This is a genomic window from Actinoplanes sp. CA-252034 (genome assembly GCF_050956125.1).
GTDB lineage: Bacteria > Actinomycetota > Actinomycetes > Mycobacteriales > Micromonosporaceae > Actinoplanes.
On sequence record NZ_CP191846.1, the window covers coordinates 115,102 to 170,342 of the forward strand.

Genomic DNA, 55,241 nt, shown 5'->3' on the forward strand with positions numbered 1-55,241 from the left:
GAATGGAGACGCAGGTCACTCCATGGATGGCAGTGGCTTTTGGCGCTCGCGCTGAGCCGCCATCCGCTTCCGGATGATCTCCTTGAACCAGGCGTAGTCGGGCAGCCGTGCCAGCAGCGGACCGGTCACCACGGTGATCAGGACATACGCCGTGGCCAGCGGGGCGAGCCGGGAGTCGACGCCGTACACCACCGCGAGCCCGGCGATGACGACGGAGAACTCCCCACGCGGCATCAGCGCCAGACCGGCCCGGACCCGGCCGGGCAGAGCGATCCCCGCCCGCCGTGCCGCCAGATAGCCGGTGAGCACCTTGGTCAGCATGGTCAGCACGGCCAGCCCGAGCGCGGGCAGCAGCACCGGCGGGATGTCGGCCGGGTTGGTGGAGAGTCCGAAGAAGACGAAGAACACCGCGGCGAAGAGGTCCCGCAGCGGCGTGAGCATCTGCGTGGCGTGGTGCGCCACCGGACCGGAGATGGCTATGCCGACCAGGAAGGCCCCGACCGCCTCGGAGACCTTCAGCTCCCCGGCCACCCCGGCGATGAACAGCGTCAGCCCGAGCACACTCAGCAGCAGTGCCTCGGGGTCCTTCACCGACATGAATCGGCTGATCTCCCCGCCGTACCGAATGGCGACGACGAGGACCGCGACCACCGTGACCACCGCGACGCTCAGCGTGCTCAGGCCACTGGCCAGGCCGAGGCCGGCCAGTACGGCGGTGACCAGCGGCAGGTAGAACGCCATCGCCAGGTCCTCGATGACCAGCACCGAGAGGATCACCGGGGTCTCCCGGTTACCGACCCGGCCCAGGTCGCCGAGCACCTTCGCGATCACGCCGGACGACGACACCCACGTGATGCCGGCCAGCACCAGCGCGGCTTTCCAGTCCCAGCCGAGCAGGAACGCGAACGCCGCCCCGGGCAGCGCGTTGAGGACCATGTCGATCAGGCCGGCCGGGGCCGCCGAGCGCAGGTTGCCCACCAACTCGTCGGCGGAGTACTCCAGGCCCAGCATCACCAGCAGCAGGACCACGCCGATCTGCGCGCCGACCGCGGTGAACTCGGTGCTGGCCGAGAGCTGCACCAGACCGCCCTGACCGAACGCCAGACCGGCCAGCAGGTAGAGCGGGATGGGGGAGAGACCGAAGCGGCGACCCAGGCGACCGAGCATCCCGAGGCCGAACAGAAGCGCGCCGATCTCGATGAGCAGGATCGTCGTGTGGTGCTCCACCGCGCTCAGCCGTCGTCGTCGCCGGCCAGGATGGCGGTGACACCGTCCAGGCCGTGCCGGGTGCCGACCGCCACCACCACGTCGTTCGCCTCGAACCGGAACTCCGGCCCCGGGGAGGGGATCACCTCCCGGTCGCGGAGCACGGCCACGATCGAGGAGGTGGTACGACTACGCGCCTGGGTGTCGCCCAGACGCCGGCCCACGAACGGGGAGCCGGCCGGGAGCGCGATCTGCTCGGTGAGCAGGCCGGCCGCCTGTTGGCGGAGACCGGCGAGCTGTCCGAGCATCAGCGACGCTCCGAGCACGTCGGCCAGGGCCTCGGCCTCGTCGTCGGTGAGCGGGATCGACGCCAGGCTGGAATCGGGATCGTCCACGTCATACAGGACGAGGTCGCGCCGCCCGTTGCGATGCGACACCACCCCGACCGTCCGGCCCGATGAGGTCACCAGGTCATGGCGGACGCCGATTCCCGGCAGCGGAGTCTGTTCCACCCGTACACGCACGTACTCACAGTAGTGGGGTGAAAGATCCTTCGCGCGGCACCGGCGAGGATCCGGCGTGGCCCGCGTTACGACGCTACGGGTTCGTCTCCGCGTCAGGTATCGTCTCGCGGATACGGGGAGAGGGAGATGTCCATGCGCCGATTGTTTGCTGTCCTGTTGGCCGCGCCGCTGCTGGCTGTTCCGGTCGCCGCACCCGCCGCGGCCGCCTGCGCGCGGGTGCCGAGCGACTTCAACGGTGACGGGTTCGGTGATCTCGCCGTCGGCTCGCCCAACCGGCACGAGCCGGTTCAGGACGTTCCGTGGGAGGGGGCGGTCAACGTCGCCTACGGTTCGGCGTCCGGGGTCGGCAAGGGCTCCCTCGGCTCGGCCACCTTCACCGGCCACTCCGACATCGTCGGGCCCGGCTTCGACGGCAGCCTCCGTCTCGGTGAGGCGCTGGCGTCCGGTTACTTCGACGGTGACTGCTATGCCGACCTGGCGGTCAGTGCCGCCTCGGGGAGCAAGTTCCTGCTGCTCTACGGCAGCGAGTGGGGTCTGACCAGCACGCGGGCGATCGGGTTCGACCGGACCGCGATCCAGCCGGGTGGTGCGTACGAGTCGGGCTTCAGCTACGACCTCGCCGCCGGTGACTTCAACGGCGACGGCTTCGACGACATCGCGGCCGGCGCCCCGTGGACCGACGGCAAGCGGGGTGCGGTCGGCGTGCTCTACGGCTCCACCGCCGGCATCAGCGGTGCCGGCAGCCAGTGGATCGGCCAGGACAGCGCCGGCGTGCCCGGAGCAGCCGAGCCGGACGACATCTTCGGCTGGTCGGTGGCCGCCGGTGACTTCAACGGCGACGGCCGGGACGAGTTGGTGGCCGGTTCGCCCGGCGAGGCGCTCGGCAGCAAGCGTGACTCCGGCGGCATCGTGGTCTTCCCGGGCACCGCGGCCGGTGTGTCGACCGCCGGCTCGGTCTGGTGGGACCAGGACTCGCCCGGTGTTCCCGGCGCCGCGGAGAAGGAGGACCAGTTCGGTTACGTCCTCACCGCCGGTGACACCGGAGCCGACGGCCGGGACGAGCTGATCGTCTCCGCGCACCAGGAGTGGATCGGCACGAAGACGGGCGCCGGCGCGGTGCACGTCTTCCGCGGTGCCGCCTCCGGTCTGGTGCCGGGCGCCATGTTCACCCAGGACGACGCCGCCATTCCCGGCTCCTCCGAGAGCGGCGACTACTTCGGGTCGGCGCTGGCGCTGGTCGACCTCAACCGCGACGGCAAGCGTGACCTGGCGGTCGGCGTCCGCGGTGAGACGGCCGGCACGGCGCAGGGCACCGGCGCGATCAACGTGCTCTTCAGCACCACCGCCGGCCCGGTCGCGGCCGGCTCGATCTACCTCGACCAGAACTCGGCCGGTGTGCCCGGCTCGAACGAGTCGCAGGACGGATTCGGCTGGGGCCTCACCCGGCTGGTCAACGCCTACGGCGGCGACACCCTGGTCGTCGGCATTCCGGACGAGAGGGTCAGCTACGCCTCGGAGGGCGCCATCGTCGTCCTGCCCGGCGCGGCCGCCGGCAAGACCCGCCCGGAGGGACACTCCTTCACCGGGGCGAACTTCCCGGGCCGCGCGTCGGCCGAGTCGAACTTCGGCTGGGGTCTCGTCTCCTGAGTCTCCTGAGCCTCCGGTGATCAGCCCGGGTCGGCGGCGTTCTCAGCCGTCACCCGGGCTGTCTCGTTCTCGGGACGCGGCGCCCGCACGGCCAGCAGCAGAATCAGACCCAACACCGAAAGCCCGAGATTCAGGGTGTACGCCAGACGGAAGCCGTACTCCTGGGCCAGCCCGAAGAGCGGTGCCGACAGGATCTGCCCGAGCGGGAACGTGTTGGAGAACATCGTGGACGCGCGGCCCGGGAAACGGGGCATCATGTCCTGGAAGTAGGAGATGCCCAGGCCGGAGGCGGCCGCGATCATGATCGCGTTCAGGATCTGGGCGGCGGCGAGCATCCAGACCGATGTGGCCGCCACCGCCAGCGCCTGGTAGGCGACCCCGCAGACACCGCCGAACAGGATGATCCGGCGCAGCGGCATGCGGGTGGAGAGCTTGCCGAAGCCGAGCATCAGCGGGATCTCCAGCGCGGCGCAGATGCCGAGGATCAGGCCGGCGTCACCGACCGAGCCGTTCAGTTCGGTGCTGAGGTACAGCGGCATCGCCTGCACGCCGAGCACCATGGAGGTCTGGAGCAGCACGAAACCGACCAGGATGGGGTAGACCTGCCACGGCGCCCGAGCCGAGACGGTCTCACCCTCCCGGGGCGCGGCCGGCGCCTCCACCTCGGGCAGCCATCGTGCCGCCAGCAGGGCCGCCAGCAGGTAGAGGACGGCCGCGGCGCCGTAGACGTACCGGAAATCGCCGGCCTCCAGCAGGAACGCTGCCAGCGACGGGCCGCCCACCCAGGCGATCGAGAACACCGTGCGCAGGGTGCTGATGCCCATGGCGGCCCGGCTGGGATCCTCCTGTTGGAGCACCTGTCGGGCGTACGCGAAGGATTGGGGGAACAGCGCCCCGGCGATCGCGGTGGCCGTCGCGGTGAGCGCGAGCAGCACCCAGAAGTCGCGGACCACCGCGGTGAGACCGCTGCCGGCGCAGCCGGCGAGCGCCGCGACGATCAGGATCGTGCGCCGCATCGGCCGCCGGTCGGAGATGCGGCCGATCGCCCACGACATGGCCACACCCGAGAGCGAGGCGGTCACCAGGAAGAAGGTGACCTCGATCGGACTCGCCCGGACGGCGGTGCTGAGGAAGAGTCCGAGGAACGGGCCGACGACCGCGGTGGCGATGCCGACGGTGAGGAACACCAGGCCGAGAGGGAGGAGCCGGCGGGACAGTGACACGACTGCCGACGTTACGGGTTGTTTCCGATTGGAGCCCCTGTCCGGTGGTGACTGTCACCGTGGCTCGGGCGCGCTAGAGTTGAGTGGCACACGCTCAAGTCTGCCGGTGCATTCAGGGGAGCTGATGAACACCGAACGTTTGACCACCAAGAGCCGCGAAGTGATCACCGGCGCCGTCGCCGACGCCGGCCGCCGCGGCCATGCCACGGTCGAGCCGTGGCACATGCTGCAGTCGCTGCTCGACACCGGCGGCTCCACGGCCACCGCGCTGCTGCGGGCGGTCGGGGCGAATCCGGCGGACATCCGCCGGGCCGCGGTCCGGGCGATCGAGCAGCTGCCCTCCGCCCGCGGGGCCAGCACCGTCGAGCCCAGCCTGTCCCGCGAGTTCGTCAACGCGATCGGCTCGGCCGACCTGATCGCGAAGCCGCTCGGCGACGAGTATGTGTCGACCGAGCACCTGCTGGCCGGCCTGGCGCGGGTGGGCGGCGCCGTCTCGGCCGTCCTCAAGGACGCCGGCGCCACCGAGGACGCCCTGGTCGGAGCGTTCCCGCAGGTTCGCGGTGGGGAGCGCCGGGTCACCACGGCCGATCCCGAGCAGACCTACAAGTCGTTGGAGAAGTACGGCGTCGACCTCACCGCGCTGGCCCGCGAGGGCAAGATCGACCCGGTGATCGGGCGGGATGCCGAGATCCGCCGGGTGGTGCAGGTGCTCTCCCGGAGGACGAAGAACAATCCGGTGCTGATCGGCGAGCCCGGTGTCGGCAAGACCGCCATCGTGGAGGGTCTCGCCCAGCGCATCGTCGCCGGTGACGTGCCCGAGTCGCTGCGCGACAAGAAACTGGTCTCCCTCGACCTCGGTGCCATGGTCGCCGGCGCACAGTACCGGGGACAGTTCGAGGAGCGTTTGAAGAGCGTGCTCGAGGAGATCCGCGGTTCCAACGGCCAGGTCGTGACCTTCCTCGACGAGTTGCACACGGTCGTCGGCGCCGGCAAGGGCGAGGGCTCGATGGACGCCGGCAACATGCTCAAGCCGATGCTGGCCCGCGGTGAGCTGCGCATGGTCGGCGCCACCACGCTCGACGAGTATCGCGAGCACATCGAGAAGGACCCGGCCCTGGAGCGCCGGTTCCAGCCGGTCGTGGTCGGCGAGCCGACCGTCGAGGACACCATCGGCATCCTGCGCGGGCTCAAGGGCCGTTACGAGGCGCACCACCGGGTCCAGATCACCGACGCGGCCCTCGTCGCGGCGGCCAGTCTCTCCGACCGCTACATCAGTGACCGGTTCCTGCCGGACAAGGCGATCGACCTGATCGACGAGGCCGCCTCCCGGCTGCGGATGGAGATCGACTCCCGTCCGGTCGCGCTCGACCAGCTGCACCGGCAGGTGGACCGGATGCGGGTGGAGCGCCTGGCGCTGGAGAAGGAGACCGATCCGGCGTCGATGGCCCGGCTGGAGCGGCTGATCGCCGACCTCGCCGACCGGGAGGAGGAGCTCACCGCCCTCACCGCCCGGTGGGAGCGCGAGCGCGGCGGGCTCAACCGGGTCGGCGAGCTGAAGAAGGAGCTCGACGAGGCGCGGGCCGCGCAGGAGCGGGCCCAGCGTGACGGCGAGTTGCTGGAGGCGTCCCGGCTGCTCTACGAGGTGATCCCGACCCTGGAGCGGGAGATCCAGCGGGCCGCCGAGTCCGAGGAGGAGGAGAACACCGAGCCTCCGATGGTCAAGGAGGACGTCGGCGCGGACGACATCGCCGAGGTGGTCTCCGCGTGGACCGGCATCCCGGCCGGCCGGATGATGGAGGGCGAGACGGCCAAGCTCCTGCGGATGGAGGAGTCGCTGGCCGGCAAGGTGATCGGGCAGCGCGAGGCGGTCGAGGCGGTCGCCGGTGCGGTGCGCCGGGCCCGGGCCGGTATCGCCGACCCGGATCGGCCGACCGGCAGCTTCCTCTTCCTCGGCCCGACCGGCGTCGGCAAGACCGAGCTGGTCAAGGCGCTCGCCGGGTTCCTCTTCGACGACGAGCGCGCGATGGTTCGCATCGACATGAGTGAGTATGCGGAGAAGCACTCGGTGGCCCGGCTGGTCGGCGCGCCGCCCGGCTACATCGGCTACGAGGAGGGCGGTCAGCTCACCGAGGCGGTGCGGCGCCGGCCGTACAGCGTGGTCCTGCTGGACGAGGTGGAGAAGGCCCATCCGGACGTCTTCGACCTGCTGCTGCAGGTGCTCGACGACGGCCGGCTGACCGACGGCCAGGGGCGTACGGTCGACTTCCGCAACGCCATCCTCGTGCTGACGTCGAACCTGGGCTCGGCCAACTCCGACTTCACGATGAGCGACGAGGAGCGCCACGACGAGGTGCTGGCCGCGGTCCGGGCCCACTTCAAGCCGGAGTTCCTGAACCGGCTGGACGACATCGTGGTCTTCCACGCCCTCACCAAGGAGAACCTGATCCGGATCGTCGACATCCAGTTGGCCCGCCTGCGGGCCAGGCTGGCCGAGCGGCGCCTCACCCTCGAGGTGACGCAGAGCGCGGTCGACTGGCTGGGTGAGCACGGGTATGACCCGATCTACGGCGCCCGTCCGCTGCGCCGGCTGATCCAGTCCTCGATCGGTGATCTGCTGGCCAAGGCGCTGCTGGCCGGCCGCATCCGGGACGGCTCGACCGTGCTGATCGACCTGGGCGACGCGAAGGACGGCCTCACCATCCGGTAGTCGTCACGGTAGGTCCAGCACAGAGAAGGGCCCCGGGTCTCCCCGGGGCCCTTTCTCATCTGTCGGCCGACCGTCGCCGGTAGGCCTGTGTCATCAGTACGTCCGTGATGGCGTGCTCGCCCTCCGCGGACCAGATCCGTATGCCGTTGCGATGGAGTTGATACCGGACGTCTTTGAATCGCGTCCGGGTGTCGTCATGGTGGACGATGTCCAGGGTGTCGGCGTGGGGCATGGGACTCACCGGTCCTTGTCAGGTCTGGGGCGGCCGCGGTGTGGTCACGCGGCCTGCGCAATCGGAGTGGCGCCGTCAGCCGGTCTGCCTCGGCCCCGGGAAGGTGTGCGCGGGGCGGGCGACTCGTGCGGGCACGGCGTGCCGCTGGAGCCTTCTGCTTCCAGGTGGACGCCACATCATCGAAGTCTAGGGGGCCGGTCCAAGCGTGTCGCCCCCCGAACGAACGACGGTTTGCGGTCATTTGGGGTCATCGTTGCCTGATGTTGCCACACCGTCGCGAAGGGTGAGGCCCGGTCGCGCGATGTGGTCTGCGACAAGTACCGTGAATTGATCAATAGGAGGGCAGCGTGACCGTACCGGCATATCCGGTTCCGAACCCGGCGGCGCCGAGTCGCCCGGTATCGGTGACCGTTTCATCGAGTCTTCTCTATCTAGTCGTCGCCATGCAGGTCCTGAACGCGGTCGTGCTGCTGTCGACGATGGGTGTCGCCGTCGACGCCTATCGGGACGCCCTCACGATCGAGGACCCTCAGCTCGCCGACGCGGCCCCGTTCATGCGGTTCGTTCTGATCTTCATGGTGGTGATCTACCTGCTGATCGGCGGCGCGGTCGCCGTCCTGGCCATCCTGAACAGCCAGGGCAAGAACGCATCGCGGATCGTCACCTGGGTCTTCGCCGGCCTGGGCCTCTGCTGCAACGTCATCAGCCTGGGCGGCAACGCGGCCGGTGGCATCGCGGCCGGTGGCACCGGCGAGAGCGGGATCAACACCACCCAGCTCGAGGAACGGATCGCAGACGCGATGCCGGGGTGGTATGAGCCGGTCCTGATGATCTCCGCCCTGCTGACCGTGCTCGGTCTGCTCGGCGCGATCGTGCTGCTGGCGCTGCCGTCCTCGAACGCGTGGTTCCGCAAGCCGGCGTGGAACGCCTACCCGGGCTACCCGGGTCAGCCCGGATACCCCGGCTATCCGGGTCAGTCCGGCTATCCGGCCCAGCCGGGTTACCCGGGACAGCCGGGTTACCCCGGTCAGCAGGGTTACCCGCAGTCGCCCTACGGCCAGCCGGGATATCCGCAGTCGCCGTACACCCAGCCGGGTTACCCGCCGCCGCCCAACCACTTCGGATCGCCGCAGCAGTACGGCCAGCCGGGTGAGCCGGCGCCGGGCCTGCCGTCGTACCCGGGAGCGGGCGAGCCCACCACGCCGCCGCCGTATCCGGGCGCCACCGGATCGCCGGCCGCTCCCGCCTCCACACCGCCGCAGCCGGACCCCTGGGCCCCGCCGCCGTCCTCCGACCCGTGGGGGACCCCGCCGGTGCCGCCGGCGCAGTCCGATCCGCCTACGCCGCCGTCGTCGGGCGGGCACGCGGGCGGGGATTCGTCCCCGCCACGGCCGCCCACCGACCCGGCCTGATCGCTTTCGGACCGGCCCGCCCTCACCGGGTGGGCCGGTCCGGCCACTTCCGGGGCCCGTACGCGATAGGTTCTTGCCAGCCGAACCTCGCGGGAGCATCGATGTCCTACGCCGTCCCGACACCGCTAGTCACCGCACCGCCGGCCGCGCGCCGGCCGGTCCCCTGGCCACAGCGGTGGCCCTGCTCTGGGCCATGGCGGCAGCGGGCCTCACCTATGCGATCGGCATGGTCGCCGTCACACCGGGCGTGGTCGACCGGTTCCGTGACACCGCGGGCGCCTCCGACGCCGCGGACGGTTTCGTCGCCGTGCTGTGGCTGATCGCGGCCCTGGCGTTGGTGCTGAGCCTGCTGGTGACCGCCCTGTTCGTGGTGCTGGGCATCGCGCTGCGCCGGGGCAGTCGTCTGGGCCGTGGGGTCACTCTCGGGGTGTCCGTGCTCGGCGTGCTGACCGGGTGCGGGACGCTCGCCGTCCTGGCCGCCCAGCGGGCCGGCGATCCGGTTCCGGGGACGTTGAGTGACGCGCTGAACGCCGCGTACCCCGATGGGTGGATCGTGCTGAACGTGATCGTGGCCGCCGCACAGGTGGTGGCGTACCTCGTGGTGGGCGTCCTGGTGCTGGTCTCGCCGAGAGACTTCTTCGGCAATTCTGTGTCACCCGAGTGGGCAAACCCACAAACGAAGCCTTTTGTTACCGGCGGGTCCGAACCCGATCAGTTCTCGGATCCGGCCGTGTCGCCCAAGTCCACGTCGAACCTCGAAGACGAGTTCTGGTCACGACCGCACGAGTGAGCGGTTCCGTATCGACGACTGTGGGTCACTCGAACGGGTACTGTCGGTTTCTGTCACAGTCACTCGATCGGCTGTCCGGATAGATCGAGATCGGCCGGACGGTGGGTGTTTTCGCCCGTACGGACAAACGTGATTTGGTGGGTTCACAGGCTCTTCACAGCGCGACCACCAGGTGATCCTGGGGGTTACGCGGGTACCGTACCGGCGGTAACTGCTTTGAGCAGCATCTATGCTCCCGGGGAAGGAGCGAGATCAGATGGTCGATCGGTAAACCTTGTTTACAGATGCCCCCAAAGCCCCGCGTCAATAGTTCCGTTCCGCCCTGCCGGGGCGAAAGATTCCGGTTTTCGTACAGCCAGTACGCTCGATGTCATGAGAGCACGGCACGACCTGGGTAAATTCATCACTGAATTGTCCGTCGCGCAGCGTGGCGTCGTGCTTTCATCGGGTCGTGGGGGTGTGGACGAACTGGTGATCGCGCAGTGTGGCGTGATGGTCTCGACGCGTTCAGTGGCGAGTCATCGTCGAGGATCTGTCTGGCGAACAAATCGACGAATTGACAATGTGGCCGGCCTCACTCCGAGAGCGGGGATCGAGACCTCGACACGGATGGGTAGCGACCAGATGGCTGCTGAGGCGTTGCAGGAGGCAGAGACCGAAGTCGTAGTCGCACGAACGGTCGACCCGGGCGAAGGTGTCCGGTCGTCCGACTCGGCGATCGATGTCGGCCTTACGGCCTGAAAGTTAGCCGGTTCGTTCCTGCTCACATGCAGGAGAATCGATGCAGTTGGTGGAAGGATGGAGATCGTGGGAACTGCGTTGGCGGAAATGACCATGCCTCAGATCTCGCCGCTTGCCGGCGAGCCTATTGAACGCGCTGACGCTGAGCGCCTGGCGGGAGTGCTCAAGGCACTCGCCGACCCGGCTCGGCTGCGGCTGTTGAGCCTCATTCAGTCCGCTACGGACGGTGAGGCGTGCGTCTGCGACCTGACAGCCCCTCTGGGCCTCTCGCAGCCGACCGTTAGTCACCACCTGCGGATCCTGACCGAGGCGGGTCTGCTGGAGCGGGAGAAGCGGGGTGTTTGGGCGTACTACCGGCTGGTGCCGTCGGCCATCGCCACCATCGCCGACCTGCTGACCCCGCCGCGGAAGCGGGCCACCAAGAAGGCCCGCTGAAAGTCGTAATCACGACTTCGGAAACGCGGTAATGCCTGGCGTCATTGACTATGGGGGCGTGACGCCAGGCGGAGGACCCCGGCCCACGGACGGGCCGGCGGACCTGAGGAGGAACGGGTGAACTACGTCCCCGGTGACCTGCGTGACCAGCTCGCGCATGTGGGTTACGACGTGGTGCAGGCGGGCCTCGTGTGTGGATCGGGCGGCAATCTGTCCGCCCGCATTCCGGACGAGGACGCCATCTGGGTGACCGCGAGCGGCACGTGGCTGGAACGGCTCAGCCGCAAGGACTTCACCGCGGTGCGGATCTCCGACGGGGCCCCCGCCACCGTCGGCGCCGCCCCGCCGTCACGGACCGAGCCGACCAGCGAGTTGGCTCTGCATCTGGCGCTCTACCGGGCCCGGCCGGACGTCAACGCGGTGGTGCACCTGCACCCGCAGACGGCGCTCCTGCTGGACGCCCTCGGGGAGCACATCCGGATAGTGACCACTGATCATGCGTACTACCTGCGGCGGGTGTCGACCGTGCCGTTCCGGCTGCCGGGCGGTGGCGAGCTCGCCGCCCTGACCGCCGCGATGGCCGCGGACGGCACCGACTGCCTGGTCCTCAGCCAGCACGGGTGTGTGGTGATGGGTGACTCCGTGGAGCTGGCCCACAAGCGGGCCCGCAACCTGGAGGAGGCCGCGTCGCTCACCTATCGGGCGCTGACGGCCGGACGGTTGGAGAACCTGCGGGAGTGCCCGGAGGAGTTCCTGGAGAAGCTTTCCGGGTCGACCACCGTTCGGGTGTAGATCGCGATACGAAAAAGGCCGGCCCGACGGGCCGGCCTTTCGCGTCGAGTCAGTAGTTCCGCGGGTAGTCCTGCGGAGGCTGCGGCGGGTACTGCTGCTGCGGCGGGTAGCTCTGCGGGGTCGGCTGGTGCCCCTGCTGCGGGTAGGCCGGCTGCTGCGGGTCCGGGTACTGCGGCTGCTGATACTGCGGCGGCTGCTGGCCGTACCCCTGCTGGCCGTAGCCCTGCTGGTGGCCGTACCCCTGCTGCTGGTCGTGGCCCTGCTGCTGGCTGTGGCCCTGCTGCTGGCTGTGGCCCTGCTGGTTGTGCTCGTGGTCGAAGTGCTCGTGGTACTCCTCGCGGGCGGCGTCGGCCAGGCCAACGACGCTGGCCGCGGCCACGACGCCGATCGCGGTGGCCGGGTCCGCGGTCTTCAGGCCCTTCTTCTTGGCCTTCCGCTCCCGGAGGATCTCGATGAGGATCGGCAGCACCGAGATCAGGACGATCAGCACGACCACCGGCAGGATGTAGCGGTCGATCTTGTCGCCGATGGCGGCGTAGATCTGCTCGGCCAGCAGGTAGCCGATCAGGATGATGCCGTCGGTCCAGAGAATCGCGCCGACGACGTTCCACACGAAGAACTGCTTCGCCGGCATGCCGAGGGTGCCGGCGACCGGGTTGAGGAAGGTCCGCACGATCGGGATGAAGCGGGCCAGCACCACCGCCTTGGCCGGGCCGAACTTCTCGAAGTAGTACTCCGCCTTCTCGACGTACTCCTTCTTGAACAGCTTGGAGTCGGGCTTGTCGAACATCCGACGCCCGTACTTCGCACCGAGCCAGTGCCCGAGCTGAGCGCCGATGATGGCGCAGATCGGGGCGCCGATCAGCAGCCCGACGATGGACAGCTTGGCGCCCGGCCCGAAGATCGAGTTGGCGACCTCGGAGGCTGCCACACCCGCCAGGAACAGCAGGGAGTCACCGGGAAAGAAGAAGCCGACCAGCAGGCCGGTCTCCGCGAAGAGGATGGCCAGCACGCCCGGGAGCCCGAAGGCGCCGAGCAGGTCCTTCGGGTCCAGCGGGTTCAGGGCGAGCTGCTCGGCGAGCACATGGATGTCCACGAGGAGCCAGGGTACCGGCCTATTCAAGGCCGGTACCTGTATGAATGCTGTGCACTCCGAGAAGTGACCCACCGGTCACAGTCGGGGGTCGACCGGCTCCGACTCGGCGGCCAGAATCGCGAAGACCAACTCGTGCACCCGCCAGGCCGGGGCGCCCTCGGTCAGCCGGTCCAGCGCCGCCAGCCCGAGCCCGTGCTCACGCAGCGCCAGCGCCCGCTTCCGGCCCAGGTTGCGCTGCCGGAGGCGGCTCAGCTGCTCCGGACGGGTGTACTCCGGCCCGTAGATGATCCGCAGGTACTCCCGGCCACGGCACTTCACGCCGGGCTGCACGAGACGGCCCTTGCCGTCGACCGCCGCGAGCCCGGCCCACGGCTTCACCACCATGCCCTCACCGCCGGCACCGGTCAGGGTCAGCCACCACTCGGTCGCGGCCGCCTCCGAGACCGGGTCGGCCAGGTCCACGACCATGCGGCGGGTCGGCGTGAAGATCTCCGGGTCGGCCGCGACGAGCCGGTCGGCCAGAGCGAGATGCCAATCATGATCCTTTCTTGTGTACGAGACACCGGCGCCCGCCAGGAACACGAACGGGGCGAGCGTGACCCCGGTGAGCCCGCTCGTCGGCTTCACGTAGGACCGGTAAGCCGCCGAGTAGCCGTCGATCTCGGCCGCCCGTAGCTCCAGCCGGTCCCGCAGCCCGCTCACGTCGAGACCGCGGCCGGCCACCCGCTCCAGCACCGACAGCGCCGCGGGCAGGGCGGCGCGGCCGGCCGCGCCCACCCCGGCGTACTGGTCCCGGATCAGGCCGCCCGCCTTGGCCGACCACGGCAGCAGCTCGGCGTCGATGAGCAGCCAGTCGGTCTCCAGCTCGGCGAGGATCGGCGCGACCGCGGCACGGACCCGGGCCAGCAGTGGCTCGTCCAGCTCGGGACCGAAGAACGGCCGGCCGGTACGGGTCCAGATCGCGTCGCCCGTGCCCGACGTGGAGACGCGCACCACGGCCCGCGAGCCCATGTGCTTCTCCTCGCACACCACCCGGTCCACCCCGGCCGACCGCAGATCGGCGAAGGCGGACGACGGGTGCTCCAGGTAGCCCTCGACGGTCGAGCTGGTGCACGGGGCCATCGTCGGCGGGAGCCAGACCAGGGACTCCGGATCGATCGAGAACCGGCCCATCACCTCCAGCGCGGCGGCGGCGTTCTCGGCGGGGACGGTCGTCTGGCCGTACCCGTAATCGATGTGCCGTCGCCCGATGACGTCCGCGATGTCCAGCCCGTGATCGGGCTTCGCCGCGACCGCGGCGAAGGGCCGGACCGGCGCGTAGTACTCCTTGGCCGCCGGCACCGCCACGATCTCCCGGGACGGCCAGCGCAGCGCGGTCAGCGCGCCACCGAAGACGCAGCCGGTGTCCAGGCAGATGGTGTTGTTGATCCATTCCGGCTGAGGGGTGGGCACATGCCCGTAGACCACGGCCGCGGAGCCGCGGTAGTCGCGCGCCCACGGGTAGCGGACCGGCAGGCCGTACTCGTCGGTCTCGCCGGTGGTCTCGCCGTAGAGCGCGAAGCTGCGCACCCGGCCGGAGGCCCGCCCGTGGTAGGCCTCCTTCAGCCCCGCATGCGCCACCACGAGCTTGCCGTCGTCGAGCACGTAGTGGCTGACCAGGCCGTCGATGAAGGTCCGCACCTCGGTCACGAACGCCGGGTCCTCGGCGTCGAGCTGTGCCAGCGTCTCCGGCAGGCCGTGGGTGAGCTGCACGTTGCGCCCGTTCAGCTTGCGGGCCAGCTTCTGCTCGTGGTTGCCCGGCACGCAGATCGCGTGGCCGGCCGCCACCATGCCCATGACCAGGCGCAGTACGCCCGGCGAGTCCGGCCCACGGTCGACCAGGTCACCGACGAAGACGGCCTTGCGGGCCTCCGGGTGCACCGCGTCGACCGGACGGCCGAGCTCGTCGCGGATTAGCTCCCAGCCCAGCGTGCCGAGCAGCGCCTCCAGCTCGGCACGGCAACCGTGCACGTCACCGACGATGTCGAACGGACCGTGCTCGTCCTTGCGGTCGTTGAACAGCTTCTCGTAACGGATCTCGGCCGCCGCGATCTCGTCGACCCCGCGCAGCACGTGGATCTTGCGGAAGCCCTCCTTGGCCAGCTGGTTGAGGGAGCGGCGCAGGTCACGGTGCATGCGGGTGAGGACCTGACGGCCGAAGGTGCGGTCCTCGCGCGCCTCGGTCCGCTCCCACGCCACCGACTCCGGCACGTCCAGCACGATCGCCACCGGCAGCACGTCGTGCTCGCGGGCCACCTTGATCAGGCCGGCACGGGCGTGCGACTGCAGGTTGGTGGCGTCGACCACGGTGAGCCGGCCGGCCGCGAGCCGCTTGCCGGCCACGTAGTGCAGCGCCTCGAAGGCGTCACCGGAGGCGGACTGGTCGTTCTCGTCGTCGGCCACCAGGCCTCGGAAGAAGTCGGAGGAGAGCACCTGGGTGGGCTTGAACCGGGTGCGGGCGAAGGTCGACTTGCCGGAGCCGGAGATGCCGACCAGCGCCACGAGCGACAGCTCGGGAACGTCGATGATCATGCGGACACCTCCTTGGTGAACAGGGCGAGCTGGGTCGGGGCGCCGGTGATCTCGTCATGCTCACCCACGCCACGGATGGTCACCGCGTAGCCGTACTCGTCTGCCGTCCTGGCTGCCCACGCGGCGAACTCGGGCGGGTCCACTCGAAGCGGTGGTCCGAGTGCCGCATCCCGGTCAGTCCCTCGTAGTGCACGTTGTACTCCGCGTTCGGTGTGGTCACGATGACCGCTCCCGGCTTCGCATGACCGAAGACCGCCGCCTCCAAAGCGGGTAGGCGCGGCAGGTCGACGTGCTCGATGACCTCCATCAACACCGCCGCGTCGAAGCCGCGCAGCCGGTCGTCGCGGTAGGTGAGCGCGGTCTGGATCAGCTTGACCCGGTCGCCCAGCCGCTCAATCTTGATCTTGCGAGCGGCCTGCTCCAGCGAGCGGGTGGCCACGTCGGCGCCGACGATCCCGGTGAAGGCCCGGTTCTTGACCAGCGCGGCGAGCAGGGCGCCCCCGCCGCAACCCAGGTCGAGCACCCGCGACGCCCCCACCTCGGTCAGGGCGGCCAGGACCGCGTCCCGGCGCTGCTCGGCCAGCGGCGCCCGGCGGGCCACCGGCAGCTCGGCCTCCTCCTCGGTGACCGGCTGATCCGCCTCCAGCAGCTGCAGAGCCGTGGTGGCCAGCGACCTGCGGTGCGCCAGGTAGCGGCGAGCGATCAGCACCTTCTCCGGATGCTCCGCCAGCCAGCCCTCACCGGAGCGCAGCAGCTTCTCGATCTCGTCCGGGGCGACCCAGTAGTGCTTGCCGTCGTCCAGGACGGGGAGCAGCACGTACAGGTGATTGAGAGCGTCCGCCAGCCGCACCTCACCGGTCAGCCGCAGGTCGACATAGCGGCTGTCGCCGCCGATCTCCGGCTCGAACGGGATCGATGTGGCCGCGACCGACCAGCCGAGCGGCGCGAACAGGCGGTGCACCAGGTCGGGCGTGCCCCGCAGCACCGGCACCCGGATCTCCAGCGGGATCGGCACGGCGGCCAGCTCCGGTCGGTCCTTCGAGGCGCCGCGCAGCGCGGTGCGGAAGACCTTTGCCAGGGCGCTCGACAGCAGGCTGGAGGCGGCGTACGGCCGGTCGTTCACATACTGGCTCAACTCGAAGGCGTCCCGCTGCGCCCGCAGCAGCTGGGGATCGACGTCCAGCAGCAGGGCGGCGGTGCAGCGGTCGTCGTCCGCCTCGGGGTAGAGGACGTACGCCGTACCGGTCGGCATGCTGAAGGAATGCACCTTGTCGGGGTGCTTGACCAGCAGATAGCCCAGATCGGTGGCGGGCCGGTGGGTGGTCGTCAGAGTGAGCAGCACCCGTCGATCGTGACAGTGAGTGCGTAATCAGGCGATCGAATTCAGCGGTAGTCGTCGTCGAACTCGACGATCCGGTTCTCCTCCGTGGCGTCCGGATCATCGGTGTCGTCCTGCCAGCCGGGCACGGTGGTCGCCTGCTCGACGGCGTCGACCTCGGGCGTCTCCAGGTCGATCTCCTGCATCGGGTACGTCATCTCGGCTCCCTCCCCCACTCGGCGACTCTTCCTCCATGGTGCGACTTAATCCGGACCCATGCTGCGCAAACGGGCAGGCGTAGGTACTGATTTCGAGGCGGTTTCCACTACGCACCGCAACTGCGGAATACTTCCTGCTGGAGGACAGCGCGGTCCTGCCCTCTCGCAGCCCGTGAAAATGAGCAAGGAGCGCACCCGATGCCTATCGCTTCTCCCGAGGTCTACGCCGAGATGATCGATCGCGCCAAGGCCGGCGCGTTCGCCTACCCGGCGATCAATGTGACGTCCTCGCAGACCCTCAACGCGGCCCTTCAGGGCTTCGCCGAGGCCGGCAGCGACGGCATCATCCAGATCTCGACCGGCGGTGCCGAGTATGTGTCCGGCCCGACCATCAAGGACAAGGTCGTCGGCGCGGTCGCGCTGGCCGAGTTCGCCCACCACGTCGCCAAGCAGTATCCGATCAACGTGGCGCTGCACACCGACCACTGCCCGAAGAACCACCTCGACGGCTTCGTCCGCCCGCTGATCGACATCTCGGCGGAGCGTGTGGCCAAGGGTCAGGCCCCGCTGTTCCAGTCGCACATGTGGGACGGTTCGGCCGTGCCGCTGGACGAGAACCTGCAGATCGCGGAGGAGCTGCTGGCGAAGACCGCGGCCGCCAAGATCATCCTGGAGATCGAGGTCGGCGTCGTCGGTGGCGAGGAGGACGGCGTCTCCGCCGCGATCGACGACAAGCTCTACTCCACCGTCGAGGACGGCCTGGCCACCGTCGCCGCCCTGGGCCTGGGTGAGAAGGGCCGCTACCTGACCGCCCTCACCTTCGGCAACGTGCACGGCGTCTACAAGCCGGGCAACGTCAAGCTCCGTCCGGAGATCCTCAAGGAGATCCAGGACGCGATCGGCGCCAAGTACGGCAAGGAGAAGCCGCTCGACCTGGTCTTCCACGGCGGCTCCGGCTCGCTGCTGTCGGAGATCCACGGCGCTCTGGACTTCGGCGTGGTGAAGATGAACATCGACACCGACACGCAGTACGCGTTCTCCCGCCCGGTGGCCGACCACTTCTTCCGCAACTACGACGGCGTGCTGAAGGTGGACGGCGAGGTCGGCAACAAGAAGGCCTACGACCCGCGCGCCTGGGGCAAGCTGGCCGAGAACGGTCTCGCCAAGCGGGTCGTCGAGGCGTCCGAGCACCTGCGCTCCGCGGGTACCTCGCTCGGGAAGTGAATTAAGTAGAAAGGCTACGGCCGGTCCCCCGCGGTGGGGACCGGTCGTTGTCGTGTTGTGGGGTTACACAAAGGAATGGGTACCATCGACCGATCAAGATCGGCGGGACGGTGGTCGTGCTCGGAATCGAGGGCTGGAAACCCGAGTGGCATCACGATGCCGAGGCCCTCGCCGCCACCCATCGACACATGTTCGTGCGGCTCATCGGCAAGAGACTGCGATCAAGCTGGCTGATGTGGGATGTCGCCGAGCGTGGATGGTTCGCTGACGGCCCGGTGATCCTCGACTTCGGACTGAGTCGCGTCGAGATCACCCACCGTAAGTTCGACGAGTGTGCGATCACCTGGGACCAGATCGACACGTCGCTCCCGGTCGACCTCTACGAGCACTTCGACTGGCGCCCCGACCCGCACGCCGCACTGCGCAAGGCCCGGGGCCGGTCGCTCCGCGCCGTCAACGTCATCGAGCGAACCACGTCGGCCGACTGGCGGCCCCGGGTGCTGCACGCCGTCGAGTTCCTGTTCGACGGGGCGCGTCTCGCGATCTACAACGCCATGGACGAGAACGGCATCACCGACGTCCCCGAGGGCGACCTGCCGGCGGTGCACTGGCGCCGCGTACACGTGGCCTAGCGCTCAGTAACTGCCACCGCCGCCGCTGTCCCCGCCACCGGAGAACGAGCCGCCGCTGTCGCCGCCACCCCAGGACGAGCCACCGCTGTCGCCGCCGCCCCACCAACTGCCCCCGCCGTCACTGGACGACGACGAGGACGAGTCCGACGAGTCCCACGTGCCGCTGCTCCCGTCGGAGTGGTTGTAGTAGTAGGGCGTCGAGCCACCACGCGAGCGGCTCTTGCCGTACCGCCCCTCGCGGTACGCGGAACGCGTGTTGTGCCTGATCACCTTCGCCGCGAGGGACACCGCGACCAGCAGGAAGACGACTACGAAGACCACGGTCAGATCCATGGCTGCAGTGTGCGACACCTCCGCCACTATGCCGAGAGCGCGGCCATGGCTTCGTCCAGTGAGTCGGTGACGACGATCAGATCGGACTGGTCGCCATGGGGCGAACGGGCCAGCAGCGGCCCGAGCAGATCCGCCACCGGCAGGCGCGACCAGTGCTCCACGCCGAGGAACACATACGCCCCGGACGGCCCGTCGGTCGCGTAGAACGTCTTCGTCGCGGCCTGGAAGATCTCCTGCACCGTCCCGGCCCACCCGGGAGCGAACACGATCCCACCACGGGCCAACCGCAGGATCGAATCCTCGCGAACCGCATTCGAGAAGTACTTCCCGATCTGCCCGGCGAACAGGTTCGCCGGCTCGTGGCCGTACAACCAGGTGGGCAGAGCCAGACCGCCGTGCCGCAGCCGCCCGGCCACGTCGAGCGGCGGCAGCGGATGCGCGGCCCGCACCGCCAGCGCGGCCGCCGTGTACGGCTCGTGGTCCATGAAATGCGGCGCCACCGACAGGCGATCGATCGCGGCGGAGAGCCGGGCCTCGTCGAAGGAGGCGAAGTAGGCGCCCAGGTTGGCCGCCTCCATCACACCCGGCCCGCCGCCGGTCACGATCAACCGGTCCGCGGCGGCCAGGCGACGGGTCAGGGCCGCCACCATCCGGTACGGCTCCGAGCCCCGCGGCGCCGCGTGCCCGCCCATGATCCCGATCGCGCCGCCCGGCCCGTGCACGGCAGCCCACTCGTTGAGCGCCTTGCCGAGCGCGTTGTCGACACCGGCGTCGTGCAGTCGCTGGGCGAGCGCCTCCCGAATGTCCGGAACCGCCCCGCCGTGTGCCACGAAGTGCTGGTAAACGGCAGTGTCGAACATTCCGGCGAAACCGTGCTCGGCAAACCCGGCGGACAGGTCCTCAGGGGTGTAGAGCAGCGCCGGATGTGTCGGGTAGGGCCGGTCGTCGAACGGCGGGACCACGTGCGCCCCGCGCAGGATCAGGTCGGACTCCACCTCGGGACCGGCCAGATGGCAGCCCACGAACATGGTCTCCCGCACATCCACCCCGGTCAGGTCGGGTGGGTCGCGGTCCAGTCGCAGGCCCAGGACGCAGAGGCCGGCCAGGGTGTTCTTGGCCAGGTGCACGTCCAGCTCGGCGCGGGTCTCGATCTCGTCGGCGGTCGCGTCGAAAGGCGCGTCTCCACCGAGCACTGGTTGCAACGGGTCGGGCATGCGTCCATCTTGCTCGAACCGAGCGAGTCGTTGACGTACTACCTAGAGTTGGCGCATGCGCGCTGCGACCGGTTCACTGTTGGGTCTGGCCTACGGGGACTCCCTCGGGAAACCGACCGAGTTCCAGGAGTACGCGACGATCGTGGCCCGTTACGGCCCGGGCGGCCCGCGGCAACTGGTCGGTGAGCCGGCCCTGGTGACCGACGACACCCAGATGGCTCTCGCGGTCGGCGAGGCGCTGCGCGAGGCCGCGTCGATCACCCCGGCCTCCCTGGAGCCGGTGCTGCGACGACGGTTCCTGGAGTGGGCGGCCAGCCCGGAGAACGACCGGGCCCCCGGCATGACCTGTCTGCGGGCGATCGGCAACCTCGCCGACGGCCGGCCCTGGACCCGGGCCACCCAGATCGACTCGAAAGGGTGCGGGGCCAACATGCGGGTCACCCCGGTCGGGTTGATGCCCGGGCTCACCGACGAGCAGCGCTCCGGGGCGGCACAGTTCCAGGCGGCGCTGACACACGGGCATCCGACCGGGCTGGCAGCCAGCGAGCTCACGGCGTACGCCGTCTTCTGGCTCCGTGGCGGCCTCGCGCCGTCCGACCTGCTCACCGCCCTGCGGGAGCGCTGTGCCGAGCAGCGCAAGGTCTACCACGCCGACTGGCTCGGCGAGCTGTGGCACCGGCCCGCGGTGACCTCGCCGGAGGAGTTCATCGCCCGCGGCTGGGACGAGTGCGCAGCCGCCCTCGACCGGGTGGCCGAGGCGCTGGCCGGCGGCGATCACACCGGCGACCCGTGTCTACGGACCGGCGCCGGATGGATCGCCGAGGAGGCGCTGGCCACCGCGCTCTACGTCTACCTGGTCTCGCCCGACGAGCCGGTCGCCGTCCTGGGCCGGGGCGCGGCCTCCTCCGGCGACTCCGACTCGATCGCCTGCCTGGCGGGAGCATTCGCCGGGGCCGCGCTGGGCCTCGCCGCCTGGCCGGCCGACTGGCAGACCAAGATCGAGTACGCCGACCGCCTGTTCCGCCTCGGCCGGGCCTGGGACTGACCCCCGCTCCTCCGTCCGTCCCTCGCCGCGGTCTCGCCCTCCCTCTCATCGCGGTCCGGGCCTGTCTCTCACCGCGGTCTCGGCCTGCCTCTCATCGCTGTCTCGGCGGGCTTGAGGCGGTGGTGAGAGGCGGGCGGGAAACCCGGGGGACCCGGAACGTGGTGGCGGCGGAATGAACGCGGCCCGGACGGGTTGAATGGGAGCATGCAGAACCTCCTTCCCGAGCCGCCGGCCACCCGACTGCCCGCCGACGCCGAGGCCGACAAAGCCCTGGCCGAGGCCGCCGCGACGGGCTCCGAGCAGGCCTTCAAGGCGGTCGCCGCCAGATTCCCCGCCTACAGCGCGGCCTGGGCGCCGTTGGCAGCCGCGGCTCTGGCCGCCGACGAGCCGGTCACCGCGTACGCCTACGCCCGCACCGGATACCACCGCGGCCTCGACTCGCTGCGCCGCAACGGCTGGAAGGGCCACGGCCCGGTCCCGTGGGCGCACGAGCCGAACCAGGGCTTCCTCCGCTGCCTGCACGCCCTGTCCCAGGCCGCCGCCCAGATCGGTGAGGCCGACGAGGCGGCCCGCTGTGCCCAGTTCCTCCGCGACAGCGACCCGGCCGCCGCCGACGCCCTGACGTAATCCACCGCGTTGTCGATCTGGTGAGCTCGCGGCAGCCGCGAGCTCACCAGATCACCTCACGCCGACTTCGCCCGGTTGGTGCCGCCGCCGGGACCCCTCATCCGGGCCGAGCCTGTTGCTGCGGCCACGGTGAGGGCGCACACCTAATCCGCTCGGGGCGTGAGGCTGCCGCCGAGGCGGAGGCGCATGCTGATCAAGCGCCGAGCTTGAGGCTGCCGCCGAGGCGGAGGCGCATGCTGATCAAGCGCCGAGCTTGAGGCTGCCGCCGAGGCGGAGACGCAATGCTCATCCCGCCCCGAGCTTGAGGCTGCCGCCCGGTTGAAGACGCACACCTCACCCGGGCCGAGCCTGTGACCTGGCGCTGGAAGCGCACAAGATCGGCGGCGGCTACAGGCCGTCAGCCACCGATGCGGCGATCTTGAGCCAGGCGTCCTTGGTGTTCGCGGAGAGCTCGCCGTAGCGGATCGGCTCGCCCGAGTCGATCAACCGCTCGTATGGGGCCACCAGCACCGCCCTGGTTCGGGCCGCGAAGTGCTGCTGGATCCACTGCAGGTCGATGTCCTTGCGGGTCGGTGGCATGGTGACAATCGTCACTGCTTGGCGTACCAGTCGACGCCGGCCGCTCTGCTCCAGATGATCGAGCGCCCGCGCCGCCGTCTCCGCCGAGTCGTTTCGGGCCGACATCGTGATCACCAACTGGTCGGTGGCGTCCATCGCGGCCTGCCAGTTCTCGGCGCGGACGTTGTTACCGGTGTCCACGAAGATCAACTTGTAGAACCGGCTCACCACGTCGCGGATCTCGGCGAACGAGGCCGCGGTCAGCATCTCACCGGCGGTCGCCGACTCGTCCGAGGCGAGCACGTCGAACATGCCCTCGCCCTGAGCCCGCACATATTGCGACAGGTCACCGACCCGGCCCTGCGCGCCTTGGAAGAGATGCAGATCACGCATCATGTCCCGGACCGTGCGGGCGTGGAAGTCCTGCTGGGCCCGCATGCCCAGGGTTCCCTGGGTCTCGTTGTTGTCCCAGGCCAGCACGTATCCGCCGCGCTTCTGCCCGAAAGTCATCGCCAACAGCAGCACGGCCACCGTCTTGCCGGCGCCGCCCTTCGGGTTGACCACGGTCACCTGCCGCAGCCCACCGAAGTTGCGGCGCACCATCTCGACGTCCTGCTTGTATTCCAGCTCACGCTGCCCGGGAGCCAGCTTCACCAGCCCGAACATGCCCTTCTGCAGCATCGCCCGAGCGCCCATCGTGGCACTCTGCTGACTCGGCCGGGCCAGCCGCCGCCGCGCGAACTCCTCAGCGGTCGGCGTGCCGTCCACCATCCAGTTGAGCTCCTGGAACGGGTCCGCCTCGGCCCCCGGCACCTGCTCCTGCGACGGATTCGGCAACCCGGTTTGCGCCTGGTAGGGCGGCTGCAAAGCCACCGCGTCCGGCACGGCATGCGCGCTCGAAGGCGCGGCATGCGCGGTCGCGGGCGGCGCGGCGTGGGTGGTCGGAGGCGTCGCGGCGTGCGCGGTCGGCTGTGCGGTAGCGGCGTGCGCGGTCGGCTGTGCGGTATGCGCGTTGGACGGCGCGGCGTGGGCGCTCGGCCAAGCCTCTGCAGCGGCCCACCCACCGTCGGCAGGCGCGGCGTGAGCTGTGGTCGAAGTCACTGGCGCGGCATGCGGAGGCGGCGGGGTGGGCTTCGCCTCTGGCGGTACGGCGATAGCGTGCCCGGTCGGCCAGACGCCGGCAGACGGTTGACTGGAGACGGGACGAGTAACCGGCTGCCGGTCGCCGAGTCGCCGATCACCCGGCTGCGAAAAAGCGGACTCCCGGCCAGTCAGTTGCGGAGAAGCCGACGGTTGGTCACCCTGCCACGGAGAAGCCGACGGCTGGTCTCGCTGCGGCTGAGGTGCGGTCTCCTGACCGGCCGGCTGAGGGAAAGCCCGCTGCCGATCACCCGACTGTGGAAACGCGGATTCCTGGCCGGCTGATCGTGGAAAAGCCGGTTGCTGCTCGACAGGCCGGGTGGAAACGGTCTGCCGTCCACCAGGCAGTGGAGATGTGGACTCCTGACCGGCCGGCGGGGAAGACGTGGGCTGCAAGCCGCTGGGTTGCGGGAAAGCGGGCCCCGCGTCGCCCGGCTGTGCAGGCGCCGACTGTTGGCCGGCCGCATGGGGGACCACCGTCGGTGGTGTGACCGGCGCCGGACGGTGCAGCGGCTGCGCCCAGGGCGAGTCGGCCGCGGTGTGCCCCTCGGGATGCGCGATCGGCGTGGGCGGCGGCCCGTGCTGCGGCTGCTGTGCCTGAGGCGGGACCGGCGTGGTCGCCGGAGGGCGCTGGGCGGGCACGTGCACGCCCGGTGGCAGCGGCGGACCGTCGGCCGGCCGGAACACCCCGGGCTCGACCTGGACCATCCCGACCGGTGGCAGACGATCGGCCACGGGCACGGCACGGCCGTGCACCGGGGTCTCGGGCTCGTCGGCCCAGAACGGCTCCACGTCCCGGGCCGGCGGCGACGCCTCGGCTCCCGGGACGTAGACACGGTCGGCGTTCTCGTCCGCCACGGATGAGACCTCCGGTATCAGGAAATCTTGGCTCTGCTGCCCGTCCAAGAGTTGCACGGACCTCAGCCCGCGTACACCGCCCAGGCGCCCGGTTCGGTCCACCAGGATCGCTTGCGACTCGTCGACCCGGCCACCCCGTCGTCGAGGAACTGCAGTTCACCCTCGCGCGGGAGGACGGACACGGCGCGTCCGCGGACCCGGCGCACCTCCACTCGTACCCTCGTGCCTTTGAACAGCTTCTTGACGACCACCGGGACCGCGACGGCCACCTCGACCCGGCCGTCGGTCGGATCGCCGTCGGCGAGAAGCCGGAGGCCGTCGAACTCGGCGTAGCCGGCGCCGTTGCCGATCGCGCAGGCCAGCACCGGCTCCTCGCCGTCGGTGAGCACCGCGTCGTCGACCTCGACCCGGCCGCGCCACGGCACGGCTCGGCCGTTGTCGTCGGAGCCGCCGAGCAGCGCGCCGTCCAGGGTGACCGAGCCGCCGTCGTTGCGCAGCAGGTCTAGCCGCCGGACTGTGCCGTTCATCACGGCCGCTGCGACGGCCGCCGGGGTCCGGGGGAGGCCGAGCTGGGCCGCCAGGTCCTCGGTGTTGCCCGGGTCGAGCGGCAGGATCGCGATCGGCGGCAGGTCCGGCACGGTACGCCCGGCGACCAGGTCGGCGGGCCGTTTGCTGGGCGGCGGGGCGTAGCGCCGGACCAGCCGGCGCACCACGGCACGCAGCTGGCCGTCGGTCGCGGTCGCCACCACCAGGCGCACCTTGGTGTCCGGGTCGGGCCAGGTCAGGCCGTCCGGCCGGGTCGGGCCGTCGAACCGGGCGAGGACCGCGTCGATCTCCTGATCGGAGCCGGCCAGCACGGTCTCCACCAGCGCCCCGGCCTGACGGAGGGCGTCCGCGCAGGCCAGGACCGGGGTACGAGGGGTGGCGCACACGGCGTTGCAGCCGCCGCAACCCGAATCGCCGGAGCCGCAGGAGTCGCCCGAGCCCTCGGCCAGGCTCAGGAGCACGACGTCATACATCAGACTCCGCCGAGCACCGAGTGCCGCTCGATGACCGCCTCGCGGCCGGGGCCGACGCCGACGATCGAGATCCGGGCGCCGATCCGAGCCTCGACGTACTCGACGAAGTCCTGTGCCTCCTGGGGCAGGTCCTCGAACTTGCGGCAGCCGGAGATGTCCTGTTTCCAGCCGGGCAGCGTCTCGAAGATCGGCTGCGCGTGGTGGAAGTCGGTCTGGTTGACCGGCATCTCGTCGTGGCGGACGCCGTTGACCTCGTAGGCCACGCAGACCGGGATCTCGTCGAGGCCGTCGTAGTTGTCGAGCTTGGTCATCGCGAAGTCGGTGACCCCGTTGATGCGCTGGGCGTAGCGGCCGATCACCAGGTCGAGCCAGCCGATCCGGCGCGGGCGGCCGGTGGTCGTCCCGTACTCGTGGCCGACCTCGCGCAGGTAGTCACCGAACTTGTCGTTCAGCTCGGTCGGGAACGGGCCCTCACCGACGCGGGTGGTGAACGCCTTGAGTACCGCGACCACCCGGTCGATCCGGGTCGGTGGGATGCCGGCGCCGGTGCAGGCGCCCCCGGACGTGGCGTTGGAGCTGGTCACGAACGGGTAGGTGCCGTGGTCGACGTCGAGCAGGGTGGCCTGGCCGGCCTCGCAGAGCACGACCTTGCCGTCGTCGATCGCGTTCGACAGTTCCAGGGCGGTGTCCGCCACGTACGGCCGAAGCCGGTCGACATACGACAGGAGCTCCTGGACGACGTCGTCGACCTTCGCCCCGGTCCGGTTGTAGATCTTCGACAGCACCTGGTTCTTGAAGCCGAGTGCCGCCGTGACCTTCTGTCGCAGGATCGACTCGTCGAAGAGGTCCTGCACACGGATGCCGACCCGGTTCATCTTGTCGGCGTAGGTCGGGCCGATGCCGCGGCCCGTGGTGCCGATCCTGCGGGAGCCGAGGAAACGCTCGGTGACCTTGTCGAGGGTGCGGTTGTAGGAGGCGATCACGTGCGCGTTGGCGCTGATCCGCAGGCGGGACGTGTCGATGCCGCGGGCCTCTAGCCCGTCGATCTCCTGGAACAGCACGTTGAGGTCGACGACGACGCCGTTGCCGATCACCGGTACGACCCCCGGGGAGAGGATCCCGCTGGGGAGGAGGTGGAGCGCGTACTTCTCGCCGTCGATGACGACGGTGTGGCCCGCGTTGTTGCCCCCGTTGAACTTGACCACGTAGTCGAGCCGGTCGCCCAGCAGGTCCGTGGCCTTACCCTTGCCCTCGTCGCCCCACTGGGCGCCGACCAACACGATCACCGGCACTTTTAGATATGCCTTTCCCCAAGGTCGTACCTGGAGGAGTCCGGGTACTGCGAAAGTTTACGCGACGCCACCGCAGGTAGGATGGGCCGTCGTGCGCGTACTTCTGATCGGCTCCGGTGGGCGCGAGCACGCGCTTGCCGTCGGGCTCTCCGCCGACCCGTCCGTCGACTTCCTGGCCGCCGCGCCGGGCAATCCTGGCATCGCCCAGCTCGCCGAGCTGCATGACGTGAAGGCCACCGATCCGGCCGCGGTCGCCGCGCTCGCCGTCGAGTTGAGCGCCGACCTCGTGGTGATCGGCCCGGAGGCCCCGCTGGTCGCCGGTGTCGCCGACGCGGTCCGTGCCAAGGGCATCGCCTGCTTCGGCCCGTCCGCGGCCGCGGCCCGCCTGGAGGGCTCGAAGGCGTTCGCCAACGAGGTGATGGCCGCCGCCGGTGTGCCGACGGCCCGATCGTTCGACTGCACCACGGTCGCCGAGGCCCGGGCCGCCCTGGAGGAGCTCGGCACGCCGTACGTGGTGAAGAACGACGGTCTCGCCGCCGGCAAGGGTGTGGTCGTGACCGATGACCTCGACGAGGCCCTGATCCACGCCGAGGCGTGCGGCAAGGTCGTCATCGAGGAGTTCCTGCCCGGCCCCGAGGTCTCGCTCTTCGTGGTCACCGACGGCACCGCGGTCGCGCCGCTGATGCCCGCACAGGACTTCAAGCGCCTGCTCGACGGCGACGAGGGCCCCAACACCGGCGGCATGGGCGCCTACGCCCCGCTGGACTGGGCGCCGGCCGACCTGACCGAGCGGGTGCTGCGGGAGACCGTGGAGCCGACGCTGGCCGAGATGCGCAAGCGGGGCACCCCGTTCGCCGGCCTGCTCTACGTCGGGCTCGCGCTCACCCCGGACGGCCCGAAGGTGATCGAGTTCAACGCCCGCTTCGGCGATCCGGAGACCCAGGTGGTGCTCGCTCTGCTGGAGACGCCGCTGGCTGGTCTGCTCAACGCGGCCGCCACCGGCACGCTGGCCGAGCACGCCCCGCTGACCTGGAAGCCCGGCTCGGCGATCACGGTCGTCGTGGCGAGCCACAACTACCCGGGCGTGCCCCGGACCGGTGACGTGATCGAGGGTGCCGAGCGGCCCGGCGTCATCCACGCCGGGACCGCCCGCGACACCGACGGCGCCCTGGTGTCGGCCGGTGGCCGGGTGCTCAGCGTCACCGCGACCGGCAGTGACCTGGCCGGTGCCCGCGAGGCCGCCTACGCCCTGGTCGAGCAGGTTCGCCTGGACGGTGCCCAGTACCGCAAGGACATCGCGCTGCGTGCCGTCGAGGGTCGCATCACGCTGTGACGAGCGCCGGCCGCGTGGCGTCCCGCAGCAGCGTGACGGAGAGCCACAGGACGCCCGCGGATCCGGCGACCAGCCCGCCCAGGTAGGCCCACTCCGGGACGGACGTGCGTAGCGCGGCCGTGCACAGTCCGGTGACGTAGAGGACGAGCGCGCCGCGGGGCAGCACCCCGGTGCGCCACGACGCGACACCGAAGAGCGTCACCCCGGCCATGAAGACCAGGGCAACCACCAGGAAGTACGGTCGGCCCGGCCCGGTGAGCACCGCCTCCCGGGCCGCCGCGTCCTGATACTGCAGGACCGCGTGGGTGAGGAACTCGATCGCGAAGAGCCCGCTCAGCCCCAGGTGGTTGAGCGCGAACCCGGCCAGGCCGAGCTGTCCCGTCTCCCGCCGCTGGCACAGGTAGAGCGCGGTCAGGGTGAAGAGCAGCATCGCGGTGGCGGGCGGGGCCAGGGCGTGGGTGACGGCGTTCTCCGGGACAAGGCCGGCCCGGCGGGCGACCGCCACCAGGGTGAGAAGGCCGCCGGCGAGGCCGGTCAGGGCGGCGAGTCGATAGAGACTTCGATCGGGCACGGTACGGCTCCTTCGTTCCAGTCGATGCCGACCACCGTGGCCGGATCGCCGGTGGCCGGGACAGTGCCGTGCGGCCAGGACCGGCGGGTGTGGCCGTCCGTTCGGCACATGACCTGTGGCCAGACATCGACGGCATCGCTGGTGGCGGCGGCCGGCGGTCACCTAGCGTGGCGTCATGGCTGTGGATGCTCCGCCGCTGCGATGGATGGCCTCGCTGCTCTACGGCGCTGTGATGCTCACCGGGCTCTACTACGTCGGCGCCGGACTGGCCCCGGACTGGTCGCGCGCCGAGTTGGCGGTCTATCTCGCCGGCCTGACCGCACTGATCGCGGTCGAGCAGGTGGATTGGCGGCGGCCGCGTTCGCGTCGGTGGGCGATGGGTGTGCTGCTGCTCCGGATCGTGCTGCTGGAGACGGTCAACGCGGTCGACGGCGCCGGGTTCTCGCGTGCCCTCTTCGTGCTGGTGCCGTTCTTCGCGTACTTCTGGCTGGGCCGTTCCGCCGGGATCGGGCTGGCCACGTTCTACCTGGTGATGGCGTTCACCCGGGCCGGTACGGTCAGCGGTGCCCGGACCGATCCCGAGGTCGTCTCCGACCTGTTCATGCTCTTCATCGGCCTGGTCCTGGCGGTCGCCACCGCCGCGGTCGCCGTCGAGCAGCGGCGAAGCCGATTGCAGGCGGAACGGTTGGTGGCGGAGCTGACCGCCACACAGCAGCGGGTCGCCGAGCTGAGCGCCGCGAGCGAGCGCAACCGGCTGGCCCGGGACATCCACGACAGTGTCGGTCACCATCTGACCGCGATCAGCGTGCAACTGGCGAAGGCCGAGGCGTTCCGCGAGCGGGACCCGGCGACGGCGGATCGAGCGGTCGCCGACGCGCACCGGGCCGCGGCGCGTGCCCTGCGTGAGGTACGCGAGTCCGTCGGCACTCTCCGTGCCGAGCCGTTCTCATTGACGACCGCCTTGTTCGAGCTGGTCGAGGGCTTGGACGACCCGGACTTCCGGGTGATCCTCGATCTAGGCGGCCCGGAGAGCCATGGCGGTGCGGAGAGCCATGACAACCCGGAGAGCCGCGGCGGTGCGGAGAGCCACAACAACCCGGAGAGCCATGACAACCCGGAGAGCCGTGGCGGTCCGGCAAGCCTCGAAGAGCGGATGGCCCGCGGTGGAACCGGCCTACCCGGGCGGGCCGGTGCCGAGGCGTTGTACCGGGTCGCCCAGGAGGCGCTGACCAACGCCCGCCGGCACGCGGACGCCGGCATGGTCCGGGTGGCCGTCCACAGCGCCGGGGACGACGCGGTGCTCGAGGTGGAGGACGACGGCCGCGGGTTCGACCCGGAGGCCACCTCCGGCGGCGGTCTGAGCGGGATGCGGGAGCGTCTCGCGGCCCTGGGCGGGACCGTCCGGGTCGAGTCGCGACCCGGTCACGGCACCCGGATCACGGCGAGCGTCCCGGCGGTGTCCCGATGACCGACGAGCCGGTACGTGTGCTGGTCGCCGACGACCAGGCCCTGATCCGGGAGGGCATCGCCTCGCTGTTGAGCATCGAGCCGGGCATCGAGGTGGTCGGCACCGCGGCGGACGGTCGCGCCGCGGTCGAGTTGGCCCTGGCCACCACCCCGGATGTGGTGCTGATGGACGTGCGGATGCCGGTGCTGGACGGTCTGCGGGCCGCGGAGCTGCTGCGGGAGCGGTTGCCGGCCTGCCGGGTGCTGATGCTGACCACCTTCGACGACGAGGAGTACGTCGTCCGGGCGCTGCGGGCCGGAACGGGTGGCTACCTGCTCAAGGATCTGCCGCCGAAGGATCTGGCCCGGGCGGTACGGCTGGCCCGGGCCGGTGTCGACCAGCACGACAGTGCGGTGCTCCGGCGGCTCGTCACGGCTCTGGACCGCAGCCCGGTGGCGGCCACGCCCCGGGCCGACCTGACCGAGCGGGAGCAGGCCGTGCTGCGGCTGATCGCCCGGGGCGCCACCAATCGGGAGATCGCCGCGCAGCTCTACGTGAGCGAGGGGACGGTCAAGAACCACGTCTCGAACATCCTGGCCCGGCTCGGCCTACGGGACCGGACTCAGGCCGCCCTCTACGCCCGCGATCACGGCTTCCTCTGAGGCGGCGCTCCGTCGTACCGCCGGAGGGGTCTCGATCCTCAGCCCTTGGGGATGTCGAAGAGCTTGGGGATGGTGGTGGCGAGGGTGATGTCGCCCTTGGTCTTGATCTTGCCGGTCATGAAGAGCGTCACCGGGTTGCCGGTGCCGGAGACGATCTTCAGGAAGGTGAGCCCGTCCATCGTCATCGCCAGTCTCGGCTCGCGGACCGGGGTGCTGGTCACGGTGCACGTCGCGTTCTCGATCACCGTCTCGTAGGTGTCGGACGCGCCGCCGGGGCCACCGCTGATGATCCAGTGGATGACGGTGGCGGTGTTGCCGGCCCGGTCCGCCCGGAAGAGCGAGGGCATCCGGTTGAACACCTCGTCGAGGATCTTGGTGCGTTTCTCCGAGGCCATCACCTGGGAGATCTTGGCGTCCGGCGTGGACTTGACGAGCTGTGTGAACTCCTTCGGGCCGAACGACGCGAACGATTCGGGGCTGAAGTCAGTCATCAGGTCTTCCTCTCGGCCTTCGCCGCTTTACTCGCCGGTAACTTCAGCGAGGATGCCGTGTTCTGGAGAAGTGTGCCACTCCCAAACAAACGTTGGACAGTCGGGCCGCCCTGTTCGTAGACTCCCCAACATGTCTTTGGGAGACGGTGGCACCGCCGCGCTGCGAGCGCTGGCCCACCCGGTGCGCCTGCAGATCATGTCGCTGCTCACCGGTGCCGCCATGACCGCCGCCGAGGTCGCTCGAGAGCTCGGTCTGACCCACGCCAACGCCAGCTACCACCTGCGCAATCTGCTCTCCGGCGGCCTGATCGTGGTGGCCGGCGAGGAGAAGATCCGGGGCGGCGTGGCGAAGCGGTACCGGTATGACGCCCACAGCGAGGCCCTGCCCGGCGCCCGTCCCGACGAGCAGCGCCGGGCCGAGTTCGCGGCGCTCGCGCACGAGTTGATCCGGCGCAGCTCGACGTCCCGTTTCGCTGAGCGCCGCAGCCTGCTCAGCGACGGCGACTTCTGGGTCGACCCCGAGGTGTGGGTGCGGATCCGCGACCGGATCTCCGAGGCGGTCGTCGAGTTGCACGAGGCCGCGCAGCCGCCGCGCACCCCCGGCACGGTGCGGACCAGCACGACCGTGGCGATGTTCCAGAGCCGCGAGGAGCCGTCGTGACGGCGCTGCGGCACGTCCCGTTCCGGTTCCTGCTGGCCGGGCGGTCGATCAGCGCGCTCGGCAACTCGTTCGCCCCGATCGCTCTCGCCTTCGCCGTCCTCGACCTGACCGGCTCCGCCCGTGACCTGGGTCTGGTCGTCGGCGCCCGGACCCTGGCCAACGTGCTCTTCCTGCTCTTCGGCGGAGTGCTGGCCGACCGGCTGCCACGGCATCTGCTGATGGTCGGGTCGAGCCTGGCCGCCGGGCTGGTCCAGGCCGTCGTCGCGCTGTCGGTGCTCACCGGAGGCGCCACGATCCCGCTGCTCGTCGGGCTGTCGGTGCTCAACGGCATGACCGCCGCGCTGGCCCTGCCCGCCAGCGCGGCGCTGCTGCCGCAGACCGTGGACGAGGGGGTTCGGCTCCAGGCCATCGCCCTCAGCCGGATCCTCCTGAACAGCGCGATGGTGATCGGTGCCCCGGTCGGCGGCCTGGTCGTCGCCGTCACCAGCCCCGGCATCGGCATCGCCGTCGACGCCGTGACCTTCGTCATCTCCGCGGCCTGCTTCGCCGGGGTGCGGGTGGCCGCCCCGCCCCGGCCGGCCGAGCGGCAGCACCTCATGGCCGACCTGCGGCTCGGCTGGTCCGAGTTTCGCTCGCGCACCTGGCTCTGGGTGGTGGTGGCCGGCTTCAGCCTGCTGAACGCGGCGTGGAGCGGCGGCATGTTCGTGCTCGGTCCGGCCGTCGCCGACGAGACCGTCGGCCGGTCGGCGTGGGGCCTGGTCCTGGCCGGGGAGACCGCCGGGCTGATTGTCGGCGGGCTCCTGGCGATGCGGCTCAGGCTGCACCGGTTGTTGCTGGTCGGCGCGCTCGGCTGCTTCGGCATGGCGGTGCCGCTGTTCGTGCTCGGGCTCTACCCGCGGCTGTGGGCGCTGCTGCTCGCCACCTTCGTGGCCGGGCTCATGCTGGAGCAGTTCGGGGTGGCCTGGGAGACCTCGATGCAGGAGCACGTGCCTCCGGACCGGCTGGCGCGCGTCTACTCGTACGACATGGTCGGCTCCTTCGTCGCCATGCCGCTCGGTGAGGTGGCCGTCGGCCCGGTCGCGCACGAGGTCGGATTGAGCGTGACCCTGATCGGGGCCGGGACGGTCGCCACGCTCGCCGTGGTCGGCATGCTCAGCAGCCGTGCCGTCCGCACCCTGCGTCACCGGCTGCCGGAGGACGGACCGCGGCCCGTGACAGAATCGGTGCCGTGACCATCCCGAACGTGCTCGCCGCCCGGTATGCCTCTGCCGACCTCGTCACCCTCTGGTCCCCGGAGGAGAAGATCCGGATGGAGCGCAAGCTCTGGCTGGCGGTCCTCAAGGCTCAGCGTGACCTCGGCGTCGACGTCCCGGACGGTGCCGTCGAGGCGTATGAGGCGGTGCTCGGGCAGGTCGATCTGGCGTCGATCGCCGAGCGCGAGCGGGTCACCCGGCACGACGTGAAGGCCCGCATCGAGGAGTTCAGCGAGCTGGCCGGCTTCGAGCAGATCCACAAGGGCATGACGTCGCGCGACCTCACCGAGAATGTGGAGCAGCTGCAGATCCGGGCGTCGCTCGAGCTGATCCGCGACCGGGTGGTGGCCACGCTGGCCCGGCTGGCCGCGCTCGCCGTCGAGCACTCCGACCTGGTGATGACCGGCCGGTCGCACAACGTCGCGGCGCAGGCCACCACGCTCGGCAAGCGGTTCGCCTCCTCGGCCGAGGAGCTGCTGATCGCCTATGAGCGGCTGGACGACCTGATCGACCGTTACCCGCTGCGCGGCATCAAGGGCCCGGTCGGCACCGCGGCCGACCAGCTGGACCTCTTCGACGGGTCCATGGAGAAGGCCGCGGACCTGGAGAAGAAGGTCGCCGAGCACCTCGGTTTCCGCCGGGTGCTGTCCAGCGTCGGCCAGGTCTACCCGCGGTCGCTCGACTTCGACGTGGTGTCGGCGCTGGCGCAGATCGTCGCCGGCCCGTCGTCACTGGCCACCACGATCCGGTTGATGGTCGGCCAGGAGCTGGTCACCGAGGGCTTCAAGCCGGGCCAGGTCGGCTCGTCGGCGATGCCGCACAAGATGAACACGCGGTCCTCGGAGCGGGTCAACGGCTTCGCGGTGATCGTCCGGGGCTACCTGTCGATGGTCGGCGAGCTGGCCGGCGACCAGTGGAACGAGGGTGACGTCTCCTGCTCGGTGGTGCGCCGGGTGGCCCTGCCGGACGCGTTCTTCGCCACCGACGGCCTGTTCCAGACCTTCCTCACGGTGCTGGACGAGTTCGGGGCGTACCCGGCGGTCATCGGTCGTGAGCTGGACCGGTTCCTGCCCTTCCTGGCCACCACGAAGGTGCTGGTCGCCGCGGTGCGCAAGGGCGTCGGCCGGGAGGTCGCGCACGAGGTGATCAAGGAGCACGCGGTCGGCGTGGCGCTGGCCATGCGGGAGAAGGGCGTGGCGGTCAACGACCTCTTCGACCGTCTCGCGGCGGACGAGCGGCTGCAGCTCAGCCGGGGCGAGATCGACACCCTGGTCGCGGACCGGGCCGCCTTCGTCGGCGCGGCGCCGGCGCAGGTCCAGGCGGTTGCCGCGCGGGTCGCCGCGATCGTGGCGGAGCATCCGACGGCAGCGGGGTACGCCCCGGCGCCGATCCTCTGACTCTCGGGACCGGCGCCGGGACCGCCTCGTTCGGACGCGGGTCTACTCAGACGCCCGCGGTCGACGTGATCCACGCCCGGTTGTAGGCGACACTGCCGTAGTACTGCCGGCTCTGGCCGTCCGCGGTCGACGCGACACCCACCTGGGCGCCGTTGTAGACCTGCGGGCCGCCGGAGTCACCGCGCCAGGCGTTGCCGTTGATCCGGGTGCTGCCGATCGCCCGGCCACCGTAGGCGTCGGTCTGGTTGGTCGAGGTGACCTGGACCGTGGCGGTCTTGAGCGTCGGTGACGCCCCGCAGCCCGAGTAGCAGGTCATGCCCCAGCCGTAGATGCTGTTGGTCGAGCCGACCGGCGGGTACGCGCTGGACAGCGGCATGTAAGAGGTGCTGACCGAGCTGCTCAGGCGCAGCAGGGCCAGGTCGTAGCGGGTGGACGAGGACGCGACGGTACGGGTGACGCCGCCCGATGCGTAGTTGACGCTGCCGACCCGTACCGACATGGTGCCGCTCACGCAGTGCCGCGCGGTGAGCACGTAGTTGGCCGAGATGATCGTGCCGGAGCAGGTGAAGCTGCCGTTGCTGAAGACGGCGGCGGCCCACGGCGCGGAGGAGACGGTGCCGCCCCCGATGATGCTGGGGACAGCCGGTTCGGCGTGGGCGGCGGTGGGGGCGAGCATGGCCGTGACCGCGCCGGCGAGGGCGGCCAGGAGTCGAATGCGCACGTCGAGATCTCCTTCTGGGGAACGGTGATAGATGTCGACGAATGCAAACTAAGCCGTGTTCGTCCCCTGACCCAGAGTTCAATTGATACATATCACTGACTGATGACCCGGATGTGAACGCGCATTCCCTGCTCAATGACGCTCGCGTCGGGCTGCCGACACCGGCCCCCGGCTTGTCCACGGGGCCTACCGGGTAGGCTTCGCCTGCTTACACCTATCAGTCAGGAGTGCCCGTGGCTCGCGTCGTGGTCGACGTCATGCTCAAGCCGGAGATCCTGGACCCGCAGGGTCAAGCGGTGGCCAATGCGCTGCCCCGGCTCGGCGTCACCGATGTCTCTTCTGTCCGCATCGGCCGCCGGATCGAGATCGATTTCACTGGGGAGCCCGACCTCGACCGGGCCCGTGAGATCGCCGACAAGCTGCTCGCCAACCCGGTGATCGAGGACTTCGAGATCCGCGTCGAGAGCGCTGCGGCGGAGGTCGCCTGACCATGCGGATCGGTGTGGTCACCTTCCCTGGTTCGCTCGACGACGGGGACGCCGCCCGCGCCGCCCGGATCGCCGGAGCCGAGGCCGTCCGCCTCTGGCACGGCGACCCGGACCTGCACGGCGTCGATGCGGTCGTCCTCCCGGGCGGCTTCTCCTACGGCGACTATCTGCGCTGCGGCGCCATCGCCCGGTTCGCGCCGGTGATGGAGTCCATCATCGATGCGGCGCGGGGCGGTCTGCCCGTGCTCGGCATCTGCAACGGTTTCCAGGTCCTGTGCGAGGCACATCTGCTGCCCGGCGCCCTGACCCGAAACCAGCACCTCCACTTCCGCAACCGTGACCAGTGGCTCAAGGTCGAGGCGACCAACACCGCCTGGACCAACCGCTTCACCCCCGGTCAGGAGATCCTGATCCCGGTGAAGAACGGGGAGGGCTGCTTCGTCGCCGACTCCAGGACGCTCGATGCGCTGGAGGGCGAGGGCCGGGTCATCGCCCGCTACATCAAGGGCAACCCGAACGGCTCGCAGCGCGACATCGCGGGGATCACCAACGAGGCCGGCAACGTCGTCGGCATCATGCCGCACCCGGAACACGCCGTGGAGGCGCTGACCGGCCCGTCGCTCGACGGCCTCGGCTTCTTCACCTCAGTCCTGCGGGCCCTGGCGGGCGCGTCCGCGGACGGTCAGCTCGCAGGGGGACAACAGTGACGACGCAGGAGAAGCCGAGCGGTTTCGCTGCGACCGACGTGCTGGTCAGCGGCTCCGACGGTCCGGACACCGTCGAGCAGGCGCAGAAGACCTCGGACGAGCTACAGCCCTACGCCGAGCTGGGGCTCAAGGACGACGAGTACGCCAAGATCCGCGAGATCCTGGGCCGGCGGCCCACCTCGTCCGAGCTGGCGATGTACTCGATCATGTGGAGTGAGCACTGCTCGTACAAGTCGAGCAAGGTGCACCTCAAGCAGTTCAGCGAGAAGGCGCCGCAGAACACCCGGATGCTGGCCGGCATCGGTGAGAACGCGGGTGTGGTGCAGATCTCCGAGAAGCTGGCGGTCACCTTCAAGGTCGAGTCGCACAACCACCCCAGCTACGTCGAGCCGTACCAGGGCGCAGCCACCGGGGTCGGCGGCATCGTCCGCGACATCCTCGCGATGGGCGCCCGCCCGATCGCCGTGATGGACCCGCTGCGCTTCGGCGCCCACGACCACCCCGACACCGCCCGGGTGCTGCCCGGTGTGGTCGCCGGCATCGGTGGCTACGGCAACTGCCTGGGCCTGCCCAACATCGGTGGCGAGATCGTCTTCGACCCGTGTTACCAGGGCAACCCGCTGGTCAACGCTCTGAGCATCGGCGTCCTGCCGGTCGAGCGCCTCCAGAAGAAGGAGGCCACCGGCACCGGCAACATCGTCGTGCTGCTCGGCGCGCGGACCGGCCGGGACGGCATCGGCGGCGTCTCCGTGCTGGCGTCGGCCACCTTCGACGAGGAGGCCGAGCAGCGCCGCCCGTCGGTGCAGGTCGGCGACCCGTTCATGGAGAAGCTGCTGATCGAGAGCTGCCTCGAGCTGTACGATGCCGGGCTCGTCTCCGGCATCCAGGACCTCGGTGGCGCCGGCCTCACCTGCGCGCTCACCGAGACCGCCGCGGCGGCCGGCACCGGCATGCGGGTCTGGCTGGAGCGGGTCCCGCTGCGTGAGGCCTCCATGACGCCGACCGAGATCCTGGCGAGTGAGTCGCAGGAGCGCATGCTCCTCATCGTCACCCCGGAAAACCTCGACGCCGTTCTGAAGGTCGCCGAGAAGTGGGGCGTCTGGGCCACCGCCATCGGCGAGGTCACCGCGGCGTCCGCCGACGGCACCCCCGGCCGGCTCGTGATCACCTGGAACGACCACGTGGTCGTCGACGTGCCGCCGGGCTCGCTCGCCGACGACGGCCCGGTCTACAACCGGCCGATCCGTGAGCCGAACGATGTGATGCTGCTGCAGGCCGACCGGGCCGAGACGCTGCCGCGTCCGTCCACGGGCGACGCTCTGCGGGAGACCGTGCTGCGGATGGCCGCGTCGCCGAACCTGTGCGACAAGACCTGGGTCACCGAGCAGTACGACCGGTACGTGCTGGGCAACACGATCCTGGCCCAGCCGGAGGACTCCGGCGTGCTCCGGATCGACGAGGAGACCGGCCTCGGGGTGGCGCTGTCCGTCGACGGGAACGGGCGGTTCGCGCGCCTCGACCCGTACGAGGGGGCCAAGCTCGCGCTCGCCGAGGCGTACCGGAACGTCGCCGTCACCGGCGCCGAGCCGATCGCCGTCTCCGACTGCCTCAACTTCGGCTCGCCCGAGGACCCGCACGTGATGTGGCAGTTCGCCGAGGCCTGCCGGGCTCTCGCGGACGGCTGCCTCGAGCTGGGCACCCCGGTGACCGGTGGCAACGTCAGCTTCTACAACCAGACCGGGGCCGCGGCGATCCACCCGACCCCGGTGGTCGGTGTGCTGGGTGTCTTCGACGACGTGGCCCGCCGCGTCCCGATGGGCTTCCCGCGGCCGGCCAAGGCCGGTGGCGACCTGCTCTTCCTGCTCGGCGAGACCCGTGTGGAGCTCTCCGGCTCGGAGTGGGCCTGGGTGACCCACGGCCACCTCGGCGGCCGCCCGCCCAAGGTCGACCTCGCCGCCGAGCGGGCGCTCGGCCAGGTGATGGCGCAGGCGTCGAAGTCCGGTCTGGTCAGCGCCGCGCACGACCTCTCCGACGGCGGCCTGGCCCAGGTGCTCGTGGAGAGCACGCTGCGCCACGGCGTCGGCGCGAAGGTGACCCTCCCGGGGGACGGCAACTCGCCGTTCGTCCACCTGTTCAGCGAGTCGGCGAGCCGTGTCCTGGTCAGCGTGCCGCGCGGCCACGACAAGGCGTTCCTCGCGCTGGTGGCCGAGCACGGTGTGCCGGTCACCCCGCTCGGCGTCACCTCCGAGGAGGCGTCGCTGCAGGTGGAGGGCCAGTTCACCATCCCGCTGGAGGAGCTGCGGACGGCTTGGTCGTCGACGCTGCGTGACCTCTTCGGCAGCCCCGCCGAGCAGCAGCCCGCGCCGGTGACGTCCGGTGAGGTCCGCTCGGTGACGCTGGAGCTGAGCCCGCAGGCGCCGGGCGGCCCGATCGAGCCGCCGGCCTGATCGTCAGCACATGAAGAAAGGCCCCGCGCGAATCGCCAATCGCGCGGGGCCTTTCTTTCAGCTCAGAACCTCAGTTGTCGTCCCAGTCCCGGTTCGGGCGCGGGCCGTAGTTGCCGCCACCCTGCTGCGGCGGCTGTGGCGGCTGCGGTGCCGGGGGCTGCTGTGGGTAGCCGTTGCCGTAGGCGCCACCCTGCTGAGGAAGTCCGCCCTGGTGCTGGTCATACCCGCCCTGGTCGTAGCCACCGTAGTTGCCGCCCGGCTGGCCGTAGCCGCCCTGGTCGTAACCACCCTGCTGGTCGTATCCGCCCTGCTGCCCGTAGCCGCCGGCGTCCTGACCGTTCCAGCCCTGGTCGTAGCCACCCTGGCCGCCGCCGTACTGACCGCCATCGTAGTTTCCACCGCCCTGCTCAGGCTGGTACAGGTTGGTGTGCTCGTCGTAGCGCTGCGGCTGCTGTGGCTGCTCCGGCTGGTAGAGGTTGGTGTGCTCGTCGTAGCGCTGCTGGCCGCCGTCGTTGTAGCCGCCACCACCCGGCGCCGCGCCGTAGCCGCCACCCTGCTGGCCGTAGGTCTGCGTAGCGCCGTAGCTGCCGCCGCCCTGCTGGCCGTCCCACTGGTTGCCGCCGTAACCGCCACCGGGCGGCAGCGGGGCGCCGTAAGGGTCCGGGAACTCGTCCTCGACGGGCATCCGATGGATCACTGTGGGCGCGTCGGCGATCCCACCGCCCATCGCCCCGGGCCGCACGCTCATACCCGCGGCCGGAGCGATCATCGTGGCGTCGGCACCGCGGCCGGCGCCGACCGGCGCGGCCACCCGGGTGGCGTCGAAACCGCCGCCCACGCTTGCCGGGACGGCCGGGCCGATGCCGGTGTCCGAGGCGAGCTCCTCCGCCTTCTTACGGCGCATCCAGACCAGCACCATGGCGCCGATGCCGGCGGCGACGAGCAGACCACCCATGAGGATCAGGAGCCAGTTGCTGCCGCCGTCGTCGGAGCTGCTGGCGGCTTCCTGCGTGTCGTTGCCACCGAGGTTGTTGACGCCCGGGTCGCCCGCGTCGGCGGATTCGTCGTCGGTCGCCTCGTCGGTCGGCTTGGTCGTCGCCGACGTGCTCGTGGACGGGGTCGGTGACGTCGCGGCAGCCGTCTTCTTGATCGTGAGCGGCACGTTCACGGTCCGGCCGGCGGCGCCCTGAACGGTCACGTCGGCGGCCTCGTAACCGGCCTTCGCCGCGGCGACCTGGATGGAACCGGCCGCGATCGGCTGGGAGTCGGACGAGTTGAACGAGTAGCCGCCGTCACCGCCCGTGGCCGTGGTGTAGGTGTGGCCCTGGCTGTCCTTCATGACGACCTGCACACCGGAGACGCGGTCACCACCGTCGTCCTTGATCCGGCCGGAGACCTGCCGCACGGTCGTCGGCGCGGCCGGGCCCTCCACCTTGATCGTCTCGGTGGCCGCCTGGCTTGCGGCGCCGTTCTGGTCCTTCGAGATGACGGTGATCGTCATCGTCTGCGACTGGCCGGCGGCCACGGTCGGCGCGGTCAGCGTGGCGTCGTACTCCCTCGGCGTGCCGCCGATCGTGTCGCTGGGGCTGCAGCCGTTGTTGCACCGCCCGGCGCTGGTGGTGACGTCGGTGTTGAACCGACCGGCGTTACCCTCACCCTCGGGGTTACTTACGGTGTATGAAATGGTTACCGTAGAGCCCGACGACACCGTACGATCCGAGACAGACGCGATCGTCACGGTTGGAGCCGCAGCCTGAGCGGCCGTTGGGATGCCGGTCACCAGCCCTGAGACCAGTGCCAGGAACGCACCGGCCTGGGCCGTCCGGGCACGTAGGTGCGTTGTCACGTCCACCGCCTTCCGGTCGCGCGGTCCCCGGTTCCTTCGATGTCCGGTGGATCCCACGACGTGTACACCGTCGGCAACTATGCCTTGTCATACGTCACTCGCGCGACCCAGGGCGGTGTGCCGTTCTCCTCATGTCGGGTCGTATCGTCCCGACATGTCTCCTGCGCACAGTAAATCCGAGTCGGTCGCCGAAGCGTTGGACGCGCTGGACCGGGGTGTCGAGCCCGCCCGTGCGGTGCTGCGTGATGCCGTGCGAGCACTGCTGACCGAGTTGTCCGCTCGCGCGCCTGGCCGTTCGGTGGAGGTGCGGATTCCACCTTTCGGCGCGATTCAGTGCGTTGCCGGCCCGCGGCACACACGAGGCACACCGCCCAATGTGGTCGAAACGGATCCGATGACCTGGCTGCTCCTGGCCACCGGCCGGCTCCCGTGGGACGAGGCGGTGCGTGACGGACGTCTCCGGGCGAGCGGTACGAGGACCGACCTCACCGACTACCTGCCACTTCTCGGCTGACGAGCGCGGGTGCCCTTCTCGTGGGCTCGCGTACACTGGTCGGTCGGACGGACCAGCGAGTTAGCGGTCCGTGCAGACCCCGACATGAGGGAGCGAGCAGGTGCCCCGAGGCGACGGCCTACTGACCGACGATCTCGACCCCCAGGAGCGCGGCCCCCAGGATGCCTGCGGCGTCTTCGGCGTCTGGGCCCCCGAGGAGGAGGTTGCCAAACTCACCTATTTCGGGCTCTACGCGCTGCAGCACCGGGGGCAGGAAGCCGCCGGCATCGCTGTGAGCGACGGGTCCGGCGTGGTGGTCTACAAGGACATCGGCCTGGTCTCCCAGGTGTTCGACGAGCCGACTCTGGCGAGCCTCCGTGGCCACGTCGCGATCGGTCACGCACGCTACTCCACGACCGGCGGCTCCAACTGGGAGAACGCGCAGCCCACGATCCGCGCCACCCCGGCCGGCACGACGATCGCGCTGGCCCACAACGGCAACCTGGTCAACACGGCGGAGCTGGCCAAGGACGTCGCCGACCGCGGCCTCGAGGTGGGTGACTCCACCTCCGACACCGCTCTGGTCACCACTCTGCTGGCCGGCCGCCCCGATCTGTCGGTCGAGGCCGCCGCGATGGAGCTGCTGCCGACCCTGCGGGGCGCTTTCAGCTTCGTCTTCATGGACGAGCACACCCTCTACGCCGCCCGTGACGCTCAGGGGGTCCGCCCGCTGGTGCTGGGCCGGATGGAGCGGGGCTGGGTGGTCGCCAGCGAGACGGCTGCGCTGGACATCACCGGCGCCAGCTTCGTCCGCGAGGTCGAGCCCGGCGAGATAATCGCGATCGACGAGCACGGTCTGCGGTCCAGCCGGTTCGCGGCGCCCGAGCCCAAGGGCTGCCTCTTCGAGTATGTGTATCTCGCTCGCCCGGACACCACGATCGCCGGGCGCAACATCTACTCGGCCCGTGTCGAGGTGGGCCGCAAGCTGGCCAAGGAGCACCCGGTCGAGGCGGATCTGGTGATCGGTGTGCCCGAGTCGGGCATTCCGGCCGCGATCGGCTACGCGGAGGCCTCCGGTATTCCGTACAGCGCCGGTTTCATGAAGAACGCCTACGTGGGCCGGACCTTCATCCAGCCGTCGCAGACCATCCGCCAGCTCGGCATCCGGCTGAAGCTGAATCCGTTGCGCGAGGTGGTCCGCGGCAAGCGGATCGTGGTGATCGACGACTCGATCGTCCGCGGCAACACCCAGCGCGCCCAGATCCGCATGCTGCGTGAGGCCGGCGCGCTGGAGATCCACGTCCGGATCTCGTCGCCGCCGGTGAAGTGGCCGTGTTTCTACGGCATCGACTTCGCGACCCGGGCCGAGCTGATCGCCAACGGACTGGAGATCGACGGGATCCGCCGCTCGATCGGCGCCGACAGCCTGGGCTATGTTTCGCTCGACAATCTGATCCAGGCGACCGAGCAGCCGAAGTCGCGGCTCTGCATGGCGTGCTTCGACGGGGAGTATCCGATCGAGCTGCCGGCCGGTGACCTGATCGGCAAGCACGTCCTGGAGGGCGTGGGCCGCCGGGCGTCGATGCCGGGTGCCACCCCGCAGGCGGCCACCGCCGCCGTCGCCGAGCTGGAGAGCGACTACGACGCTCGCGAGCTCGCGGCCGACGTCCGCCCGGCAGCGGAGCCGCTGGTCGCCAGCCCGGGCGGCGCGACCGCGCTGCACCACCCGTGATTCTTTCAGTTACACAGAACCGCTAAGGGGAGAACCGTGACGCACGTGTCCGAGCGCAACAGTGCCGGATCCAACGGCGCCGAAGGAGGCGACCGTCAGCCCTGGACGGCCGGCTCAGGACGCGGACCGCGCAAGCGCTCGGCCACGTACGCGGAAGCGGGTGTCTCGATCCACGCCGGCGACCGTGCCGTCGAGCTGCTCAAGGCGAAGGTGAAGAAGACCTCCCGCCCCGAGGTGATCGGCGACCTGGGCGGCTTCTCCGGCCTGTTCCGGCTGAACACCGCGAAGTACAAGAGCCCGATCCTGGCCTCGTCCACCGACGGCGTCGGCACCAAGCTGGTGATCGCCCAGCAGCTCGACATCCACGACACGATCGGCATCGACCTGGTCGCCATGGTCGTCGACGACCTGGTGGCGTGTGGGGCCGAGCCGCTGTTCCTGCTCGACTACATCGCCTGCGGCGAGGTCGTCCCGGACAAGGTGGCCGAGATCGGCGCGGGTATCGCGGACGGCTGCCGGTACGCCGGGTGTGCCCTGCTCGGCGGCGAGACGGCGGAGCACCCGGGTGTGCTGCGCCCCGACGAGTACGACGTGTCCGCGACCGGCGTCGGTGTGGTCGAGGAGAGCGAGATCCTCGGCAAGGAGCGGGTCGAGCTGGGTGACGCGGTGATCGCGATGCGGTCGTCCGGCCTCCACTCGAACGGTTACTCGCTGGTCCGGCACGTGCTGCTCGGCGCCGGCCGGATGCGCCTGGACACCGTGGTCGACGACTTCGGCACCCAGCGCACTCTGGGTGAGGAGCTGCTCACCCCCACCAAGATCTACGCCAAGGACTGCCTGGGCCTGATCGAGGAGACCGACGTCCGGGCGTTCTCGCACGTCACCGGCGGTGGCATCCCCGGCAACCTGAACCGGGTGCTCCCCACCACCATGGACGCGATCGTGGACCGCTCCACCTGGCGCCCGCAGTCGATCTTCGACCTGATCCAGGCCAAGGGCCGGATCGAGGACTCGGAGATGGAGGCGACCTTCAACATGGGCGTCGGCATGTTCGCGATCGTCTCGTCCGACGACGCGGACCGCGCGATGGCCTACCTCACCGGCCGTGGTGTCGAGGCCTGGCAGGTCGGCGAGGTCGTCGAGGGCTCCGGCGAGGTGCAGATGATGGGGTCGTACACCCGGGGCTGACCGGAAAGTGATTCTGGTTGGCAATAGTCCGAATGTGAAATGATCCGCGTGTGTCGATGTCCGGCACATGCGGATCTTTCGCATGGACTGTGGAGCGCGAGGCCTAGCCTGACCTGAGTCACGAGTGCCGGACGGGAGTGTGCGGGGACATGACGGTTGCGTGGAGCGGGATGCGGGGCATCTCGGCAGAACCCGGCTACGTCGTCATGCAGCCCACTACTCTCTGCAATCTCGCGTGCGGGTACTGCTACCTGCCGTTTCGCCGGGAGAAGCGGCAGATGCCGGTGGCGGTCGCCGAAGCCGTCGCCGAGGGGGTGGCTGCCTTCGCCCGTACCGGCCGATTCTCGGTGGTGTGGCACGGCGGTGAGCCGCTCGCCGCCGGCCGGGACCACCTGGCCGCGCTGTTCGCGCCGTTCGGCACGACCGTGGAGCATCACGTGCAGACCAACGCGACCCTGATCGACGACGCGTGGTGCGAGTTCTTCGCCGAGCGCGACGTGCGCGTCAGCGTCAGCGTGGACGGCCCGCGCGGCCGCAACGGTGACCGGGTGGACCGGGGTGGAAAGCCAGCTTACGACCTGATCGTGCGGGGCATCGATCGGTTGCGGGCGCACGGCATCCCGTTCTCCACCCTCTGCGTGGTCGGTGATCCGCGGCCCGGCGTGGCGACCGAGCTGTACGACTACTTCCTCGCCCTGGGCTGTGAGGTGCTCGGCATCAACGTCGAGGAGCAGGAGGGCGTCAACACCCGGCTCAACAGACACGATCCGGCCGCGGTGAGCGCCTTCTGGGCGGAGCTGGTGTCCGCATGGCGCCGTGACCCGCGGATCCACCTGCGTGAGGTGGAGTGGTCGTTGAGGTATGCGTCAGCGGTCCTCGACGGCAATGCCGACGACCTGCTGCCCCGGCGGCTGGACCCGATTCCCACGATCGCCCACGACGGCTCGGTGGTGCTGCTCTCGCCGGAGCTCGCCGGCTTCCACGACCCCCGCTACGGCGACTTCTCCAGCGGCAACGTGCTGACCACGCCGTTGCCCGAGATCCTGGCCGGCGCGGAGAACACACTCTGGATCCGCGAGTTCATGACGGGGATCGAGGCGTGCCGCGACAGCTGCCCCTACTTCGGCTTCTGTGGCGGAGCACACGCCGCCAACCGGTACTTCGAGCACGGCAGGTTCGACGTGACCGAAACGAATCACTGTCGGAACAGCAAGATTCGCCTATTGGAGGGAGTGCTGGACCATGCCCGAGATCACGAAGCCACGGCTGTCTGAGGACGTGGAGACGGATCCGGTGACGGCACGGGTGCACGACACCCGGGCCGGGCTGGCCGCGCTCATCGCGGAGGCGGAAGCGGCCAGGCAACAACGCGCCGAGGAGTCACCGGAGAACGGCGGCTCGGCGGTATGTGCCTGGAACCACTTCGAGAACATTCCTACGTTCTACAACTGGAACAACCGCCCACGCTGAAGATCGACGCGGCTCGGTTGAAGCCCACGCGGATGAACCGCGTGGGCTTCAGTCGTGCAACCCTAGGAATCGTGACCGCGTGACACACGCGAGCACGCGGTAAATCCGCGTGCTCTGTGCAGAACGGGTCAGCTCCGCCTCGAAGGCGACCAGGAGCCCTGGTCATCCCAGGTGTCCTGGTCTTCGGCAGCGTCGTCCTCGTCATCGTCGACAACGTCGTCGTTGTCATCGACGAAATGACGGTCCGGTTGGCGGGTTCCCGCCAATTCGCGCTGCAAGGCGGTGAGGTCGGTGTTCGGGGAGTGGTACTTCAACTCCCGGGCCACCTTCGTCTGCTTGGCCTTAGCACGGCCGCGCCCCATGGCTCGACCCCCTCGCACAGAATTCGGGGCAGCCCGAAGGCTGGGCCCCGATGACGTCAGGCATCTCTCGTGGGTCTTACGGTACATGGACGATGCCTAGTTCGGCACCTCGGGTTGCGTGTGACACTGCCGCGCGTCGCGGTTGACCTTTTTCGGCGGCGCGCGGCAGGCCCACACAGTCCTCAGGCGAGGTAGATGGAGCGCAGCCGGCCGACCTCGGCCATGCGGCGCTCGGCGAGCCGGTCGGCGGCGATCGCCGGCGGCACACCCTCGTCGACGGCGAGCTGGAGCAGACGCCGGGTGGTCTCGAAGATCCCGGTGGCCCGCAGCTTGGCCCGCTCGAAGTTGAAGCCGTGGATCTCGTCGGCGACCTGGATGACGCCGCCCGCGTTCACCACGTAGTCGGGGGTGTAGAGGATGCCGCGGTCCTCCAGGAGCTTGCTGACGCCGGCGTGGGCGAGCTGGTTGTTGGCGCCACCGGTCACGACCTTCGCCCGCAGCACCGGCACGGTGTCGTCGTTCAGTGCGCCACCCAGGGCACACGGCGCGTACACGTCGATGTCGGAGGCGATCAGGGCGTCGGTGTCGGCCACCAGCTCGATCTGCGGGTGGGTCGCGCGGGCCCAGGCGAGGGCCGACTCGTTGACGTCGGTGGCGACCACCGAGGCGCCGTCGTCGAGCAGGTGACCGGCCAGGTACTTGCCGACCTTGCCGAGACCGGCGACCCCGACCGTACGGCCGGCCAGCGACGGTGTGCCCCAGGTGTGCTCGGCCGCGGCCCGCATGCCCTGGAAGACGCCCCAGGCGGTCAGGACCGAGGAGTCCCCGGCGCCGCCGTGCTCGACGCTGCGGCCGGTCGCGTAGCGCGTCTCCCGGGCGACCACGTCCATGTCCTGCACGTAGGTGCCGACGTCGCAGGCGGTGTAGTAGCGCCCGCGCAACGAGTCGACGAACCGGCCGTACGCCCGCAGGAGGGCCTCGCTCTTGAGTTTCACCGGGTCACCCCAGATGACCGCCTTGCCGCCGCCCAGGTCCAGTCCGGCCATGGCGTTCTTGTAGGCCATGCCGCGGGACAGCTTGAGCACGTCGGCGAGGGCGGCGTCCTCACTCTCGTACGGGTAGAAGCGGGTGCCGCCGAGCGCGGGGCCGAGCGCCGTCGAGTAGATGCCGATGATCGCCTTCAGTCCGGTGTCCCGGTCCTGGCAGAAGACGACCTGTTCGTGCCCGTCGGTGTCGAACACGTCCATGGTGGGTTCTCCTGATCTCTGCGTAGGCCTTCGTGGGGCCATGATCCCGGCAGGGTGAGCCGGTTACGCCGAGCGTAGTCGTGCGAATGGCGCGCCGATTACGTCGCGGCGGGAAGTTCCCGCCGGCCGGATTCATGAAAGGATCGCGCCGTGCCGTCACTGTTCGCGTCGTACCTACGGGTTTACGAGCCACTGACCGCCTTCGACCGGGAGCGGCAGGTCTTCTGGCGCGAGTACGCGCGCGAGGGCCGCGACATGGGTCTGGTCGAGGGCCCCCTTCGGCAGCGCACCGCCGTGCTCGAGGCGCTGGGGCCGGCTGGACCCGGCTGCCGGACCTGCCCGACGAGGCCTACGTGCTGGAGTGGGACGGGGCGGTCCTGGTCTGCCCCTGGAACCTGCGGCTACGGGTCGCCGAGGCTGCTCTGAACGCCCGCGACGGCGTGCCCGCGGTGCTCGCCGACGCGTTCGTCCCGCCGGTGCTGGCCGGCCAGGCGAAAGCGGTCGTGGAGGACTGGCGCAGCGGGGCGAAGGTCCTCGAGCAGGGAGTGCCCCGGGTGCACGAGCAGATCGCCACGTGGGGCGTCCCGCTGCGGTGGTTCGCGTTCGTCGACCTGGAGGAGCGGGAGATCGCGCTGTCCGGCCGGCGAAAGGTGCTGCGGTACCGCACGGAGATCTCCAAGGCGCGCCGGCGGGCGCACCGGGCGGTCTCGGTGCTGCGCAAGTCGCTGGGCGACGCGCCGATCACCGAGGCGGTCGAGGAGGGCACCCGCTGGCTGGAGGAGTTCCATCCACGGTCGGTGGTGGAGCTGGACTACGGCGGCCTGGTCAACCTCCTGCCGGAGGACAAGCTCACCGAGGACGATTCCCCCGGACTGGTGGCAGCCGGACTTTCGGCACTTTCTCGCGGTGACGCTGAGTCAGCAAGTGAGGCTTACGAGAAGTTGGTGGCGCGTTGGCGCATCGTCCAACTTCTCGAGCGATGCAATTGACCTGCGGAAATGGGACAGAGGCCTACTTTTCCCAGCCGCCGGGAGCGCTCCCGAAGCGAACACTCTTCGTAATCGCTGATCCTCTAAGCGTGATAATCGGGCCAAACGAGACACTATCTGGCGTATAAAACGCGCAAAAATCGGGCATGCTTCATCCGTCTATCTGGGGACGTTCGTCCGTTCGGCCCATGTCGGACATCGGGGACTAGCCGGACCATGAGAGACGCACCGGCCGGCGGGACCCCGGCCGATGTTTTTTAGGCACCTGTGGAGGAGTGACCGATGGCATCGCGTACGCACGATCCTGAGCCGCTACTAACGCCGGCCGAGGTGGCGTCGATGTTCCGAGTCGACCCGAAGACCGTTACTCGGTGGGCCAAGGCGGGCAAGCTCAGCGCTATTCGCACGCTGGGTGGCCACCGTCGCTACCGGGAGTCGGAGGTCCGTGCCCTGCTGCAGGGGCAGATCCCCACGCAGCGCCAGGGCGACTGACCGAGTCGACCGAGAACACGTCGCAAGGGGCGAACGCTGGGGAAGGCGATCGCCCCTTCTTCGTAGAGAGAGAAAGGCGCCGGCTGATGCCGGCGCCTTTTCCTATTCGGTCACCAGGACTGCCACGGTCCCGTCGACGCCACGGCGCAGTCGGCTGCCGAGCATGGTCAGGCGACCGATCACCCCGTACTTCTTCTTGATGCCGTCTCCGACACGGACCCGGTCGGCGTGGTCGCCGATCCGCGCGGTCGCCTCGATCGGCTCGCCCGTGGGGGTGCCCCGCATGTCGCAGGCCGCCACGGTGACCCGGCCGCTGTTGCGGATCCGCTTGAGCTTGCCGCTGCCGGCCACGGTCCAGAAGCCCAGCCCGGCGCCGTCGGGAACGACCCAGAGCGGAGTCGCGACCGCCCGGCCGTCTCGGCGGAATGTAGTGAGAAGGACGTATTTCTCCGAGCCGAGTTGCTCCAGTGCGGTCATGCTTGAAGAGTATTGACCATGACACAGCCGGCGATCGGTGACGCCTTCGGAGAGATGATCCGCGACGCGTATGCGGTGCACACGGGGGTGGGTCGGCGACCGCTGGCCGGAGGGCGATACCCGCGACCGGTGATCGAGGTGATCGAGCGCGAGGACGGCCTGATCAACGGTGCTCCGGCCGCGCATTACCTGAGCGGGCCGGACGAGTGGCGATCCTTCGACCATCGGGCGGTACGGCTGTCCCGCGGCCGGGTCCTCGACATCGGGGTGGGCGCCGGCCGGATCGCGATCGAGCTGCAGCGCCGTGGCATGGCGGTCACCGGACTGGATACGTCGGCCGGCGCCATCGAGGTGTCCCGGGAGCGCGGCCTGCGTGACACCGTGCTGGCCACCGTCGACGAGTTCTCCCGGGCGAGCGTCCGGTACGACACGTTCCTGCTGCTCGGCAACAATCTCGGCCTGATGGAGAGCGCGGAGCGGGCGCCGGCCTTCCTGGCGGCGCTGGCCCGGCTGGCGTCGCCCGGCGCGCGGATCGTGGCGCAGGGCGCGGATCCGTACGGGACGACGGATCCACTGCACGCGCGCTATCACGAGAGCAACCGGGCCCGCGGGCGGCTGGGCGGGCAGTTGCGGCTGCGGCTGCGCTACCGGGAGCTCGCCACCGACTGGTTCGACTACCTCAACTGCTCGGTCGACGAGCTGAAGGCCCTGCTGGCGGGCACGTCCTGGCGCCTCAAATCAATCGACGAGCAGGACCGGCCGTACTACGTTGCGGTCATGGAGTTGATTGAATGACAGATCTCAGCCGTGACCAGGTTCGCCTCAGCAAGCGGATGTCCCTGGTCCTCCGGCACCGGCCCGAGGTGGCCGGGCTCACCCTCGACGCGAACGGATGGGTGCCGGTCGGCGAGCTGCTGACCGCCCTCGGCATGACCCGCGCCGAGCTCGAACTCGTGGTCGCGCACAACGACAAGTCACGCTTCGCCGTGCAGACCGGGCCCGACGGCGTCGAGCGCATCCGCGCCAGCCAGGGCCACTCCCGGCGCGTCACCGTCGATCTCGACCTGCCGCCCGCCACCCCGCCCGCGGAGCTGTTCCACGGGACACCGCGGGCCAACCGCGAGGCGATCCTGCGGGAGGGGCTTCGTCCCCGGAGCCGGCACCACGTACACCTCTCGGTCGATCTGCCGACCGCGGTGACCGTCGGCCGCCGCCGCTCGCCCGACGTGGTGGTTTTCAGCGTCGCCGCGGGCGTGATGGTGGAGGAGGGACACGTCTTCCACCGCAGTGACAACGGGGTATGGCTCACCACGTCCGTGCCGGCACAGCACCTTTCGATAAAACGGACAAATCCGTAATCTGCCAGGTCGACCTTGCATCCACTGTGGCCGGTGGCCGGTTCTCCGGACAGCGGCGGGTGACCGCCGTTAACTTGGACGGATGGGGAGGGTCACTCGGCGTCATCTCACCGACCTTCCCGGCACCCTCGGTCTACCCGTCGCGTTAGCGGTGGCATCGATCCTGGCCGTCCTCGCCTTCGGTCTTCCCGCGCTGGACCGGGCCGTACCGGCCGAACGAGCCGTCGCGTCCGGCCGGCCGTACCCGGTGGGCGCCGGGGTCACCGTGGTGCCCCCGCCCGGGGCCGTGCTCGACGTCACCGGCACCCGACCCGGCGCCGACCGCGGGACGGTGCTGTTCCGGCTCGGCCTGGTCCGGTATGCGATCGATGTCGAACCGTTCGACGGCGACCTGACCGCTGCCGCCGTCCGGCTCCGCCAGCGCATCACCGGCATCAACGGTCACCGGATCACCGGCACCCAGCTCGCCGTCTCCACGGCCGGCGGATTCGCCGGCGTGCAGGGCGGCTACACCGCCGGCGACCGGGACGGGCGGTACGCCGTCTTCGTCGCCAACGGGCTCACCATCGAGGTCATGGTCAGCGGCGACGACACCGACCTGGAGAGCGCACTGCCCGCCATCGACGCCAGCACCCGCACCCTGCGCTACGAGCAGGGTCCATGAGCGACCCGGTCCGGCCGGGGACACCCCGGGTGGCCGTGCTCCTCCACCGGCCCGCGTTCTGGGTGGTGATCGCCCTACTGTCCGCCGGCGCGGTGCGGATCGCCCAGATCGGCCTGCTCTTCCTGGACAGCTTCCCGATCGCGACGATCACCGCGATCGTGCTTTTCGGGCTGCTCGCCGTACCCTTCTGGCTCTTGCTCGCCGAGCTCGACTTCCTGGAGCGCGAGCCGCCGAGCCTGCGCGTCCTCGCCTTCGCCTGGGGCGGCCTCGTCGCCACCAGCGTCTCCATCCCGGGCAGCACCGCGCTGGACAACCTGATCGCCAAACTCGGATCGACCGACCTGGCCGCCGAATGGGGCGCCGCCCTGGCCGGGCCCACCGTCGAGGAGATCGCCAAGACGCTCGGCGTGGTCGCCATCGTGCTGGTCGCGCGATCCCAGGTGAACAGCATGCTCGACGGCATCGTCTACGGCGCCCTGGTCGGGCTCGGCTTCCAGATCGTGGAGGACGTGGTCTTCGCGATCGGGGCGGTCCAACAGGCCGGCGGCGGCGACCGGGTGCAGCCGGTCATCACCACGTTCCTGGTGCGCGGCATCCTGGCCGGCGTGTGGAGTCACACCCTGTTCGGCGCGCTTGCCGGCGCGGGCATCGGCTATCTCGTGGTCAACCGGGATCGTTCCCGGGCCCGCCGGATCGCGGTTGCCGGTCTCGCTCTGGCCGGCGCCTGGGCCTCGCACTCGCTGTGGAACTCGCCGCTGTTCCGGGAGAGCTTCGGCGACAGCGCGATCGCCCTGCTCGCCGGTCTTCTCTTCAAGGGCCTGCCGCCGCTGCTGCTGGTCCTCTACCTGGTGCGGCGGGCGCACGACCGGGAGGCGGCCTACTACGTGGCCATTCTGGCCACGGTCCGGGATCCCGACCTGATCACCGACGGCGAGCTGCGGGTCCTCGGATCACACTCGCGTCGGGGAGCGGCCCGGCGGCACGCTGCGGCGAGCGCGGGGCACAAAGCCCGGGCGGCGGTACGGCGACTCCAGCGCGCCCAGGCAGGCCTGGCCGTCGAGTTGAGCCGTGCCGAGGCCGACGTGCCCGACGACGCGGCCGACGCGCGGGCCGCCGAGGTGCGGGAGCGCCGCGTCGCCCTCGCCGCCCTGGGAATCCCGGAGGCGGTCGAGGGCGCACGGTCCTGGCGGCACACCGCTTCCACGGTCGGAACCGCGGTGGTCGCCATCGCGGTTCTCTGGGTGACTCTGTCCGCGTTGGGGGTGGCTGAGACGGTTTCAGACGGTTCCGGCCGGCGGCAGCCCGCCGTCGCCGTCGACGATCAGATCCGGGGTGCCGTCCTCGTCCAGGTCGACCATGGTCACGTCGACCTTGCCGTCGCCGTCGGTGTCGAACTGGTAGAGGTCCGGCTTACCGTCGCCGTCGGTGTCCGAGACCCAGACATCGGTACGGCCGTCGCCGTTCGCGTCCTTCTTGAACAGGTCGACACGGTCGGTACCGCGGGTCTCGATGACCTCCTGCGGCTCGCTCATACTGCTTCCTCTCGTCGGCCGCCAGGGCCCGGCGGTGTGCCCGTCAGTACCCAACGGATCAATCGAACAGTCCCCGATCCTGTGATGGTTGTCGCTGGTGCCGGTCCTCGACGGGCGTAACGTACGCCGACGTGGATATCGCTGAGGACGGCAAGCAACACCTGTTCACCAGCGGCGGCGGGGGTGCGCTCGCGGAACGCATGGGCATCGAGATCACCGAGGCCACCGCGGAACGGGTCGTAGGAATCATGCCTGTCGAAGGCAACACCCAGCCGTACGGGTTGTTGCACGGCGGCGCCTCCTGCGTGCTCGCCGAGACCCTCGGCTCGGTCGGCGCGGTCCTGCACGGCCAGACCGTGGACCGGCCGTTCGCGGTCGGCGTCGACATCAACGCCACCCACCACAAGGCGGCCCGCTCGGGCGTGGTGACCGGAGTCGCCGTCCCGGTGCACCGGGGGCGCGCCGTCGCGACGTACGAGGTGGTCCTCACCGACGAGTCCGGCGAACGGGTGTGCACCGCCCGGATCACGTGCCTGCTCCGGGGGCCTGAATTCCCACGTCCGGGTGCGTTCCTTGACCGCCCGACGTACCTTTTGCAACGTGACCGACGTACCACAGCACGCATTCGACGACGCCGCGCACGTCCTGCAGTGTGCGCTCAGCGGCGACACCGCGGCTGTGGCCGACACCTTCGACGCGGTGGTTCATCGGGACGGCGTGGTCGGCGCGTGGGACGTCGCCTGGTGTCTCGCCGCGACCATGGTCGGTCAGGTTCCGCCCGGTGGAGCGTGGACCCTCGAGTTCCCGGGGATCGACGAGGCGCAATATGACAAGCGCTGGGTGGCCCGGTTCGTCAGTGCCTACGTCAACGGCGACTTCCCGACCGGTGAGGCCCTGTTCGGCGCGGCGATCGCCGACGGCACGCTCCCGGACTGTCTGCTCGCGCTCGCCGGGTCGACGGTCGCGACCCTGCGGCACCGGGCGGCTTGAGCCCGCCTACTTGCCCCTGAGGTAGAGCGCCTTCGCGTACTGCGCGGCAGCGGCATTGTTGTACATCGACGCCTGCGACATGAAGAACTCGTTGTCGGCGATCGCCCGGGACGCCTGTGACGTCCCCGCCCACCGGATGTCCGCCTCCGCCTCGGACAGCCCGCGCGCCCTGAACTGCCGGCGCATCGCCACCCGCCCGGAGCGGAACGCCTCGGCCGCCTCCTCCGCGTGTTTCATGCAGGAGAGAGCCTTCTCACTCAGCGCCTCGGCCAGGGTGTAGGCCGCGTTCTCCGCATCATTCGAGAAGCCGTTCACCACGACGCCTCCTTGCGTCCGAGATTTGACCGATACCGACACACTCTGTAGCACCGAGCGATCCCCATCAAGGCCCTTCGTGACGGGTGTGGACAACCGCATCACCGTCCGTTGATATAGCTTCTCGGATCATGACCGATCCACAGGCGACACAGGACCCCCTCCCATCCGGTCGGCGTTCGCTGCAACTGCTGGCGGTGGCCGCGGCCGCACTGGTGCTCGGCTCGGTCGTCTCCACCGCCGTGATGCTCCTCGCCGGCTGGCGCTACACGCCGGAGCGCGAGTTCACCGTCGCGGTCTTCATGCAACCGGATGCCGACGGCGCCCAGCGTGAGGCGGTGCAGCGCCGACTCGGGCAACTGCCGGCCGTCGACGGCGTGCGGGTGGAGACCCGCGAGCAGGCGTACGAGAGACTTCGGCAGCGAGTGAACGGCGACCCCACCCAGATGGAGGGAATCGAGGCCGCCACGATGCCGGAGTCGCTGCATCTGACCACTGTGGGCCGAGACTTCGACTGCGGGCCGTTGCCGTCGATCCGGAAGATGGCCGGAGTCGACCGGATCCGGGTGGTGATGCGGACCGAGGGTGGCCGCCCGGGAGCCGAACTCGGGTGTTGATCAAGCACCTCGCGTCGGAACGGTACCGTCCGGTATCGCTCCGCAAGTCCTTGAACGGGGGTTCCTCGATGAACGTGCAGCACCGCAGACTTCTCGGCGTGCTCGGCGCCACCGCCGTGGCCGTCGCCTCCACCGCGCTCCTCGCCACGCCGGCGCAGGCCGCCACCGCCGGTCTCGCGACCGCGGGCAAGAGCACCGTCAGCTTCCGCGCCCTGATGGGGCAGGCCAACAAGGTCTCGGTCACCATCTCCGGTCGTACCGTGACGCTCACCGACCGGGTCGCGATCAAGGCCGGCAGGGGCTGCCGGTCGGTCAGCCGCACCAAGGTCCGGTGCACCACCAGCCAGGCCACCAAGACGATCAAGGTCGCGCTCGGCGACAAGAACGACTGGGCGCGCAACTACACCGGCGTCTTCATGCTGGCCAGCGGTTCCACC

General features: G+C 70.0%; 53 protein-coding genes and 5 pseudogenes (1 of these 58 running past the window's edge). 37 read left to right on the top strand and 21 right to left on the bottom strand.

Annotated features, from left to right (window positions below; genetic code table 11):
- Positions 1–15 precede the first annotated feature (15 nt).
- Positions 16–1,167: a cation:proton antiporter gene (locus ACQPZW_RS00510; RefSeq protein ID WP_433797885.1), complete on the bottom strand. Its 1,152-nt coding sequence runs from the start codon at positions 1,165–1,167 to the stop codon at positions 16–18.
- Positions 1,168–1,232: 65 nt separating this feature from the next.
- The gene (locus tag ACQPZW_RS00515; RefSeq protein WP_433792901.1) at positions 1,233–1,730 is read right to left on the bottom strand and encodes a cation:proton antiporter regulatory subunit; all 498 of its coding nucleotides are present in this window, start codon (positions 1,728–1,730) and stop codon (positions 1,233–1,235) included.
- Between the two features lie 132 nt (positions 1,731–1,862).
- On the opposite strand from ACQPZW_RS00515, the gene ACQPZW_RS00520 reads away from it, so the two are divergent.
- Positions 1,863–3,377, top strand: a complete 1,515-nt coding sequence (locus ACQPZW_RS00520) for an FG-GAP repeat protein (protein WP_433792902.1) — start codon at positions 1,863–1,865, stop codon at positions 3,375–3,377.
- 20 nt (positions 3,378–3,397) lie between these two features.
- On the opposite strand, the gene ACQPZW_RS00525 is transcribed toward ACQPZW_RS00520, so the two are convergent.
- On the bottom strand, positions 3,398–4,600 hold the full coding sequence (locus tag ACQPZW_RS00525; protein ID WP_433792903.1) for a sugar efflux transporter: 1,203 nt from the start codon (positions 4,598–4,600) through the stop codon (positions 3,398–3,400).
- Positions 4,601–4,724: 124 nt separating this feature from the next.
- Here ACQPZW_RS00525 and clpB point away from each other — a divergent pair, with 124 nt between their 5' ends.
- The 6 genes from clpB (at position 4,725) to ACQPZW_RS00555 (ending at position 11,709) form a co-directional block, all read left to right on the top strand.
- The gene (clpB, locus tag ACQPZW_RS00530) at positions 4,725–7,307 is read left to right on the top strand and encodes an ATP-dependent chaperone ClpB (RefSeq protein ID WP_433792904.1); all 2,583 of its coding nucleotides are present in this window, start codon (positions 4,725–4,727) and stop codon (positions 7,305–7,307) included.
- 675 nt (positions 7,308–7,982) lie between these two features.
- Entirely contained in the window at positions 7,983–8,951 is a 969-nt protein-coding gene (locus ACQPZW_RS00535) for a hypothetical protein (protein ID WP_433792905.1), read from the top strand.
- 175 nt (positions 8,952–9,126) lie between these two features.
- Positions 9,127–9,741 carry a hypothetical protein gene (locus ACQPZW_RS00540; protein WP_433792906.1) on the top strand — a complete coding sequence of 205 codons (615 nt, stop codon included), beginning with the start codon at positions 9,127–9,129 and terminating at the stop codon, positions 9,739–9,741.
- Between the two features lie 372 nt (positions 9,742–10,113).
- Entirely contained in the window at positions 10,114–10,482 is a 369-nt protein-coding gene (locus ACQPZW_RS00545; protein ID WP_433792907.1) for a hypothetical protein, read from the top strand.
- A 57-nt stretch (positions 10,483–10,539) separates the two neighbouring features.
- Positions 10,540–10,917 carry an ArsR/SmtB family transcription factor gene (locus ACQPZW_RS00550; RefSeq protein WP_092549981.1) on the top strand — a complete coding sequence of 126 codons (378 nt, stop codon included), beginning with the start codon at positions 10,540–10,542 and terminating at the stop codon, positions 10,915–10,917.
- A 117-nt stretch (positions 10,918–11,034) separates the two neighbouring features.
- Positions 11,035–11,709, top strand: coding sequence for a class II aldolase/adducin family protein (locus tag ACQPZW_RS00555; protein ID WP_433792908.1), 675 nt, complete (start codon positions 11,035–11,037; stop codon positions 11,707–11,709).
- A 49-nt stretch (positions 11,710–11,758) separates the two neighbouring features.
- On the opposite strand, the gene ACQPZW_RS00560 is transcribed toward ACQPZW_RS00555, so the two are convergent.
- The 4 genes and pseudogenes from ACQPZW_RS00560 to ACQPZW_RS00575 form a co-directional block, all read right to left on the bottom strand.
- A complete protein-coding gene (locus tag ACQPZW_RS00560; protein WP_433792909.1) occupies positions 11,759–12,805 on the bottom strand; it encodes a DedA family protein in 1,047 nt (348 codons plus the stop codon).
- Positions 12,806–12,880: 75 nt separating this feature from the next.
- Positions 12,881–15,376 carry a polynucleotide kinase-phosphatase gene (locus ACQPZW_RS00565; protein ID WP_433792910.1) on the bottom strand — a complete coding sequence of 832 codons (2,496 nt, stop codon included), beginning with the start codon at positions 15,374–15,376 and terminating at the stop codon, positions 12,881–12,883.
- Positions 15,373–16,718: pseudogene (locus ACQPZW_RS00570) on the bottom strand (3' terminal RNA ribose 2'-O-methyltransferase Hen1). Before ACQPZW_RS00570 ends, ACQPZW_RS00565 begins: the two are co-directional and overlap by 4 nt.
- A gap of 41 nt (positions 16,719–16,759) precedes the next feature.
- The gene (locus tag ACQPZW_RS00575; protein ID WP_433792911.1) at positions 16,760–16,912 is read right to left on the bottom strand and encodes a hypothetical protein; all 153 of its coding nucleotides are present in this window, start codon (positions 16,910–16,912) and stop codon (positions 16,760–16,762) included.
- 198 nt (positions 16,913–17,110) lie between these two features.
- Between ACQPZW_RS00575 and fbaA the strand changes: the two genes are divergently transcribed.
- Both fbaA and ACQPZW_RS00585 read left to right on the top strand, forming a co-directional pair.
- Entirely contained in the window at positions 17,111–18,136 is a 1,026-nt protein-coding gene (fbaA, locus tag ACQPZW_RS00580) for a class II fructose-bisphosphate aldolase (protein ID WP_433792912.1), read from the top strand.
- Positions 18,137–18,246: 110 nt separating this feature from the next.
- Positions 18,247–18,768, top strand: a complete 522-nt coding sequence (locus ACQPZW_RS00585; RefSeq protein ID WP_433792913.1) for a hypothetical protein — start codon at positions 18,247–18,249, stop codon at positions 18,766–18,768.
- Between the two features lie 3 nt (positions 18,769–18,771).
- Here ACQPZW_RS00585 and ACQPZW_RS00590 read toward each other — a convergent pair whose 3' ends face one another.
- Positions 18,772–19,101: a hypothetical protein gene (locus tag ACQPZW_RS00590; protein WP_433792914.1), complete on the bottom strand. Its 330-nt coding sequence runs from the start codon at positions 19,099–19,101 to the stop codon at positions 18,772–18,774.
- A gap of 26 nt (positions 19,102–19,127) precedes the next feature.
- On the bottom strand, positions 19,128–20,315 hold the full coding sequence (locus ACQPZW_RS00595; RefSeq protein WP_433792915.1) for a hypothetical protein: 1,188 nt from the start codon (positions 20,313–20,315) through the stop codon (positions 19,128–19,130).
- 55 nt (positions 20,316–20,370) lie between these two features.
- On the opposite strand from ACQPZW_RS00595, the gene ACQPZW_RS00600 reads away from it, so the two are divergent.
- Both ACQPZW_RS00600 and ACQPZW_RS00605 read left to right on the top strand, forming a co-directional pair.
- Complete coding sequence (locus ACQPZW_RS00600) at positions 20,371–21,360, top strand: ADP-ribosylglycohydrolase family protein (RefSeq protein ID WP_433792916.1); 990 nt, start codon at positions 20,371–20,373, stop codon at positions 21,358–21,360.
- A gap of 204 nt (positions 21,361–21,564) precedes the next feature.
- Positions 21,565–21,987, top strand: coding sequence for a DUF3151 domain-containing protein (locus tag ACQPZW_RS00605; protein ID WP_433792917.1), 423 nt, complete (start codon positions 21,565–21,567; stop codon positions 21,985–21,987).
- A 387-nt stretch (positions 21,988–22,374) separates the two neighbouring features.
- On the opposite strand, the pseudogene ACQPZW_RS00610 reads toward ACQPZW_RS00605, so the two are convergent.
- A pseudogene (locus tag ACQPZW_RS00610) lies at positions 22,375–23,643 on the bottom strand (MinD/ParA family ATP-binding protein); the annotation flags it as partial.
- Positions 23,644–24,237: 594 nt separating this feature from the next.
- Between ACQPZW_RS00610 and ACQPZW_RS00615 the strand changes: the two are divergent.
- On the top strand, positions 24,238–24,549 hold the full coding sequence (locus tag ACQPZW_RS00615; RefSeq protein ID WP_433792918.1) for a hypothetical protein: 312 nt from the start codon (positions 24,238–24,240) through the stop codon (positions 24,547–24,549).
- Between the two features lie 56 nt (positions 24,550–24,605).
- Here ACQPZW_RS00615 and ACQPZW_RS00620 read toward each other — a convergent pair whose 3' ends face one another.
- A complete protein-coding gene (locus ACQPZW_RS00620) occupies positions 24,606–25,562 on the bottom strand; it encodes a diacylglycerol kinase family protein (RefSeq protein WP_433792919.1) in 957 nt (318 codons plus the stop codon).
- Positions 25,562–26,854 (bottom strand): adenylosuccinate synthase, encoded by a 1,293-nt coding sequence (locus ACQPZW_RS00625; RefSeq protein ID WP_433792920.1) that lies wholly within the window; start codon positions 26,852–26,854, stop codon positions 25,562–25,564. The genes ACQPZW_RS00620 and ACQPZW_RS00625 overlap by 1 nt, the downstream gene beginning before the upstream one ends.
- A gap of 91 nt (positions 26,855–26,945) precedes the next feature.
- Between ACQPZW_RS00625 and purD the strand changes: the two genes are divergently transcribed.
- The gene (gene purD / locus ACQPZW_RS00630) at positions 26,946–28,187 is read left to right on the top strand and encodes a phosphoribosylamine--glycine ligase (RefSeq protein ID WP_433792921.1); all 1,242 of its coding nucleotides are present in this window, start codon (positions 26,946–26,948) and stop codon (positions 28,185–28,187) included.
- On the opposite strand, the gene ACQPZW_RS00635 is transcribed toward purD, so the two are convergent.
- Positions 28,177–28,758, bottom strand: a complete 582-nt coding sequence (locus ACQPZW_RS00635) for a hypothetical protein (RefSeq protein WP_433792922.1) — start codon at positions 28,756–28,758, stop codon at positions 28,177–28,179. The genes purD and ACQPZW_RS00635 overlap by 11 nt on opposite strands.
- 175 nt (positions 28,759–28,933) lie before the next feature.
- Between ACQPZW_RS00635 and ACQPZW_RS00640 the strand changes: the two genes are divergently transcribed.
- Positions 28,934–30,226, top strand: a complete 1,293-nt coding sequence (locus tag ACQPZW_RS00640; protein WP_433792923.1) for a sensor histidine kinase — start codon at positions 28,934–28,936, stop codon at positions 30,224–30,226.
- Entirely contained in the window at positions 30,223–30,867 is a 645-nt protein-coding gene (locus ACQPZW_RS00645) for a response regulator (protein ID WP_433792924.1), read from the top strand. Before ACQPZW_RS00640 ends, ACQPZW_RS00645 begins: the two co-directional genes overlap by 4 nt.
- A gap of 38 nt (positions 30,868–30,905) precedes the next feature.
- Here the strand turns inward: ACQPZW_RS00645 and ACQPZW_RS00650 are convergent, their stop codons facing one another.
- Positions 30,906–31,358, bottom strand: coding sequence for an SCP2 sterol-binding domain-containing protein (locus ACQPZW_RS00650; RefSeq protein ID WP_433792925.1), 453 nt, complete (start codon positions 31,356–31,358; stop codon positions 30,906–30,908).
- Positions 31,359–31,488: 130 nt separating this feature from the next.
- Here ACQPZW_RS00650 and ACQPZW_RS00655 point away from each other — a divergent pair, with 130 nt between their 5' ends.
- The 3 genes from ACQPZW_RS00655 to purB are packed head-to-tail and all read left to right on the top strand — an operon-like array spanning position 31,489 to position 34,669.
- Complete coding sequence (locus ACQPZW_RS00655) at positions 31,489–32,019, top strand: ArsR/SmtB family transcription factor (RefSeq protein WP_433792926.1); 531 nt, start codon at positions 31,489–31,491, stop codon at positions 32,017–32,019.
- Positions 32,016–33,251 (top strand): MFS transporter, encoded by a 1,236-nt coding sequence (locus tag ACQPZW_RS00660; protein WP_433792927.1) that lies wholly within the window; start codon positions 32,016–32,018, stop codon positions 33,249–33,251. Before ACQPZW_RS00655 ends, ACQPZW_RS00660 begins: the two co-directional genes overlap by 4 nt.
- Positions 33,248–34,669: an adenylosuccinate lyase gene (gene purB / locus ACQPZW_RS00665; RefSeq protein WP_433792928.1), complete on the top strand. Its 1,422-nt coding sequence runs from the start codon at positions 33,248–33,250 to the stop codon at positions 34,667–34,669. The genes ACQPZW_RS00660 and purB overlap by 4 nt, the downstream gene beginning before the upstream one ends.
- A 46-nt stretch (positions 34,670–34,715) precedes the next feature.
- On the opposite strand, the gene ACQPZW_RS00670 is transcribed toward purB, so the two are convergent.
- On the bottom strand, positions 34,716–35,390 hold the full coding sequence (locus ACQPZW_RS00670) for a S1 family peptidase (protein WP_433792929.1): 675 nt from the start codon (positions 35,388–35,390) through the stop codon (positions 34,716–34,718).
- A 233-nt stretch (positions 35,391–35,623) separates the two neighbouring features.
- On the opposite strand from ACQPZW_RS00670, the gene purS reads away from it, so the two are divergent.
- Genes purS through purL form a run of 3 tightly spaced genes read left to right on the top strand, consistent with a single transcriptional unit; the run spans position 35,624 to position 39,032 of the window.
- Entirely contained in the window at positions 35,624–35,878 is a 255-nt protein-coding gene (gene purS, locus ACQPZW_RS00675; RefSeq protein ID WP_093620819.1) for a phosphoribosylformylglycinamidine synthase subunit PurS, read from the top strand.
- Positions 35,875–36,585, top strand: a complete 711-nt coding sequence (purQ, locus tag ACQPZW_RS00680; RefSeq protein ID WP_433797886.1) for a phosphoribosylformylglycinamidine synthase subunit PurQ — start codon at positions 35,875–35,877, stop codon at positions 36,583–36,585. The genes purS and purQ overlap by 4 nt, the downstream gene beginning before the upstream one ends.
- A gap of 38 nt (positions 36,586–36,623) precedes the next feature.
- Positions 36,624–39,032, top strand: a complete 2,409-nt coding sequence (gene purL, locus ACQPZW_RS00685) for a phosphoribosylformylglycinamidine synthase subunit PurL (RefSeq protein WP_433797887.1) — start codon at positions 36,624–36,626, stop codon at positions 39,030–39,032.
- Between the two features lie 70 nt (positions 39,033–39,102).
- On the opposite strand, the gene ACQPZW_RS00690 is transcribed toward purL, so the two are convergent.
- Positions 39,103–40,533, bottom strand: coding sequence for a carboxypeptidase regulatory-like domain-containing protein (locus tag ACQPZW_RS00690; RefSeq protein WP_433792930.1), 1,431 nt, complete (start codon positions 40,531–40,533; stop codon positions 39,103–39,105).
- Between ACQPZW_RS00690 and ACQPZW_RS00695 the strand changes: the two genes are divergently transcribed.
- The 6 genes from ACQPZW_RS00695 (at position 40,517) to amcA (ending at position 45,761) form a co-directional block, all read left to right on the top strand.
- On the top strand, positions 40,517–40,789 hold the full coding sequence (locus tag ACQPZW_RS00695; RefSeq protein WP_433792931.1) for a hypothetical protein: 273 nt from the start codon (positions 40,517–40,519) through the stop codon (positions 40,787–40,789). The two genes, ACQPZW_RS00690 and ACQPZW_RS00695, sit on opposite strands and share 17 nt — an antisense overlap.
- A 243-nt stretch (positions 40,790–41,032) precedes the next feature.
- Positions 41,033–41,392, top strand: a complete 360-nt coding sequence (locus tag ACQPZW_RS00700) for a sterol carrier family protein (protein ID WP_433792932.1) — start codon at positions 41,033–41,035, stop codon at positions 41,390–41,392.
- Between the two features lie 100 nt (positions 41,393–41,492).
- A complete protein-coding gene (gene purF / locus ACQPZW_RS00705) occupies positions 41,493–43,103 on the top strand; it encodes an amidophosphoribosyltransferase (RefSeq protein WP_433792933.1) in 1,611 nt (536 codons plus the stop codon).
- Positions 43,104–43,139: 36 nt separating this feature from the next.
- Positions 43,140–44,291: a phosphoribosylformylglycinamidine cyclo-ligase gene (gene purM / locus ACQPZW_RS00710; RefSeq protein WP_433792934.1), complete on the top strand. Its 1,152-nt coding sequence runs from the start codon at positions 43,140–43,142 to the stop codon at positions 44,289–44,291.
- Positions 44,292–44,461: 170 nt separating this feature from the next.
- Positions 44,462–45,565, top strand: a complete 1,104-nt coding sequence (amcB, locus tag ACQPZW_RS00715) for a cyclophane-forming radical SAM peptide maturase AmcB (RefSeq protein WP_433797888.1) — start codon at positions 44,462–44,464, stop codon at positions 45,563–45,565.
- A complete protein-coding gene (amcA, locus tag ACQPZW_RS00720) occupies positions 45,534–45,761 on the top strand; it encodes a multiple cyclophane-containing RiPP AmcA (protein ID WP_433792935.1) in 228 nt (75 codons plus the stop codon). The genes amcB and amcA overlap by 32 nt, the downstream gene beginning before the upstream one ends.
- A 128-nt stretch (positions 45,762–45,889) precedes the next feature.
- Here amcA and ACQPZW_RS00725 read toward each other — a convergent pair whose 3' ends face one another.
- Together ACQPZW_RS00725 and ACQPZW_RS00730 are read right to left on the bottom strand one after the other, a co-directional pair.
- Entirely contained in the window at positions 45,890–46,123 is a 234-nt protein-coding gene (locus tag ACQPZW_RS00725; protein WP_433792936.1) for a DUF3073 domain-containing protein, read from the bottom strand.
- Positions 46,124–46,305: 182 nt separating this feature from the next.
- Positions 46,306–47,370, bottom strand: a complete 1,065-nt coding sequence (locus tag ACQPZW_RS00730; RefSeq protein WP_433792937.1) for a Glu/Leu/Phe/Val family dehydrogenase — start codon at positions 47,368–47,370, stop codon at positions 46,306–46,308.
- 150 nt (positions 47,371–47,520) lie between these two features.
- Here ACQPZW_RS00730 and ACQPZW_RS00735 point away from each other — a divergent pair.
- Together ACQPZW_RS00735 and ACQPZW_RS00740 are read left to right on the top strand one after the other, a co-directional pair.
- Positions 47,521–48,359: pseudogene (locus tag ACQPZW_RS00735) on the top strand (hypothetical protein).
- A gap of 282 nt (positions 48,360–48,641) precedes the next feature.
- Entirely contained in the window at positions 48,642–48,851 is a 210-nt protein-coding gene (locus tag ACQPZW_RS00740; protein WP_014687221.1) for a BldC family transcriptional regulator, read from the top strand.
- Between the two features lie 102 nt (positions 48,852–48,953).
- Here ACQPZW_RS00740 and ACQPZW_RS00745 read toward each other — a convergent pair whose 3' ends face one another.
- Complete coding sequence (locus ACQPZW_RS00745; protein WP_433792938.1) at positions 48,954–49,328, bottom strand: PPOX class F420-dependent oxidoreductase; 375 nt, start codon at positions 49,326–49,328, stop codon at positions 48,954–48,956.
- A gap of 18 nt (positions 49,329–49,346) precedes the next feature.
- Between ACQPZW_RS00745 and ACQPZW_RS00750 the strand changes: the two genes are divergently transcribed.
- From ACQPZW_RS00750 to ACQPZW_RS00765, 4 genes and pseudogenes are all read left to right on the top strand, one after another.
- Positions 49,347–50,123: a class I SAM-dependent methyltransferase gene (locus ACQPZW_RS00750; RefSeq protein WP_433792939.1), complete on the top strand. Its 777-nt coding sequence runs from the start codon at positions 49,347–49,349 to the stop codon at positions 50,121–50,123.
- The gene (locus tag ACQPZW_RS00755; protein WP_433792940.1) at positions 50,120–50,686 is read left to right on the top strand and encodes an RNA 2'-phosphotransferase; all 567 of its coding nucleotides are present in this window, start codon (positions 50,120–50,122) and stop codon (positions 50,684–50,686) included. Before ACQPZW_RS00750 ends, ACQPZW_RS00755 begins: the two co-directional genes overlap by 4 nt.
- Before the next feature lie 82 nt (positions 50,687–50,768).
- The gene (locus tag ACQPZW_RS00760) at positions 50,769–51,350 is read left to right on the top strand and encodes a hypothetical protein (RefSeq protein ID WP_433792941.1); all 582 of its coding nucleotides are present in this window, start codon (positions 50,769–50,771) and stop codon (positions 51,348–51,350) included.
- Positions 51,347–52,066 (top strand): annotated as a pseudogene (locus ACQPZW_RS00765) (PrsW family intramembrane metalloprotease); the annotation flags it as partial. The gene ACQPZW_RS00760 and the pseudogene ACQPZW_RS00765, both read left to right, overlap by 4 nt.
- A 561-nt stretch (positions 52,067–52,627) precedes the next feature.
- Here the strand turns inward: ACQPZW_RS00765 and ACQPZW_RS00770 are convergent.
- Positions 52,628–52,882 (bottom strand): hypothetical protein, encoded by a 255-nt coding sequence (locus tag ACQPZW_RS00770; protein WP_433797889.1) that lies wholly within the window; start codon positions 52,880–52,882, stop codon positions 52,628–52,630.
- Between the two features lie 248 nt (positions 52,883–53,130).
- Between ACQPZW_RS00770 and ACQPZW_RS00775 the strand changes: the two are divergent.
- Both ACQPZW_RS00775 and ACQPZW_RS00780 read left to right on the top strand, forming a co-directional pair.
- Positions 53,131–53,358: pseudogene (locus ACQPZW_RS00775) on the top strand (hotdog fold thioesterase); the annotation flags it as partial.
- A gap of 124 nt (positions 53,359–53,482) precedes the next feature.
- Positions 53,483–53,872, top strand: coding sequence for a hypothetical protein (locus ACQPZW_RS00780; protein ID WP_433792942.1), 390 nt, complete (start codon positions 53,483–53,485; stop codon positions 53,870–53,872).
- A 6-nt stretch (positions 53,873–53,878) separates the two neighbouring features.
- Here the strand turns inward: ACQPZW_RS00780 and ACQPZW_RS00785 are convergent, their stop codons facing one another.
- Positions 53,879–54,190, bottom strand: a complete 312-nt coding sequence (locus ACQPZW_RS00785) for a hypothetical protein (protein ID WP_433792943.1) — start codon at positions 54,188–54,190, stop codon at positions 53,879–53,881.
- Positions 54,191–54,318: 128 nt separating this feature from the next.
- On the opposite strand from ACQPZW_RS00785, the gene ACQPZW_RS00790 reads away from it, so the two are divergent.
- A complete protein-coding gene (locus tag ACQPZW_RS00790; RefSeq protein WP_433792944.1) occupies positions 54,319–54,804 on the top strand; it encodes a permease-like cell division protein FtsX in 486 nt (161 codons plus the stop codon).
- Positions 54,805–54,872: 68 nt separating this feature from the next.
- A protein-coding gene (locus ACQPZW_RS00795) for a calcium-binding protein (RefSeq protein ID WP_433792945.1) crosses the window boundary here: on the top strand, positions 54,873–55,241 show its 5' portion. Its footprint extends 585 nt past the window's final position; only the first 369 of its 954 coding nucleotides appear in the window; its start codon is at positions 54,873–54,875; its stop codon lies off the right edge, out of view.

What these genes read in the sequence shown, in the direction of transcription:
- ACQPZW_RS00770 (WP_433797889.1), bottom strand. Translation starts at nt 52,882, where the DNA reads ATGAGCGAGCCGCAGGAGGTCATCGAGACCCGCGGTACCGACCGTGTC.
- ACQPZW_RS00640 (WP_433792923.1), top strand. Translation starts at nt 28,934, where the DNA reads ATGGCTGTGGATGCTCCGCCGCTGCGATGGATGGCCTCGCTGCTCTAC.
- ACQPZW_RS00700 (WP_433792932.1), top strand. Translation starts at nt 41,033, where the DNA reads ATGTCTCCTGCGCACAGTAAATCCGAGTCGGTCGCCGAAGCGTTGGAC.
- ACQPZW_RS00695 (WP_433792931.1), top strand. Translation starts at nt 40,517, where the DNA reads ATGACGGTGATCGTCATCGTCTGCGACTGGCCGGCGGCCACGGTCGGC.
- ACQPZW_RS00620 (WP_433792919.1), bottom strand. Translation starts at nt 25,562, where the DNA reads ATGTATGACGTCGTGCTCCTGAGCCTGGCCGAGGGCTCGGGCGACTCC.
- ACQPZW_RS00510 (WP_433797885.1), bottom strand. Translation starts at nt 1,167, where the DNA reads ATGCTCGGTCGCCTGGGTCGCCGCTTCGGTCTCTCCCCCATCCCGCTC.
- ACQPZW_RS00650 (WP_433792925.1), bottom strand. Translation starts at nt 31,358, where the DNA reads ATGACTGACTTCAGCCCCGAATCGTTCGCGTCGTTCGGCCCGAAGGAG.
- fbaA (WP_433792912.1), top strand. Translation starts at nt 17,111, where the DNA reads ATGCCTATCGCTTCTCCCGAGGTCTACGCCGAGATGATCGATCGCGCC.
- clpB (WP_433792904.1), top strand. Translation starts at nt 4,725, where the DNA reads ATGAACACCGAACGTTTGACCACCAAGAGCCGCGAAGTGATCACCGGC.
- ACQPZW_RS00725 (WP_433792936.1), bottom strand. Translation starts at nt 46,123, where the DNA reads ATGGGGCGCGGCCGTGCTAAGGCCAAGCAGACGAAGGTGGCCCGGGAG.
- ACQPZW_RS00790 (WP_433792944.1), top strand. Translation starts at nt 54,319, where the DNA reads ATGACCGATCCACAGGCGACACAGGACCCCCTCCCATCCGGTCGGCGT.
- ACQPZW_RS00565 (WP_433792910.1), bottom strand. Translation starts at nt 15,376, where the DNA reads ATGATCATCGACGTTCCCGAGCTGTCGCTCGTGGCGCTGGTCGGCATC.
- ACQPZW_RS00535 (WP_433792905.1), top strand. Translation starts at nt 7,983, where the DNA reads ATGCAGGTCCTGAACGCGGTCGTGCTGCTGTCGACGATGGGTGTCGCC.
- ACQPZW_RS00545 (WP_433792907.1), top strand. Translation starts at nt 10,114, where the DNA reads ATGAGAGCACGGCACGACCTGGGTAAATTCATCACTGAATTGTCCGTC.
- ACQPZW_RS00600 (WP_433792916.1), top strand. Translation starts at nt 20,371, where the DNA reads ATGCGCGCTGCGACCGGTTCACTGTTGGGTCTGGCCTACGGGGACTCC.
- ACQPZW_RS00605 (WP_433792917.1), top strand. Translation starts at nt 21,565, where the DNA reads ATGCAGAACCTCCTTCCCGAGCCGCCGGCCACCCGACTGCCCGCCGAC.
- ACQPZW_RS00755 (WP_433792940.1), top strand. Translation starts at nt 50,120, where the DNA reads ATGACAGATCTCAGCCGTGACCAGGTTCGCCTCAGCAAGCGGATGTCC.
- ACQPZW_RS00760 (WP_433792941.1), top strand. Translation starts at nt 50,769, where the DNA reads ATGGGGAGGGTCACTCGGCGTCATCTCACCGACCTTCCCGGCACCCTC.
- ACQPZW_RS00590 (WP_433792914.1), bottom strand. Translation starts at nt 19,101, where the DNA reads ATGGATCTGACCGTGGTCTTCGTAGTCGTCTTCCTGCTGGTCGCGGTG.
- ACQPZW_RS00740 (WP_014687221.1), top strand. Translation starts at nt 48,642, where the DNA reads ATGGCATCGCGTACGCACGATCCTGAGCCGCTACTAACGCCGGCCGAG.
- ACQPZW_RS00745 (WP_433792938.1), bottom strand. Translation starts at nt 49,328, where the DNA reads ATGACCGCACTGGAGCAACTCGGCTCGGAGAAATACGTCCTTCTCACT.
- ACQPZW_RS00655 (WP_433792926.1), top strand. Translation starts at nt 31,489, where the DNA reads ATGTCTTTGGGAGACGGTGGCACCGCCGCGCTGCGAGCGCTGGCCCAC.
- ACQPZW_RS00730 (WP_433792937.1), bottom strand. Translation starts at nt 47,370, where the DNA reads ATGGACGTGTTCGACACCGACGGGCACGAACAGGTCGTCTTCTGCCAG.
- amcB (WP_433797888.1), top strand. Translation starts at nt 44,462, where the DNA reads ATGCGGGGCATCTCGGCAGAACCCGGCTACGTCGTCATGCAGCCCACT.
- ACQPZW_RS00615 (WP_433792918.1), top strand. Translation starts at nt 24,238, where the DNA reads ATGCGCGATCGGCGTGGGCGGCGGCCCGTGCTGCGGCTGCTGTGCCTG.
- ACQPZW_RS00645 (WP_433792924.1), top strand. Translation starts at nt 30,223, where the DNA reads ATGACCGACGAGCCGGTACGTGTGCTGGTCGCCGACGACCAGGCCCTG.
- ACQPZW_RS00690 (WP_433792930.1), bottom strand. Translation starts at nt 40,533, where the DNA reads ATGACGATCACCGTCATCTCGAAGGACCAGAACGGCGCCGCAAGCCAG.
- ACQPZW_RS00750 (WP_433792939.1), top strand. Translation starts at nt 49,347, where the DNA reads ATGACACAGCCGGCGATCGGTGACGCCTTCGGAGAGATGATCCGCGAC.
- ACQPZW_RS00550 (WP_092549981.1), top strand. Translation starts at nt 10,540, where the DNA reads ATGGAGATCGTGGGAACTGCGTTGGCGGAAATGACCATGCCTCAGATC.
- ACQPZW_RS00575 (WP_433792911.1), bottom strand. Translation starts at nt 16,912, where the DNA reads ATGACGTACCCGATGCAGGAGATCGACCTGGAGACGCCCGAGGTCGAC.
- amcA (WP_433792935.1), top strand. Translation starts at nt 45,534, where the DNA reads ATGCCCGAGATCACGAAGCCACGGCTGTCTGAGGACGTGGAGACGGAT.
- ACQPZW_RS00520 (WP_433792902.1), top strand. Translation starts at nt 1,863, where the DNA reads ATGCGCCGATTGTTTGCTGTCCTGTTGGCCGCGCCGCTGCTGGCTGTT.
- ACQPZW_RS00595 (WP_433792915.1), bottom strand. Translation starts at nt 20,315, where the DNA reads ATGCCCGACCCGTTGCAACCAGTGCTCGGTGGAGACGCGCCTTTCGAC.